At 65.2% G+C, this 55,563-nt stretch carries 52 protein-coding genes and 1 tRNA gene (1 of these 53 only partly in view); 31 read left to right on the forward strand and 22 right to left on the reverse strand.

The window, feature by feature from the left end:
• Window positions 1–298: 298 nt before the first annotated feature.
• Window positions 299–2,239 carry a UvrD-helicase domain-containing protein gene (locus FEZ61_RS07705; protein ID WP_093248810.1) on the forward strand — a complete coding sequence of 647 codons (1,941 nt, stop codon included), beginning with the start codon at window positions 299–301 and terminating at the stop codon, window positions 2,237–2,239.
• A gap of 87 nt (window positions 2,240–2,326) precedes the next feature.
• Here the strand turns inward: FEZ61_RS07705 and FEZ61_RS07710 are convergent, their stop codons facing one another.
• The 4 genes from FEZ61_RS07710 to FEZ61_RS07725 all read right to left on the reverse strand — a co-directional run bounded on the left by FEZ61_RS07710 (window position 2,327) and on the right by FEZ61_RS07725 (window position 6,871).
• Complete coding sequence (locus FEZ61_RS07710; RefSeq protein WP_173148122.1) at window positions 2,327–3,502, reverse strand: L-rhamnonate dehydratase; 1,176 nt, start codon at window positions 3,500–3,502, stop codon at window positions 2,327–2,329.
• Between the two features lie 93 nt (window positions 3,503–3,595).
• A complete protein-coding gene (locus FEZ61_RS07715; protein WP_173148123.1) occupies window positions 3,596–4,609 on the reverse strand; it encodes a 4-hydroxythreonine-4-phosphate dehydrogenase PdxA in 1,014 nt (337 codons plus the stop codon).
• Window positions 4,606–5,556 carry an amidohydrolase family protein gene (locus FEZ61_RS07720; protein WP_064308874.1) on the reverse strand — a complete coding sequence of 317 codons (951 nt, stop codon included), beginning with the start codon at window positions 5,554–5,556 and terminating at the stop codon, window positions 4,606–4,608. The genes FEZ61_RS07715 and FEZ61_RS07720 overlap by 4 nt, the downstream gene beginning before the upstream one ends.
• A complete protein-coding gene (locus FEZ61_RS07725; RefSeq protein WP_064308875.1) occupies window positions 5,549–6,871 on the reverse strand; it encodes an MFS transporter in 1,323 nt (440 codons plus the stop codon). Before FEZ61_RS07725 ends, FEZ61_RS07720 begins: the two co-directional genes overlap by 8 nt.
• A 291-nt stretch (window positions 6,872–7,162) precedes the next feature.
• On the opposite strand from FEZ61_RS07725, the gene FEZ61_RS07730 reads away from it, so the two are divergent.
• The 10 genes from FEZ61_RS07730 (at window position 7,163) to FEZ61_RS07775 (ending at window position 16,325) form a co-directional block, all read left to right on the forward strand.
• On the forward strand, window positions 7,163–8,161 hold the full coding sequence (locus FEZ61_RS07730) for a tripartite tricarboxylate transporter substrate binding protein (protein ID WP_173148126.1): 999 nt from the start codon (window positions 7,163–7,165) through the stop codon (window positions 8,159–8,161).
• 28 nt (window positions 8,162–8,189) lie between these two features.
• Window positions 8,190–8,708 carry a tripartite tricarboxylate transporter TctB family protein gene (locus FEZ61_RS07735; RefSeq protein WP_064308877.1) on the forward strand — a complete coding sequence of 173 codons (519 nt, stop codon included), beginning with the start codon at window positions 8,190–8,192 and terminating at the stop codon, window positions 8,706–8,708.
• Window positions 8,705–10,225: a tripartite tricarboxylate transporter permease gene (locus FEZ61_RS07740; protein ID WP_064308878.1), complete on the forward strand. Its 1,521-nt coding sequence runs from the start codon at window positions 8,705–8,707 to the stop codon at window positions 10,223–10,225. Before FEZ61_RS07735 ends, FEZ61_RS07740 begins: the two co-directional genes overlap by 4 nt.
• 92 nt (window positions 10,226–10,317) lie before the next feature.
• Entirely contained in the window at window positions 10,318–11,271 is a 954-nt protein-coding gene (locus FEZ61_RS07745; protein ID WP_064308879.1) for a LysR family transcriptional regulator, read from the forward strand.
• Between the two features lie 128 nt (window positions 11,272–11,399).
• Window positions 11,400–12,134: an SDR family oxidoreductase gene (locus tag FEZ61_RS07750; RefSeq protein ID WP_173148128.1), complete on the forward strand. Its 735-nt coding sequence runs from the start codon at window positions 11,400–11,402 to the stop codon at window positions 12,132–12,134.
• Between the two features lie 199 nt (window positions 12,135–12,333).
• On the forward strand, window positions 12,334–13,569 hold the full coding sequence (gene zigA / locus FEZ61_RS07755) for a zinc metallochaperone GTPase ZigA (protein ID WP_173148286.1): 1,236 nt from the start codon (window positions 12,334–12,336) through the stop codon (window positions 13,567–13,569).
• Between the two features lie 14 nt (window positions 13,570–13,583).
• Window positions 13,584–14,483, forward strand: a complete 900-nt coding sequence (gene folE2 / locus FEZ61_RS07760) for a GTP cyclohydrolase FolE2 (RefSeq protein WP_017641779.1) — start codon at window positions 13,584–13,586, stop codon at window positions 14,481–14,483.
• Window positions 14,484–14,595: 112 nt separating this feature from the next.
• Window positions 14,596–14,859 (forward strand): hypothetical protein, encoded by a 264-nt coding sequence (locus FEZ61_RS07765; RefSeq protein WP_160923203.1) that lies wholly within the window; start codon window positions 14,596–14,598, stop codon window positions 14,857–14,859.
• A gap of 267 nt (window positions 14,860–15,126) precedes the next feature.
• Entirely contained in the window at window positions 15,127–15,708 is a 582-nt protein-coding gene (locus FEZ61_RS07770; protein ID WP_017641777.1) for a hypothetical protein, read from the forward strand.
• 395 nt (window positions 15,709–16,103) lie between these two features.
• Window positions 16,104–16,325 carry a hypothetical protein gene (locus FEZ61_RS07775; protein ID WP_143075217.1) on the forward strand — a complete coding sequence of 74 codons (222 nt, stop codon included), beginning with the start codon at window positions 16,104–16,106 and terminating at the stop codon, window positions 16,323–16,325.
• A 447-nt stretch (window positions 16,326–16,772) separates the two neighbouring features.
• Here FEZ61_RS07775 and FEZ61_RS07780 read toward each other — a convergent pair.
• A tRNA-Ser gene (locus FEZ61_RS07780) sits at window positions 16,773–16,860 on the reverse strand.
• A gap of 127 nt (window positions 16,861–16,987) precedes the next feature.
• On the opposite strand from FEZ61_RS07780, the gene FEZ61_RS07785 reads away from it, so the two are divergent.
• The 7 genes from FEZ61_RS07785 to FEZ61_RS07815 all read left to right on the forward strand — a co-directional run bounded on the left by FEZ61_RS07785 (window position 16,988) and on the right by FEZ61_RS07815 (window position 21,119).
• On the forward strand, window positions 16,988–17,656 hold the full coding sequence (locus tag FEZ61_RS07785) for a Bax inhibitor-1/YccA family protein (RefSeq protein ID WP_017641775.1): 669 nt from the start codon (window positions 16,988–16,990) through the stop codon (window positions 17,654–17,656).
• A gap of 49 nt (window positions 17,657–17,705) precedes the next feature.
• The gene (tusD, locus tag FEZ61_RS07790) at window positions 17,706–18,101 is read left to right on the forward strand and encodes a sulfurtransferase complex subunit TusD (protein ID WP_017641774.1); all 396 of its coding nucleotides are present in this window, start codon (window positions 17,706–17,708) and stop codon (window positions 18,099–18,101) included.
• A gap of 1 nt (window position 18,102) precedes the next feature.
• Window positions 18,103–18,459: a sulfurtransferase complex subunit TusC gene (tusC, locus tag FEZ61_RS07795; RefSeq protein ID WP_017641773.1), complete on the forward strand. Its 357-nt coding sequence runs from the start codon at window positions 18,103–18,105 to the stop codon at window positions 18,457–18,459.
• Window positions 18,456–18,755 (forward strand): sulfurtransferase complex subunit TusB, encoded by a 300-nt coding sequence (gene tusB / locus FEZ61_RS07800; protein ID WP_017641772.1) that lies wholly within the window; start codon window positions 18,456–18,458, stop codon window positions 18,753–18,755. The genes tusC and tusB overlap by 4 nt, the downstream gene beginning before the upstream one ends.
• A 2-nt stretch (window positions 18,756–18,757) precedes the next feature.
• Window positions 18,758–19,072 carry a TusE/DsrC/DsvC family sulfur relay protein gene (locus FEZ61_RS07805; RefSeq protein ID WP_037064277.1) on the forward strand — a complete coding sequence of 105 codons (315 nt, stop codon included), beginning with the start codon at window positions 18,758–18,760 and terminating at the stop codon, window positions 19,070–19,072.
• Window positions 19,069–20,052 (forward strand): glycosyl transferase family protein, encoded by a 984-nt coding sequence (locus FEZ61_RS07810; protein ID WP_173148130.1) that lies wholly within the window; start codon window positions 19,069–19,071, stop codon window positions 20,050–20,052. The genes FEZ61_RS07805 and FEZ61_RS07810 overlap by 4 nt, the downstream gene beginning before the upstream one ends.
• A 65-nt stretch (window positions 20,053–20,117) precedes the next feature.
• Window positions 20,118–21,119, forward strand: a complete 1,002-nt coding sequence (locus FEZ61_RS07815; protein ID WP_017641769.1) for a glutathione S-transferase family protein — start codon at window positions 20,118–20,120, stop codon at window positions 21,117–21,119.
• 3 nt (window positions 21,120–21,122) lie between these two features.
• Here FEZ61_RS07815 and cysG read toward each other — a convergent pair whose 3' ends face one another.
• The 5 genes from cysG to FEZ61_RS07840 are packed head-to-tail and all read right to left on the reverse strand — an operon-like array spanning window position 21,123 to window position 28,304.
• The gene (gene cysG / locus FEZ61_RS07820) at window positions 21,123–22,517 is read right to left on the reverse strand and encodes a siroheme synthase CysG (RefSeq protein ID WP_064308041.1); all 1,395 of its coding nucleotides are present in this window, start codon (window positions 22,515–22,517) and stop codon (window positions 21,123–21,125) included.
• Window positions 22,517–23,794: a serine--tRNA ligase gene (gene serS / locus FEZ61_RS07825; protein WP_017641767.1), complete on the reverse strand. Its 1,278-nt coding sequence runs from the start codon at window positions 23,792–23,794 to the stop codon at window positions 22,517–22,519. The genes cysG and serS overlap by 1 nt, the downstream gene beginning before the upstream one ends.
• Window positions 23,795–23,841: 47 nt before the next feature.
• On the reverse strand, window positions 23,842–25,170 hold the full coding sequence (locus FEZ61_RS07830; RefSeq protein WP_173148132.1) for a replication-associated recombination protein A: 1,329 nt from the start codon (window positions 25,168–25,170) through the stop codon (window positions 23,842–23,844).
• A gap of 9 nt (window positions 25,171–25,179) precedes the next feature.
• Window positions 25,180–25,803, reverse strand: coding sequence for an outer membrane lipoprotein chaperone LolA (gene lolA, locus FEZ61_RS07835; RefSeq protein WP_007162303.1), 624 nt, complete (start codon window positions 25,801–25,803; stop codon window positions 25,180–25,182).
• A 17-nt stretch (window positions 25,804–25,820) separates the two neighbouring features.
• The gene (locus FEZ61_RS07840; RefSeq protein ID WP_173148133.1) at window positions 25,821–28,304 is read right to left on the reverse strand and encodes a DNA translocase FtsK; all 2,484 of its coding nucleotides are present in this window, start codon (window positions 28,302–28,304) and stop codon (window positions 25,821–25,823) included.
• 255 nt (window positions 28,305–28,559) lie between these two features.
• Between FEZ61_RS07840 and aat the strand changes: the two genes are divergently transcribed.
• The 3 genes from aat (at window position 28,560) to infA (ending at window position 30,305) form a co-directional block, all read left to right on the forward strand.
• Window positions 28,560–29,249: a leucyl/phenylalanyl-tRNA--protein transferase gene (gene aat, locus FEZ61_RS07845; RefSeq protein ID WP_017641764.1), complete on the forward strand. Its 690-nt coding sequence runs from the start codon at window positions 28,560–28,562 to the stop codon at window positions 29,247–29,249.
• Between the two features lie 35 nt (window positions 29,250–29,284).
• Entirely contained in the window at window positions 29,285–29,992 is a 708-nt protein-coding gene (locus FEZ61_RS07850) for an arginyltransferase (RefSeq protein WP_017641763.1), read from the forward strand.
• 94 nt (window positions 29,993–30,086) lie between these two features.
• Complete coding sequence (gene infA, locus FEZ61_RS07855) at window positions 30,087–30,305, forward strand: translation initiation factor IF-1 (protein WP_002553999.1); 219 nt, start codon at window positions 30,087–30,089, stop codon at window positions 30,303–30,305.
• 71 nt (window positions 30,306–30,376) lie between these two features.
• Here the strand turns inward: infA and clpA are convergent, their stop codons facing one another.
• Window positions 30,377–32,647 (reverse strand): ATP-dependent Clp protease ATP-binding subunit ClpA, encoded by a 2,271-nt coding sequence (clpA, locus tag FEZ61_RS07860; RefSeq protein WP_017641762.1) that lies wholly within the window; start codon window positions 32,645–32,647, stop codon window positions 30,377–30,379.
• 48 nt (window positions 32,648–32,695) lie between these two features.
• Entirely contained in the window at window positions 32,696–33,052 is a 357-nt protein-coding gene (gene clpS, locus FEZ61_RS07865) for an ATP-dependent Clp protease adapter ClpS (RefSeq protein WP_017641761.1), read from the reverse strand.
• Window positions 33,053–33,273: 221 nt separating this feature from the next.
• On the opposite strand from clpS, the gene cspD reads away from it, so the two are divergent.
• Window positions 33,274–33,549: a cold shock domain-containing protein CspD gene (gene cspD / locus FEZ61_RS24600; RefSeq protein ID WP_017641760.1), complete on the forward strand. Its 276-nt coding sequence runs from the start codon at window positions 33,274–33,276 to the stop codon at window positions 33,547–33,549.
• 2 nt (window positions 33,550–33,551) lie between these two features.
• Here cspD and FEZ61_RS07875 read toward each other — a convergent pair whose 3' ends face one another.
• A complete protein-coding gene (locus tag FEZ61_RS07875) occupies window positions 33,552–33,872 on the reverse strand; it encodes a SelT/SelW/SelH family protein (protein ID WP_017641759.1) in 321 nt (106 codons plus the stop codon).
• Window positions 33,873–33,943: 71 nt separating this feature from the next.
• Here FEZ61_RS07875 and FEZ61_RS07880 point away from each other — a divergent pair, with 71 nt between their 5' ends.
• Window positions 33,944–36,142 carry a patatin-like phospholipase family protein gene (locus FEZ61_RS07880; protein WP_017641758.1) on the forward strand — a complete coding sequence of 733 codons (2,199 nt, stop codon included), beginning with the start codon at window positions 33,944–33,946 and terminating at the stop codon, window positions 36,140–36,142.
• Here FEZ61_RS07880 and FEZ61_RS07885 read toward each other — a convergent pair whose 3' ends face one another.
• The 3 genes from FEZ61_RS07885 to recQ all read right to left on the reverse strand — a co-directional run bounded on the left by FEZ61_RS07885 (window position 36,143) and on the right by recQ (window position 41,237).
• Window positions 36,143–38,350, reverse strand: coding sequence for a FimV/HubP family polar landmark protein (locus tag FEZ61_RS07885; protein WP_173148135.1), 2,208 nt, complete (start codon window positions 38,348–38,350; stop codon window positions 36,143–36,145).
• A gap of 240 nt (window positions 38,351–38,590) precedes the next feature.
• The gene (locus FEZ61_RS07890; protein WP_017641756.1) at window positions 38,591–39,025 is read right to left on the reverse strand and encodes a MarR family transcriptional regulator; all 435 of its coding nucleotides are present in this window, start codon (window positions 39,023–39,025) and stop codon (window positions 38,591–38,593) included.
• A 73-nt stretch (window positions 39,026–39,098) separates the two neighbouring features.
• On the reverse strand, window positions 39,099–41,237 hold the full coding sequence (recQ, locus tag FEZ61_RS07895; RefSeq protein WP_017641755.1) for a DNA helicase RecQ: 2,139 nt from the start codon (window positions 41,235–41,237) through the stop codon (window positions 39,099–39,101).
• Between the two features lie 162 nt (window positions 41,238–41,399).
• On the opposite strand from recQ, the gene FEZ61_RS07900 reads away from it, so the two are divergent.
• Together FEZ61_RS07900 and FEZ61_RS07905 are read left to right on the forward strand one after the other, a co-directional pair.
• On the forward strand, window positions 41,400–41,984 hold the full coding sequence (locus FEZ61_RS07900; RefSeq protein WP_173148137.1) for a YecA family protein: 585 nt from the start codon (window positions 41,400–41,402) through the stop codon (window positions 41,982–41,984).
• A 3-nt stretch (window positions 41,985–41,987) separates the two neighbouring features.
• Window positions 41,988–42,386: a YbaN family protein gene (locus FEZ61_RS07905; protein WP_068383999.1), complete on the forward strand. Its 399-nt coding sequence runs from the start codon at window positions 41,988–41,990 to the stop codon at window positions 42,384–42,386.
• Window positions 42,387–42,449: 63 nt separating this feature from the next.
• On the opposite strand, the gene FEZ61_RS07910 is transcribed toward FEZ61_RS07905, so the two are convergent.
• The 4 genes from FEZ61_RS07910 to FEZ61_RS07925 form a co-directional block, all read right to left on the reverse strand.
• Window positions 42,450–42,626: a hypothetical protein gene (locus tag FEZ61_RS07910; protein ID WP_173148139.1), complete on the reverse strand. Its 177-nt coding sequence runs from the start codon at window positions 42,624–42,626 to the stop codon at window positions 42,450–42,452.
• A gap of 57 nt (window positions 42,627–42,683) precedes the next feature.
• Window positions 42,684–43,295, reverse strand: a complete 612-nt coding sequence (locus FEZ61_RS07915; RefSeq protein WP_068383997.1) for a DTW domain-containing protein — start codon at window positions 43,293–43,295, stop codon at window positions 42,684–42,686.
• 62 nt (window positions 43,296–43,357) lie between these two features.
• On the reverse strand, window positions 43,358–44,923 hold the full coding sequence (locus FEZ61_RS07920; RefSeq protein WP_173148141.1) for a PAS domain-containing methyl-accepting chemotaxis protein: 1,566 nt from the start codon (window positions 44,921–44,923) through the stop codon (window positions 43,358–43,360).
• A 104-nt stretch (window positions 44,924–45,027) separates the two neighbouring features.
• Window positions 45,028–45,930, reverse strand: a complete 903-nt coding sequence (locus FEZ61_RS07925; protein ID WP_017641749.1) for a LysR family transcriptional regulator — start codon at window positions 45,928–45,930, stop codon at window positions 45,028–45,030.
• Between the two features lie 136 nt (window positions 45,931–46,066).
• Here FEZ61_RS07925 and speB point away from each other — a divergent pair, with 136 nt between their 5' ends.
• From speB to FEZ61_RS07940, 3 genes are all read left to right on the forward strand, one after another.
• Entirely contained in the window at window positions 46,067–47,017 is a 951-nt protein-coding gene (gene speB / locus FEZ61_RS07930; RefSeq protein WP_173148142.1) for an agmatinase, read from the forward strand.
• Window positions 47,018–47,152: 135 nt separating this feature from the next.
• A complete protein-coding gene (locus FEZ61_RS07935; RefSeq protein WP_173148144.1) occupies window positions 47,153–48,658 on the forward strand; it encodes a cytosine permease in 1,506 nt (501 codons plus the stop codon).
• Between the two features lie 104 nt (window positions 48,659–48,762).
• Window positions 48,763–50,100, forward strand: coding sequence for a sodium:solute symporter (locus FEZ61_RS07940; protein ID WP_173148146.1), 1,338 nt, complete (start codon window positions 48,763–48,765; stop codon window positions 50,098–50,100).
• Window positions 50,101–50,153: 53 nt separating this feature from the next.
• Here the strand turns inward: FEZ61_RS07940 and FEZ61_RS07945 are convergent, their stop codons facing one another.
• Entirely contained in the window at window positions 50,154–51,416 is a 1,263-nt protein-coding gene (locus FEZ61_RS07945; protein ID WP_173148148.1) for a cytochrome P450, read from the reverse strand.
• A gap of 199 nt (window positions 51,417–51,615) precedes the next feature.
• On the opposite strand from FEZ61_RS07945, the gene FEZ61_RS07950 reads away from it, so the two are divergent.
• Window positions 51,616–52,269, forward strand: coding sequence for a DUF2238 domain-containing protein (locus tag FEZ61_RS07950; RefSeq protein WP_173148149.1), 654 nt, complete (start codon window positions 51,616–51,618; stop codon window positions 52,267–52,269).
• Here the strand turns inward: FEZ61_RS07950 and FEZ61_RS07955 are convergent.
• A complete protein-coding gene (locus FEZ61_RS07955) occupies window positions 52,266–53,960 on the reverse strand; it encodes a dihydroxyacetone kinase family protein (RefSeq protein ID WP_173148151.1) in 1,695 nt (564 codons plus the stop codon). The genes FEZ61_RS07950 and FEZ61_RS07955 overlap by 4 nt on opposite strands.
• A gap of 212 nt (window positions 53,961–54,172) precedes the next feature.
• Here FEZ61_RS07955 and msrP point away from each other — a divergent pair, with 212 nt between their 5' ends.
• Window positions 54,173–55,183: a protein-methionine-sulfoxide reductase catalytic subunit MsrP gene (gene msrP, locus FEZ61_RS07960; protein ID WP_173148153.1), complete on the forward strand. Its 1,011-nt coding sequence runs from the start codon at window positions 54,173–54,175 to the stop codon at window positions 55,181–55,183.
• Window positions 55,183–55,563, forward strand: partial view of a protein-methionine-sulfoxide reductase heme-binding subunit MsrQ gene (gene msrQ / locus FEZ61_RS07965; RefSeq protein WP_173148155.1) — the 5' portion only. The gene runs 231 nt beyond the window's last position; only the first 381 of its 612 coding nucleotides appear in the window; the start codon lies at window positions 55,183–55,185; its stop codon lies beyond the right edge, outside the window. The genes msrP and msrQ overlap by 1 nt, the downstream gene beginning before the upstream one ends.

The raw sequence follows: 55,563 nt of genomic DNA on the forward strand, positions 1-55,563 counted from the left end.
GAGGCGAATCCTACAGCATCCTGAGAAGCTGTCAACCCCCTCCGCTTCATCTCGTCATCACCCGAAAGGAGACCAAACAGCGAGGAATCCGTGGACCCCTCGCCCGGCTCAGACCTAAGTGCTTGATTTTCAAGCCGCTTCAGCGTCTGCGCCGGAAGTGGGGCGCATTATAGGGGAGTTTCAGGACAGGTCAACAGGTTATTCCAAGAAACTTTCAGCAGAGACCAAAAAGGCCCACAGAAAGCGACCTGTCACCTGTGCGAGGTAAGATGCGGGCAGACGATGTTTCGAGGACTGCATGACTTCCATCCTGGCTCGCTACCGAAAACAGCTGAGGAATACGCTTGGCGATTGGTTTCCCCGGACCACGCTCTTCCTTAAAGGAGAGCCACCTATTAATGGAGACACCAAGCCAGGCAGCCGCAAGAAGGCAGAGCCGGCCCAAGCCCCCAAGCGCCAGGCCGAGCCGAAGGCCGCCAGCAAAGGTGCAAAAAGGGAGCAATCGACCGTCCAGCCCCCCACCACTACCCCCTCCCCCACCGCCCTCTATGGTCCCGTCTTCACCGTGAAGCGCGCTCAGGAGCAGCGGATGAAGATGCGTGTCGAGCAGGCCGTTACCCAGGGCATCATCCAGCCACCGTCGCCGGAACAATGGAAGATGATCCTGGCTCGCGCCCCGGCGACGCGGATCTTCGCGGGTGCCGGTTCGGGCAAGACCACGACACTGGTACTGCGGGTGGTGTTCATGCTGTGCCACCTCGAGATCCCGCGCGAGCAACTCACCGTCATCTCCTTTACCAAGGCTTCCTGCGAAGAGTTGCGCGCGCAGCTCAAGCGCGTCCTGGCCTTCTGGGAGGTTCCGCTGAATGAAGAGGCGGCACGCGAACTGGTGAGAACCTTTCACTCGGCCCTGGCACAACTGGCGCGCTCAGAGCTGAGGGCGACGCAGTGGTTCGAGCAGTTGTCCACCCAATCGAAAGGTGAGGATGAACCGGATAACGGCATGCTGGCTGGCGCCACGCTGAACGAAGGCCAACGCCAGCTCCTGATACAGGCCTACGAGAATTGCTACCGCGAGGACGCCGGTTTTCGTCGTCGGGTTCATCTGTTGCTGGAACTGGCGGCGCCCAATGAGGAAGAGCCACCTGGCGCCCCGCCCTTGCAGCCCTTCGTACTCAATGGTGAGCGTCAACCGCAACCGCTGCCCGACCTCTTCTATGGCCAAGCCTCGTTCGCCGAAACCCTTGGCCTGAGGGTCGGCGCCATAAAGAGCAGCCAGCTGGAATGCTCGACGCGGGATCGGATCTTCCTGGAGGCCATGCAGCAGTTCTGGCGACACTTCGGCAAGGTGCTGAAGGAACAGCGGCTGATCACCTTCAATACAGCCTTCGCCGTGCTGACGGATCGCCTGGAAAAGAAACCCAGTCGTGCGCTGATTGCCCGCCTGCAACCCTTTACCCATCTGCTGATCGATGAATTCCAGGACATCTCGCCGCAGATCGCCCTCTGGCTGCAGCAGGTGCAACTCAGACTCGCCGAAGAGAAAGCCGCACCCTCGCTGATGGCCATCGGTGACGACTGGCAATCCATCTATGGCTGGCGGGGCAGCTCGCCGGAGCTGTTCATTCATTTCGATCGCTGGTTTCCTGGCCGGACGCCCAGTCAGATGTTGATGCTGGGGACCAACTATCGCTCTTCACCCGCCATCGTGGCGGACGGCGAGCGCATCCTGACGCAGGTGCGTCACAAGCAACCCAAGAAAACCCAGGCCTTTCGTGCAGCAAATGAGCTTGGGCACGGGGTGAAGGTCGTGCCGCAATTCGATATAGGTCGCCAGTTGACCTCATTGCTAGGTGAAATCGAAGCTCAGCGAAGCTATGCAGCGGAGCGAGAACGGCCAGAGCGTTGCGCGGTCATGGTGATGAGTCGCCTGAATGCACCTTTGAAAGCCATCAACGAGCAGCTGGGCCGACAGCCAGGAGTGCGCACCTGCACCATTCACCGCGCCAAGGGACTGCAGGCCGAGGTGGCTATCGTGCTGGACGACGGTCAGCCCCAGCAGCCGCACCCGCTGCGCAATGCGCTCTATGCCGCCAGCGGACATTTCCAGCAGAGCTACGACGATGCCATGGCCGATGAAGCGCTGCGCCTGAGTTATGTGGCGGTGACCCGCGGGGTCAGTCGCGTACTATGGTACACCCGACAACCACGGGGGGCAGCGGCGATCCTGGCGGGGTGAGTCGAACAACGCGGCGACTCGCGCCATTCAGCGTCGCGGCGCTGAAATGGCCACCGCCCTCCCCGCGGGCGGCAGCCAATGGGCGCCCTATTCGATCACATCGAAGTCCTTGAGATGCTCTTCGGACAACTCCAGACCCAGGCCGGGCGTGTCGTCGTCCAGCTGCAGGTAGCCACCGACCGGCTGGGGTTCGCCCTTGAAGACGTAGTAGAAGAGTTCGTTGCCCACTTCGACGTCGAACACCGGGAAGAACTCGGCCATGGGCGAGGCGGTGCTGGCCATGGTCAGGTGGTAGTTGTGCATCTGGCCGGCGTGAGGAATGACCGGCACCGACCAGGCTTCGGCCAGGGCGTTGATCTTGCGCGCGGCGGTGATGCCGCCAACGCGGTTGGTGTCGTACTGAATGACGTCCACCGCGCGGCGCTCGAGGAGGTCCTTGAAGCCGTAGGAGGTGAATTCGTGCTCGCCGCCGGAGATGGGCATGATGCCCATCTTCTTGAGTTCGACGTAGCCTTCGATGTCGTCGGCAATGACTGGCTCCTCCAGCCAGCGTGGTTCGAATTCGGCCAGTTTGGGCAGCATGCGCCGGGCGTATTCCAGGGTCCAGCCCATGTAGCACTCCAGCATGATATCGACGTCAGGGCCGGCCAGTTCGCGCAACGCGCGCACCTGCTCGATGTTACGCCGCATGCCGGCGGGGCCGTCCTTGGGGCCGTAGCCGAATCTCATCTTGAGGGCGTCGAAGCCCTGGTTGAGATAACCCTGGGCTTCTTCCAGGAACAGGTCCAGGTTGTCGTTGGCGTAGAGCTTGGACGCGTAGCAGGGAATCTTTTCCTTGGTACGGCCGCCCAGCAGCTTGAATACCGGCTTGTTCACGGCCTTGCCCATCAGGTCCCAGAGCGCCAGGTCGACGGCGGAGATGGCAGCCATGCCGATGCCCTTGCGGCCCCAGGCGTGGGTGCGACGGTACATCTTCTGCCAGAGGTATTCGTTGTCGAAGGGATCCTGGCCCATGACGATGGGGGTCAGGTACAGGTCGATGATTTCCTTGGCCACTCGCGGCGCCAGGGCGCAGTTGCCGAGGCCGACCAGGCCGCTGTCCGTCTCGATCTCCACCACCAGCCAGCCATGGAAGCGGAAGGAGCCCATGGCGTCGCCGCGTTCGTAGAGGATGTCAGTGGCGTTGGTGCAGAAGTGCGCCTGGGGCGGGACGACCTTGCCTTTCCATTCGAAGACGCGGGTACGGACACTGGTGATTTTCATGGTGAGTTTCCTTTTTCGAGCATGAGTCAGGCCTGCCGGCCCCTTGGGCCGGTTCGGCGGATTTGGTAAGCGCCTAGGGCGCCTCGGTAGCTATCAGTGGCGGGACGTGCCCAGGCGACAGGCGATCTCGAAGGCCTGGCGGGTGGCGCCGACGTTGGCGCGGCCCTGGCCGGCGATGTCGAAGGCAGTGCCATGGGCCGGCGTGGCGATGGGAATGGGCAGGCCGCCCTGGACCGTGACGCCACGGGAGAAGCCCATCAGCTTGATCGCGATCTGGCCTTGGTCGTGGTACATGGTGACCACGGCGTCGAAGGCGCGGGCGTCGCCCTGGACCTTGAGAAAGATGGTGTCAGCCGGATAGGGGCCGTCGGCGGCTATGCCCAGCGTCTTGGCCCGCTCCACGGCCGGACCGATGAGATCGAGCTCCTCGCGGCCGAAGCTGCCGTTGTCGCCATTGTGGGGATTGAGGCCGCAGACGCCGATGCGCGGCCGGGCCAGGCCGCTGCGCTTGAGTTCATTGTCGATCAGCTCGATGGCTTCGATCACCCGTTCCTGGCTGAGCAGGCCGGGGACGTCCTTGAGCGCGACATGGGAGGTCACCCGCGAGGTCCAGAGATCGTCCAGCACGTTGAATTCGCAGAACGGTCCCGTGTACCCCAGGTGCTCGGCGAACCAGTGCAACTCGTCGTTGTGCCCCAGGCCGGCGAGGTGCAGCGAGGTCTTGTTCAGCGGGCCGAAGAGGATGGCATCGGTGTGGCCGGCCTGGGTCAGGTCCAGGGCGACGGCCAGGGTGTCCAGGCTGTAGCGACCACCGACGACGCTGGCTTCGCTACGGGGGAATGCACCCTCGGCGGCCCCGCGATAGGGATACAGCAGGGGTATGTCGTCCTGGAAGTCGAGGGCATCCAGGCTGTCGATGCGGCGATAGGGGTATTCGCAACCGGCGATGCGCATGCCGGTGCGGGCTTCGTCCTCGTCGGCGATGAGCACCATCCGGGCACGACCGCGCACCTCGGCATCGGCCAGCAGGCGAGCGATGAGTTCGGGGCCGATACCGGCCGGATCGCCCAGCACCAGGGCCAGGCGGGGAAGCGTGGAATTGCTCATGCGGAAGTCCTCAGGTAGGGGTCCAGGCGGATGACGTCGGCCACCGGGCGATACAGACGCTGGGCGGTGTCATGGAAGAGTTGGCGTTGGGCTGTGATGGGCAGGTCGGCCACCAGGCGCTTGAAGCCGCCAAGGATGGTGGCGTAGCTGCCGCACAGGCGATCGACGGGAAAGTTGCTGGCGAACATGGCCCGCTCGGGGCCGAAGATGGCGATGGCCTCGCGGACGATCCAGGCATTGTCCTCGGCGCGCCAGGGTTGGCCGGCGAGGCCCAGGCCGGAGATCTTCAACGCCACATTGGGCCATTCGGCCAGGCGGGCCAGGGCGGCGCGCCAGGCGGCCAGGCCTTCGGGACGGCGATCGGACGGCAGGCCGGTGTGGTTGAGGATCAACTGGATGGCCGGGAAGTCCCGCGCCAGGCGGCAGGCCTCGTCGAGATTCCACCAGGGCGTCTGCAGGTCGAAGTGCAGGCCGTGGCGCTGCAGTTCGGCGTAGCCCTGGCGCCAGTGGTCATCGCTCATCAGGGTGCGCTGGCTGCCGACCTCCTCCGGACGACCAGGACCGCTCGGTTTGTGTCTTACGCTACGCACCCGCGCGAAGGCGGCCTGGGCGGCGAGCAGCTCTGCAGCGTCTTCGGCATCCAGCCAGGCCTGAGCGACCATCGCGTTGGGTACGCCATGGCGGCGCGCCAGTTCGTGGACGTAGCGGGTCTCGCCCAGGGGATCGCGGGGATCCCACTCGGTCTCGACGTAGACGGTCTGGACCACGTCATGACCGGCCGCATCGGTGAAGTAGTGCTCGGGGAGGTAGTCGCCCTTGATGGCGCTGTAGTCGCCATAACGGAAGGGAATGGTTTCCTCGCCGGACAGCCAGGGGTGGAAGTTGCGCCGGGGCTCCCAGAAGTGGTGGTGAGCGTCGATGATGGGGCCGCTATAGCGCTCAGTCATGCTGCACCTCCCGCTGGTCCAGGACGATCAGCAGGGTGCCGATGATGAATAGGCCGGAGCAGAGGGCGAAGAAGCCCAGTACCGCCGGATAGCCACCCAGGTGCTGCAGCAGCAGGCCGACCAGAATGGGCACGGCGATACCACCCAGGCTACCGGCCAGGTTCATCACCCCGCCGATCAGACCCACCCGTGCCGGCGCCGCCAGCAGCGCCGGGAAGCTCCAATAGAGGCTGCCCCACATGAGGAAGAAGGCGGTGAGGGACAGCAGTGCCACGGCAGCGTAGGGATCGGTGAGGTGCGGCAGTAGCAGAAAGGCCGCCAAGGCCACTAGGCCGGAGCAGGACAGCAGTCCCTTGGCGGCGAGGCCACGGCGCACGCCCTTACGCACCAGCAGGTCGCAGAGGAAGCCACCCACCAGCGAGCCCACGGCTCCGCAGAGGAAGATGACGAAGGTGGCGGCGCCGATGCCCTTGATGTCGAAGCCACGGGCTTGGGCCAGGTAGCTGGGCCCCCAGGTCAGCAGGCCAAAGAACACCATGGCCCAGCTGGCGCGACCGATGAGGATGCCGGCCAGGGAGCGGCGGGCGATACCCAGGCCCCGGGCGCCAGCCTTGGCCGCCTGGGCCACCGAGGTGGTGCGGCCTTCGTTGATGCATGCGAGTTCAGCGGCATTGACCTCGGGGTGGGTCGCCGGGTCGTCCCGGAGATAGCGCCAGGCGAGCCAGGCCATGGCCAGGGTGGCGATACCGGCGATAAAGAAGGCGGTGCGCCAGGAGCCGAAGACGGCGATCAGGTAGGCGATGAGCAGACCGCCCAGGGCTACTCCCAGGGGACCGCCGCAATCCATCAGCACCGCGCCCCGGCCACGTTCACTGGAGGCCAGCCAGAGCGAATTGAGCTTGCCACCGGCGGGGAACAGCGGTGCCTCGGCAGCGCCCAGGGCGACCCGGGCGAAGATCAGCGACAGGCCGCCGGTGGCGAAGGCGGCCAGGGTCTGGAATACGCCCCAGAGGCCGGTGGACCAGCCGATGACCCGGCGCGGACCGTAGCGATCGATCAGCCAGCCACCGGGAATCTGCAGGAGGGCGTACGCCCAGAAGAAGCTGCTGAGAATCAGCCCCTGGATGGCCGGCGTCAGCTGGAATTCGCGGGCGATGGTAGGCATGGCGATGGACAGGGAGACGCGGTCCACCAGGTTGATGACGGTGAGGCCGAAGATGATGGCGAAGATGCGCCAACGCACGCGGGAGGCCTGCAGGGCCGTGGGTATGGCGGCGGCTTCGTCGAGGTGGTTGGCGCGGGACGTCGAGAGCATGGCGTGACCCCTGATTATTGTTATGGGCGTTCAGCAGCCGGCTGGCGAGGTCGACTATCGGCTGCCAGTTCGATAACCGTCTAATCAAATCTGCACATAGGTGTATAGCCTGAGGATATAGGTGCCTTTCAGGGTTTCGCTGGAGAGCCCTTGGCGCCGAGGTCTCAGCACGCTCACCCGCTACGACATAACCTCAGGCTATCGGTGCATGCCTTTTTTTGAGTGGTCAGGATTGCCCGGGGCTGCGCACACTCGGTCCACCCAAAACAACGACAAGAAAGAGGTAGTCCCATGCGCAGCACCTCCCTGCTCGCCGCCCTCCCCCTGTGTCTGGCCGCTGCGGTGGCTCCCCTGGCCCAGGCCGCCTGGCAGCCCGATGGCAAGGTGGAGATCGTGGTCGCCGGTGGCCCCGGTGGCGGCACCGACCAACTCGGCCGGCTGATCCAGTCGATCATCACCCAGCACAAGCTGCTCGATGCCAGCACCGTGGTGATGAACAAGGGAGGCGGTAATGGCGCCGAGGCTTTTCTGGAGATGAAGCTGGCCAAGGGCGAGGCGGACAAGCTGGTCATCGCCACCAACAACGTCTATCTGCTGCCCCTGACCGCCAAGCTCGGCTACCAGTTGAGCGATCTCACCCCGGTGGCGGCCATCGCCGAGGATGACTTCATCCTCTGGAGCTACGCCGACGCGCTCTGGAAGGATGCCCGCGGCTACATCGACGCCATCAAGCAGGACCCGGCTGGCAAACGCATGGGTGGCAGCCAGTCGAAGGACGTCGACCAGACCCTGACCCTGCTGCTCAATCGCACCGAGGGCACCAAGCTCACCTACATCCCCTTCAAGAGCGGCAGCGAGGCGGCGACCCAGCTGGCTGGCAAGCACATCACCTCCAACGTCAACAATCCCAGCGAGAGCCTGAGCCAGTGGCGCGGTGGACAGGTAGTGCCGCTGTGCGTGTTCAGCCGGAGCCGCATGGCCTATACCGCCAAGGTCACCGAGACCCAGGCGTGGTCGGACGTACCCACCTGCAAGGAGCAGGGCCTGGGTATCGATCAATACCGCTTCCCGCGCACCGTGCTCTTGCCGGGCGGCGTCAGCGAGGAGCAGCGCGTCTTCTATGTGGAGCTCATGCGCAAGGTGAGTCAGACGCCCGAATTCAAGGCCTATATCGAGCGTAACGCCCTGGTGCCGACCTTCCTCGAAGGCCAGGCGCTGCAGGACTACATCGCCCAGGACACCGCTCGGGTCACCCCGGTGTTCGAGGCCGCGGGCTGGCTCAAGCGCTGATCGGCGCACCGACACAGGAGAGACGGCCATGGCCGGAGATTCCCTGATCGCCACCCGCTGGGTGGAACTGGGCGTGGCGGCGTTCACCGCCGGCCTCGGTGGCATCGTGATGATGGGCAGTCTGGAGCAGGGTATCGGCTGGGGCGATGCCGGCCCCGAGCCGGGCTACTTCCCCTTCTACATCGGCCTGCTGCTTGCCCTGGCCAGCCTGGCCACGGCGCTGCAGACCCTGTGGCGCTGGCAGGCGCTGCGCACGGGCTTCGTCGAGCGCGCCGCCTTCGGCCAGGTGCTGCGGGTGTTCCTGCCGATGCTGGCCTTCGTCGTCGCCCTGCCCCTGCTGGGCCTCTATGTCACGGCCTTTTTGTTCATCGCCTGGTTCATGGCGCGCGATCGCCAGCGGCAAAGGCGCTACGGCGCCTGGCAGATCCTCGCCACCGCCGGCGGCGTGAGCCTCGCCAGCTATCTGATCTTCGCCCTCTGGTTCAAGGTGCCACTGGATGCCGGCCCCCTGGCCGACCTCGCCCGCCTGCTGAGGAGCCTGTCATGAGCGAATTCGACTCCCTGATGCACGGGATGGGCCTGATCCTGTCCTTCCATCACCTGGCCCTGATGGTGATCGGCGTGCTGCTCGGCATCCTGGTCGGGGTGCTGCCCGGCCTGGGCGCGCCCAATGGCGTCGCCCTGCTGCTGCCGCTGACCTTCACCATGAGCCCGACCTCGGCCATCATCCTGCTCTCCTGCATGTACTGGGGCGCGCTGTTCGGGGGTTCCATCACCTCCATCCTGTTCAATATCCCGGGCGAACCCTCGTCGGTGGCCACCACCTTCGACGGCTACCCCCTGGCGCGCCAGGGCCGCGCTGGCGAGGCCCTGACCGCAGCCTTCACCTCGGCGCTGCTGGGCGCCTTGGTCGGGGTGCTGCTGCTGACCTTCCTCTCCAGCCGCATCGCCGCCTTCGCCATGGAATTCAGCTCGCCGGAGTTCTTTGCCGTCTACCTGCTGGCCTTCTGCACCTTCATCGGCATGAGCAAGAATCCGCCGCTGAAGACGGTGGCGGCCATGATGATCGGCTTCGCCATGGCGGCGGTGGGCATGGATACCGTCTCCGGCAATCTGCGCCTGACCTTCGATCAACCGGCACTGCTCTCGGGCATCAGCTTCGAGGTGGCGGTGATCGGCCTGTTCGGCATCGGCGAGATCCTCTGCACGGTGGAGGAAGGTCTGGTCTTTCGCGGCGAGCAGGCGCGCATCACCCTGCGTACGGTGCTCGCCACCTGGAAGCAATTGCCGCGCTACTGGCTGACCTGGCTGCGCAGCGCCCTGGTCGGCTGCTGGATGGGCGTGACCCCGGGCGGCCCTACCGCCGCCTCCTTCATGAGCTATAGCCTGGCGCGGCGTTTCTCGAAGAATCGCGAGGGCTTCGGCAAGGGCGAGCTGGAGGGGGTGATCGCGCCGGAGACCGCCGACCACAGTGCCGGCACCAGCGCCCTGCTGCCCATGCTGACCCTGGGTATCCCCGGTTCGGCCACCGCCGCGGTGATGCTCGGCGGCCTGATGATCTGGGGCCTGCACCCGGGGCCGACCTTGTTCGCCGAACAGCACGACTTCGTCTGGAGCCTGATCGCCAGCATGTACCTGGGCAACGTGGTCAGCCTGATCGTGGTGCTGGCGACGGTGCCACTGTTCGCCGCCATCCTGCGCATTCCCTTCTGCATCATTGCGCCCATCATCTTTACCGTCTGCGTGATCGGCGCCTATTCGGTGCACAACAGTCTGTTCGACGTCTGGCTGATGCTCGGCTTCGGCGTCCTTGGCTATGCCTTCAAGAAGCTCGGCTATCCCATCGCCCCCTTGGTGCTGGCGGCGGTGCTGGGCGACAAGGCCGAAGACGCCTTTCGCCAGTCGATGCTGTTCTCCGACGGCCAACTGGGCATCTTCTGGTCCAATCCCCTGGTGGGCAGCCTGACCACCGCGGCGCTGCTGATGCTCTGCTGGCCGCTGCTGGCGCGCGGACTGCAGGCGCTGCGCCAATACGCGCCGCGAGCCAAGGTACGGCCCTCGTGAACGCCCCGGCCTGGCGGGGGCGCACCCCGCCGGCGCCAAGCCGCGGCTCCTGCGCTACCCTAGCCGGCTCCCCTGCCCCGAGGTCCGCCAGCATGACGCGCATTCCCGATGCCCACACCATCCACAGCCGTCTGCGCTTGCGCCAGTTGCGGCTGGTGCTGGCACTGGCGGAATTCGGCTCCCTGCGCCGCGCCGCCGACGACATCGGCATGACCCAGCCGGCCGCCACCAAGATGCTCCACGAGATCGAGAGCCTGCTGGGCGTGGGGCTGTTCGAGCGGCTGCCACGGGGCATGCGCGCCACGGCCTTCGGCGAGACGGTGATCTACTACGCGCGGATGGTGTTCGCCGAACTGTCGGGCATGCGCGAGGAGCTGGTCGCGCTGGAATCGGGCAATCTCGGCCGGGTCGCGGTGGGCGCCATTCCGGCGCTGGCTTCGGGGCTGCTGACCCGCACCATCGCCACCCTTAAGCAGAGTCATCCGCGGCTGTCCATGTCGATCCAGGTGGATACCAGCGATGTGCTGGTCCAGGCGCTCTTGCAGGACCAGCTGGACGTGGTGCTGGGGCGCATTCCCACCGGCGCCCGCGCCGAGGAGCTGCTGTTCGACAGCCTGGGCGAAGAGGTGCTCTGCGTGATCGCCGGCGCGCAGAACCCCCTGGCCCAGGCCACGCACCTGACCTGGGGCGAGTTGCAGGAGCACACCTGGGTGCTGCAGCAGCACCCCAGTCCGATGCGCGCCATCATCAACCAGGCCTTTCACGACGCCCGGGTCGATATTCCCGGCAGCATCGTCGAGACCACCTCCATCATGACCCTGCTGGCGCTGCTACAGCAGACCGACATGCTCGGGGTGACCCCACTGTCGGTGGTCAACGACTACCCCGGTCGCCACCTCCTGGCGGTGCTGCCCATCGCCTTCGAACCCCGGCTGCCGCCCTACGGGCTGATCCGGCGGCGCCATCGGGTGCAGTCGTCGGCCATGCAGACCTTCATGGCCACGGTGCGCAGCGAGCATGGCCGGTTGCGCCAGGAAGACGCCTAAGCACCTTGGCCGCGGATTGCTGCTGGCTCCCAGCTTGGGCATAGTGAAGCGGCCTGCCAGACGCCGGAGCCAACCACCATGCTCGCCTTGTCGCTTCTCGCCTACACTGCTTCCCGCCGGGGCCGCCCATGACCCAGCGCACCATGCTGCTCACCGGCGCCAGCCGCGGGATCGGTCATGCCACCGTCAAGCTGTTCCGCAACCTAGGCTGGCGGCTGCTCACCGTTTCCCGCCAGCCGTTTTCCGCAGAGTGCGCCTGGCCGGAAGCTCGCGATGCGCACATCCAGGCCGATCTCGCCGACCTTTCCCAGATCGACCGCCTGGTCGCCACTGTCCGCGAGCGCCTGCCCAGTGGCAAGCTGCACGCCCTGGTGAACAACGCCGGCATCTCACCCAAGGGGCCCGATGGCAGCCGCCTCGGGGTATTGGCTTCCGATGCCGACACCTGGACCCAGGTGCTCAACGTCAACCTGGTGTCCACCGCCCTGCTCGCGCGCGCCCTGTTGCCGGAGCTGGAAGCGGCCCAGGGCAGCATCGTCAACGTCACCTCCATCGCGGGCTCCCGGGTGCATCCCTTCGCAGGCGTGGCCTATGCCGCCTCCAAGGCGGGCCTCGCCGCGTTGACCCGCGAACTGGCCCATGAATTCGGTCCCCGGGGCGTGCGCGCCAACGCCATAGCGCCCGGCGAAATCGCCACCTCCATCCTTTCGCCCGGTACCGACGGCTTGGTGGAAGCCGAAGTCCCACTCAAACGCCTGGGCACTCCCGACGAAGTCGCCGAGACCATCTATTTCCTCTGCAGTGAACGCTCCAGCTACATCAACGGCGCCGAAATCCATATCAATGGCGGTCAACACGTCTAGGCAGCGCCCGCCTCTGAAGCCCGCCCGCACAGAGTGGGAACGGGCAGCCAGGCCACCACCATCAACGTTCCGGGTGGCGCTTCAGCATCAGGCAGAGGCGCCTTCTTAACGCGCCGTTAATGTTATGTTATAACGTTTATATACATCCCGATGCCTATATCACAGGGATGCATCCGTCCTACGACTTCTTCTACCCGTGATGACCATGACGACCCAAGCCAGCCTTTCCAGCCAGAAACTCCCCGTCACCGTACTGTCCGGCTTTCTCGGCGCCGGCAAGACCACGCTGCTCAACCATATTCTCAATAACCGCGAAGGCCGCCGGGTGGCGGTCATCGTCAACGACATGTCCGAGGTCAACATCGACGCTGCCCTGGTCCGCGACGGCGGCGCCGAGCTGTCGCGCACCGAGGAAAAGCTGGTCGAGATGAGCAACGGCTGCATCTGCTGCACCCTGCGTGAAGACCTGCTGCTCGAGGTGGAGCGGCTCGCCCAGGACGGCCGCTTCGATCAGCTGGTCATCGAATCCACCGGTATCTCCGAGCCGCTCCCGGTGGCCGAGACCTTCACCTTCGCCGGTGAAGACGGTCGCTGCCTCGGTGACGTCGCCCAGCTCGACACCCTGGTCACCGTGGTGGACGCCTTCAACTTCCTGCGCGACTACGCCTCCAGCGACTCCCTAGAGTCCCGCGGCGAGTCTCTCGGCGAGGAAGACGAACGTACCGTGGTCGACCTGCTGATCGAGCAGATCGAATTCTGCGACGTCCTGGTGGTGAACAAGCTGGACCTGGTCGAACCGGCCGAACGCGATCGCCTGCTGGCCATCCTGCGCAGCCTCAATCCTCGCGCGCGGCTGGAATTGGCGAGCTTCGGCGCCGTCCCCCTGGAGCGGGTGCTGCAGACCGGTCTCTTCGACTTCGACGAAGCCGCCAAGGCGCCGGGCTGGCTGCAGGAGCTGCGCGGCGAGCACACCCCCGAGACCGAGGCGTACGGCATCGCAAGCTTCGTCTACCAGGCGCGTCGCCCTTTTCATCCCGAGCGCTTCTTCGCCCTGGTCGAGCAGGAATGGCCAGGCGTGGTCCGTTCCAAGGGCTACTTCTGGCTGGCCAGCCATCCCGCCCATGCCGGCACCTGGTCCCAGGCCGGCGCCGTCGCCCGCCATGGTGTCGCCGGGCGCTGGTGGGCCGCGGTACCGCCCGAGCAATGGCCCGACGATGAAGAAACCGTCGCCATCATCAAGGAGAAATGGCACGAGGGTGTCGGCGATGCCCGCCAGGAACTGGTCCTCATCGGCATGGATATGGACGAAGCCGCACTGCGTGCCCGCCTGGATGCCTGCCTGCTGACCGACACCGAACTCGCCGCTGGCCCCTCGGCCTGGATGCGCCTGCACAACCCCTTCAGCGACTGGCCCCCGGCCGCCGATCCCCACTGAGCCAAGCCCTGCCCATGAACGCCATCCTCCCCGACGTCTCCCTTAGCGAGACCGCCACCCTGCCCGCCGCCCTCGATTGGGTCGGCATGCAGGGCATCGACCTGCCCATCCGTCTCGGCGAAGGCGATCTCGACAGCTTCGTGCCTGCCAGGGCCGACGTTCAGGTCGATCTGCCCGCGGCCACCGCCAAGGGCATCCACATGTCCCGGCTCTACCGGTTACTGGACCGCCTGGGCGAGCCGCTCACGCCCGAACGCCTGCGCTCGCTGCTGGCTGACATGGTCACCAGCCACCGCAGCTGCGACTCCCGCGCCGCCCGGCTGCGCCTCGACTTCGCCCTGCTGGTTCGTCGCCCAGCCCTGGTGACCGCCGAGCTGAGCGGTTGGAAGCGCTATCCAGTGCGCCTGGAAGCCAGTTGGGTTGCCGGCGTCTTCCAGCTCAGCGCCCGCGTCCAAATTCCTTACTCATCCACCTGCCCCTGCTCCGCCTCCCTGGCCCGCCAACTGGTCGAACGGGCCTTTCTCGAAGAGCACGGGACCGCCGAGCACGTGGATCCGGTCACCGTCGCCAGCTGGCTACGCCGCCACGCCTCCCTGGCCACCCCGCACAGTCAGCGCAGCCTGGCACAGGTGCAGGTCAGCATTCCGGCAGGCGCCGTCGACCTCAACCTGCTGCCCTTGATCGACCAGTGCGAAAGGGCCCTGGGCACCCCGGTGCAAACCGCCGTCAAGCGCGCCGATGAACAGGCCTTCGCCGCCCTCAACGGCAGCAATCTGATGTTCGTCGAGGACGCCGCCCGCCGCCTGCTGGTGGCCCTGCGTGATAGCCACCAGGAAGTGCGCATCCATGTGCGCCATCTGGAGAGTCTGCACCCGCACGACGCCTCCGCCTGGGCCTCCAGTTCGCCCGCCTGACCAAGACGCTTCGGCAGCTCTCCTTTTCCAATGCCAGCTTTAGCGCTTTACTGCAAACGAAGCGGTCGCTTTGGGCGACCACTCCCGCTGTCTCGACTTAGGAGCGCCTCCGATGAAATCACGCCTTACCGTAGCAACCCTGACCGTTTTGCTAAGCGTCCTCAGCACGGGCGTCGCGCTGGCCGAAAGCCCGCTGGAAAAGAGCGTCCGCCAGGACGGCCGTGACGTGAGCGAAGACGCGCGCCACGATCGGAAGGAAGTCGACAAGGGTGCGGCCCATGCCGCTGACGAAGCCGACCGCACCGATACCCAGCTGGACAAGGAACGCCACCGCGAAGACAAGAAGGCGGACAAGGAATACAAGAAGACGCTGTAACGCTCGCGGGCAGAGCCCAAGGACGGTCTTGTCCTCCGACTCTGCCCCTTCCCTTCACGCCCCACAGGCTGCGTGAATTTCAACCACTGAACGCAGGCAACCCTCTGGCCTGCCTACCCAACTGATGAGTGTGTCAGGGGCATCCGCCCGGCTGCAGAGCCCGGCAACCGACTCGCTCCCCCATAAATTTGGTGACCTGAATCACATTATTTTGGCATGACGAGTCTGATGGCTTAGACTGCGCGCCTCTCGAAAAAGGAGTTTCGCATGAAGCCATCTCATCTCTTGTTCATCGCCTTCGCCACGCTGCAACTCGCCGGTTGCGCCATCGGCCAGAAGATCGACTACCGCCAGACCGCCCCGCAACTCAGCGTCAAAGCCGACAAGCCGGTTGCCGTCGCGGTACTCGATGAGCGTCCCTATGTGGTCGCCCAAGACAAGGACGCCACCTACGTCGGCAACATCCGCGGCCTCTACTACAATCCCTGGAGCGTCCGCACCTACAGCGGCAGCCCCCTTTCCGCCGACCTGCAGGACGCCGTGCAAAAGGCCCTGGCCCGCGCCGCCATAACCGCCATGCCCAGCCAGGCCAGCGACCGCGCGCCCCAGGGTCAGAAGCTGCTGGTGCTGAAACTGCGGGAATGGAAATCCGACGCCTACATGCGCGTCCGCTTCGACTATGACGTCATCACCCAGGTCCTCGACGACCAGGGCAAGGTGCTCGCCAGCGACGAGATCAAAGGCAGCGGCCCGACCAACAATGTCATCCTCTCGGGCACCCAGGTCCTGGCCAACGCCATCGATGCACCAGCCATCGCTGCCGCCCTGGCCAAGGGCAACACGCCCTGATTGGGACGCCGCACCTCGGCATGAAAAAGCCCGCTTCGCGCGGGCTTTTTCATGCCCACAGGTGCTGGGGCAAGATACGCAGCAGAGCGAATCGCACGGCCATCGAGACGAGCGCCAAGGCGCACGAAAGGTTTCAGCCAGGCTGCAGCGATCAGCGGCTACAGCCTGTCGGAGCAGGAAGACCGGGGTACAAAGTAGTCAGACAGGATCAGGCTAAACCAGTATTCAACCGCCCCGAACGCAACGCTCAGGCTGTGGATTGCGACATCGCGCTGGGCGACGCCTTACTGCAGTTACGGGCCTTGGTTGATCGTGAGAAGCCAACGACCTCCGCACTTCTGCCGCATGCAGTTGTCAGACCACCTCATTCGACGTGACCCTGCTAGGCAAGCAACATGAATGCACCTGTGAAAGAACAGAAGGTGATCAATGCGATTGCCATAGGAACCTGCGTAGCAGCAATGGTCTTGCTGTTGAGCTTCGCTGAAGCCACAATCGCGGCCAATAGCTGGGTACCGCAGCCCAATACCGAAACTGAAAAGGATACTTCAGTTGCGCTATCAATTGACAAGGACAGTGACGCTCTTCGAGTCGAGGCCCCACGGCCGGCTAAATAGCGTCCTGCTTAAATCTGCACTCATTCGTCCGAGATCGCTCACCAGCGATCAGGGCCTACTGGCGCTCACCCTGGGCGCCATGTGTATTGGGCTGGCAACCATCTTCGTGGTGGCCATGGTAGCCGGCTGACGATGGTGCTTGACCAGGGTCGGTAGCTTCGGTGGGTAACCGATAGTTTGGCGATGTTTTGCACGCCCTGACTCAAGCCGTCCTGCCTGCTCATCTCACAAGGCAGTTTCCAACGATCGCACTCAGCTCAGCCCTCGCTCTCGTGCGGGGCCTGGGTTGCCGCGATGCCCAACCTCATCGGGGCGAGTGCTATAGAAGGTCAGGCCTCGGCGCTGTTCCCAAAGAACTTTGGAACTCCTCCTTTTCACTCGCCCAACCGGTCTTGAAATTCGACCCTGCAGACAGCAAAAAGTCCCGTAGGAACGGGGCTTCGAAGATGGCGGAAGCGCAGAGATTCGAACTCTGGGACCCTTGCGAGTCGGCGGTTTTCAAGACCGCTGCCTTAAACCACTCGGCCACACTTCCGTAAGAGGGGCGCATAGTACCTGATGGCAACACACTGTCAAACACTCGCAAGCGATCCTTAAGCAACATTTGCTATCTTCGGGGTCGTACGGTACATCACACCGTTAAATTAGCTTTGGAGTACACCATGAACGAGCGTCAATACGCCTACAACCCTGCCATCGCGCAACCGCGGGACGTCAGCCGTGTATTGCGCAACACCTACGCCCTGCTGGCCATGACCCTGGCATTCAGTGGCCTGGTTGCCTTCGTCTCGCAGCAGATGCGGCTACCCTACCCCAACATCTTCGTGGTACTGATCGGCTTCTACGGCCTGTTCTTCCTGACCATGAAGACCCGTAACAGCGGCTGGGGGCTGGTCAGCACCTTCGCCTTGACTGGCTTCATGGGCTACACCCTGGGCCCGATCCTGAACATGTACCTGGGTCTGCCCAACGGCGGCAGCGTGATCGCTTCGGCTGCCGGCATGACCGCCCTGGCCTTCTTCGGTCTGTCGGCCTACGCGCTGATCAGTCGCAAGGACATGAGCTTTCTCGGTGGCTTCCTGATGGCGGGCTTCTGGATCCTGCTGGGCGCCGTGGTGCTGTCCTTCTTCGTCCAGATCAGTGGTCTGCAACTGGCCATCAGCGCGGGCTTCGTGCTGTTCGCCGCCGCGGCCATCCTGTTCCAGACCAGCGCCATCGTGCACGGTGGTGAAGACAACTACATCATGGCTACCATCACCCTGTACGTCTCGATCTACAATATGTTCATCAGCTTGCTGCAGATCTTTGGATTCGCAAGCAATAACGATTGATCATCGGCGGTAGCCCAAGAGGCCCGCTTCGGCGGGCCTTTTTACATCCATGAAATTTGCCATCGTTATCCTTTCCCCACCCCAGGCGCCTTCGGCCCGTCGGGCCCTGCGCTTCTGTGAGGCACTGCTGGCCGGGGGTCATGAGCTGTCGCGACTTTTTCTCTATCGCGATGGCGTTCATAACGCCTCCCACGCCACCGTCAGTGGCCAGGACGAGTCGGATCTACCCGCTCGCTGGCGTGAGCTGATCGAACGTCACCAGATCGACGCCGTGGTCTGTATCGCCGCCGCCCTCAAACGTGGGCTGCTGGATGAAAACGAGGCACGGCGCTATGAACGTGAGGGCGCGGTGAACGTGCGGGCGCCCTGGCAGCTGTCCGGTCTGGGCCAACTGCATGAGGCGGTGCAGGACGCCGATCGCCTGCTCTGCTTTGGAGGCGACTAGCATGGCCAAGAGCACCCTCGTCATCTCCCGCCAGTCGGCACTGAGCGGCCCCGGTCCGCGCGAGGCCCTGGATATCGTGCTGGCCGGCGGTGCCTTCGAACTGCCCCTGGCGCTGCTGTTCGCCGGTCCTGGCGTGACCCAGTTGCTGGCAGCCGACAGCGCTGCCTTGGAGCAGAAGGATCTGAGTGCCAATCTCTCCGCGCTGCCGCTGTTCGGTGTCGAGGCCATCTACGCCGAAGCCACCGCCCTGCAACGTCTGGGCATCACGCCCGAGCAGTTGCCCGCCTGGGTGACGCTACTGCAGCCCGAAGCCCTGGCGGCGCTGATCCATGACCATGATCAGGTGATCTCCATTTGACTACTCTGCACCTGTTTTCCCGTTCGCCGCTGCTAGATGCCGACGCGCTAGATGGGCTCACCTGGGTGCGCGACGAGGACGCCGTCCTGCTGACGGGAGGCGCCGTCGAAGCGTTGCGCCCAGGCAGCGTCGCGGCAGCGCTGTTGATACAGCTTCCCGCCAAGACGACCCTCTATGCCCTGGCGGAGGATGTCCAGGCCCGTCGCTTACACCCCGAACGAGCCGTGACCCTGATCGACTATCCCACTTTCGTCGACCTTAGCGTGAGCTGCGCCAAGGTCATCAGTTGGACCTGAGCATGGCCCCTCTCGACCTCGACGCCGAAGGCTACCTGCGCGATCTCTCCCAGTGGAGTCCCGAGGTGGCCCAGCACCTGGCACTCAAGGAGGGCATCGAGCTGACCGATCGCCACTGGCAGGTGCTGCAGGCGCTACGCGACTTCTACGCCCAATTCCAGCTTTCGCCGGCCAACCGGCCGCTGATCAAGTACATTGCCCAGACACTGGGCCCGGAACTGGGTACCAGCCTCCAGCTCAACCTGCTGTTCAAGGGCGCGCCAGCCAAGCTCGGCGCCAAACTGGCCGGCTTGCCGAAACCGGATAATTGCCTATGACCTTCACCACGCCCGAAGAGCATCCCTTCGCCGTCTATGTCCGAGCCCTGGGCAAGGGCAAGCGCGGCGCCCGCAGCCTGACCGAGGCCGAGGCGGAAACGGCCATGGGCCTGATTCTCGACGGTCGGGTCACCGATGCCCAGCTCGGTGCCTTTCTCATGCTGCTGAGGCACAAGGAAGAAAGCGCCGAAGAGCTGGCCGGCTTCACCCGTGCCGTCAGGGCGCGGCTGCAGCCGCCAGGTTTCGCCGTCGACCTCGACTGGCCCTCCTACGCCGGCAAGAAGCGTCACCTGCCTTGGTACCTGCTGGCGGTGAAGTGCCTGGCCGGCAGTGGCGTGCGGGTGGTCATGCATGGCGGCGGCACCCATACCGCGGGCCGTCTCTATACCGAGCAATGCCTGCCCGACCTGGGCATGCAGAGGGTCGCTAGCTGGCAGGACGCCGGCACCCTGCTCGACCGGGGCCAGCCGGCCTTCCTACCCCTGGCGGCCTGGATGCCCGAACTGCAGCGGATGATCGATCTCAAGGCCGAGCTCGGCCTGCGCTCGCCGATCCACTCCCTGGTCCGGCTGCTCAATCCCAGCCAGGCGCGTTGCATCCTGCAGAGCATCTTCCATCCGGGTTACCAGGAGGTCCATCGCGAGGCCAGTCGCCTGCTGGGTGACGACAGCATCGTCATCAAGGGCGAAGGCGGCGAAGTCGAGCGCAATCCCGATGTCATCGCCCATCTCTATGGCACTCGTTGCGGTGAAGCCTGGGACGAAAGCTGGCCGGCGCTGACCGAGCGCCGCCAGGTCAAGCCGGAGCGCCTCGACCCGGCGTTGCTGGCCACCACTTGGCGCGGCGAGGCAGAAGACCCCTATGGCCGTCTGGCGGTCATCGCCACCCTGGCCGTGGCCCTCCGCGCCCTGGGTCAGGATCAAGTCAGCGCCCAAAGCGAAGCCGAACGCCGCTGGGAAGCGCGCGACCGCTCGCTCTGACGTCGCCTCAGGAACCCGGAGCGGCTCCCCGGGTTCCTAACCGCAACGCAGCGGAGGATGACGATATGGGCTTGTTGGTCGATGGACAGTGGCAGGACCGTTGGTACGACAATGGCAAGGATGGCCATTTCAAGCGAGAAGAGGCCCAGCGTCGTGACTGGATCGCTCGCATCGAGCAGGCCATTCCCGAAGGGGTCTCGCGCTACGCACCGGAGGCCGGTCGCTACCACCTCTATGTGTCCCTGGCCTGCCCCTGGGCTCACCGCACCCTGATCTACCGCAAGCTCAAGGGCCTCGAAGAGCTGATCGGCGTTTCAGTGGTCAGCTGGTTGATGCGCGAGGAAGGCTGGACCTTCGATACAGCCAAGGGCTCCAGTGGCGACGAGCTCTATCACCTCGACCGCCTCTACCAGCTCTATCAACGCGACCAGGTCGATTACACCGGCCGGGTCACCGTACCGGTGCTCTGGGACCGCCAGGAAGAACGCATCGTCAGCAACGAATCCGCCGAGATCATCCGCATGTTCAATGGCGCCTTCGACGAGCTGACCGGCAATCGCCTGGATCTCTACCCAGAGGCCTTGCGCAGTCGCATCGACGCCCTCAACGACCGCATCTATCCAACGGTCAACAACGGCGTCTACCGAGCTGGCTTCGCCACCACCCAGGAGGCCTATGAAGAGGCCTTCGACGAGGTCTTCGCCACCCTGGACGACCTGGAAAAGCTGCTGCAGACCCAGCGCTATCTGACCGGCGAATGGCTGACCGAAGCCGATTGGCGCCTGTTCACCACCCTGATTCGCTTCGATGCCGTCTACCACGGTCACTTCAAGTGCAACCTGCGGCGCATTCGGGATTATCCGGCGCTACAGGGTTGGCTGCGCGAACTGTATCAGTGGCCGGGGATCGCCGAGACCGTCGACCTCCAGCACATCAAGCATCACTACTACGGCAGCCATGCCCAGATCAATCCGACCGGCATCGTGCCCAAGGGACCGGCCCTGGAGCTGGATCTGCCCCATGGCCGCGAGGCCCTGAGCAGTGCCGGCATCCAGGGTGCGGCCTGAGGATCACACCGCCGTCTGAGCACCTTCGAACCAGGCCAGCTTCTCGCGCAGCGCCACGACCTCGCCGACGATCACCAGGGTCGGCGCATGCACCTCATGCTCGGCGACCAGCTGCGGCAGATCCTGCAAGGTACCGGTGAACACCCGCTGATTGAGCGTGGTGCCCTGCTGCACCAGCGCAGCAGGCGTGGCCGGGTCCTTGCCGTGGGCGATGAGTTGCTCGCAGATGGTCGGCAGCCCCACCAGTCCCATGTAGAACACCAGGGTCTGCCCCGGTGCCACCAGATCGGTCCAGGGCAGATCGGCCGAGCCGTCCTTGAGATGACCGGTGACGAAGCGTACCGACTGGGCATGGTCGCGGTGCGTCAGGGGAATGCCGGCATAGGCCGCACAGCCACTGGCCGCGGTGATGCCCGGCACCACTTGGAAAGGAATGCCTTCGGCCGCCAGCTCTTCGATCTCTTCGCCGCCACGGCCGAAGATGAAGGGATCGCCGCCCTTGAGCCGCAGGACCCGCTTGCCTTCCTGGGCCAGCTTGACCAGCAGGCGATTGAGATCGTCCTGGGGTACCGCATGCTCGGCGCGGCGCTTGCCGACATAGATGCGATCGGCATCGCGCCGGCACATGTCGAGGATGGTCGGCGCTACCAGGCGGTCGTAGAGCACCACGTCGGCCTGCTGCATCAGCCGCAGGGCGCGGAAGGTCAGTAGATCCGGATCGCCGGGACCGGCGCCGACCAGATAGACCTCGCCGCGAAAGGTGGCCGTCTCGCTGGTCAGCTTGGCTTCCAGCAGTTGTTCGGCGGCCTGGGGCTGGCCGGAAAAGACCTTTTCCGCAACCTCGCCCTGGAACACCTCTTCCCAGAAGATGCGTCGCGCCTGCAGATCGGCGAAACGCGTCTTGACCCGGGCGCGGAAGCGCTGCGCCAGTTGCGCCAGCTGACCGTAGGTAGCGGGGATCCAGCTCTCCAGCTTGGCCCGTACCAGGCGGGCCAGCACCGGAGCATCTCCGCCACTGGAAATGGCGATCACCAGCGGCGAACGATCGACGATGGCCGGGAAGATCACGGTGCACAGCTTGGGCGCATCCACCACGTTGACCGGCAGGCCCAGGGCCTGGGCATCGTGGGACACCGCCTCGTTGACCGCGTCGTCATCGGTGGCTGCGATCACCAGGCAATGCCCGGCGAGCTGGTCCGCCGCATAGCGCTCGACCCGGCAACTACCGCCCCGCGCCTCGACAAAGGCACGTACCTCCGGCTCGATCTCCGGCGCCACCAGGGTGATGCGGGCACCGGCTTCGGCCAGCAGCACGCTCTTGCGCAGGGCGATGTCGCCCCCGCCGACCACCAGCACCGGACGGCCATCGAGCTTGTGGAAGAGCGGCAGGTAATCCATCAGCCGATGACCTCGAGGCCACCCATGTAGGGCTTGAGTACCTCGGGGACGCGGATGCTGCCGTCAGCCTGCTGATAGTTCTCCAGCACGGCGACCAACGTACGACCCACGGCCAGGCCGGAGCCGTTGAGGGTGTGCACCAGCTCGGGCTTGCCCTCGGCGTTGCGGTAGCGGGCCTGCATGCGGCGCGCCTGGAAGTCACCGCAGTTGGAGCAGGACGAGATCTCGCGATACTTGCCCTGGCTCGGCACCCAGACTTCCAGGTCGTAGGTCTTGGTGGCGCCGAAACCCATGTCGCCGGTGCACAGCGAAAGCACCCGGTAGGGCAGTTCCAGCCGTTGCAGCACGGTCTCGGCGTGGCCGGTCAGCTCCTCCAGGGCCTGGAAGGAGGTGCTCGGCTCGACGATATGGACCATCTCCACCTTGTCGAACTGGTGCTGACGGATCATGCCGCGGGTGTCGCGACCCGAGGCCCCGGCTTCGCTGCGGAAGCAGGGGGTATGGGCGGTGAACTTCAGCGGCAGGCGCTTGGCGTCGAGGATCTGGCCAGCGACCAGGTTGGTCAGAGTGACCTCGGCGGTGGGGATCAGGTAGAGATCGCTCTCGCCTTCCCGGCCGATCTTGAACAGGTCTTCCTCGAACTTGGGCAGCTGACCGGTGCCCTGCAGGGTCTCGGCCTGCACCAGGTAGGGGGTATAGGTCTCTTCGTAGCCGTGCTCACCGGTGTGCAGGTTGAGCATGAATTGCGCCAGGGCACGGTGCAGACGGGCGATGGGACCGCGCATGACGGCGAAGCGAGCGCCGGAGAAGCGTGCGGCGGTCTCGAAGTCCAGCCAGCCGTGGGTCTCGCCCAGGGCGACGTGGTCCTTGATCTCGAAGTCGAAGTCGCGCGGGGTGCCCCAGCGCCGGACTTCGACGTTGTCGTCTTCATCCTTGCCGACCGGCACCGAGGCGTCGGGCAGGTTGGGCAGGCCCAACAGCAGGGCATCCAGCTCGCCCTGGACCAGATCCAGCTCACGCTTGGCTTCTTCCAGCTCACTGCCCATGCGATCGACTTCGGCCAGCAGCGGCGCGATGTCTTCACCGCGCGCCTTGGCCTGGCCGATGCCCTTGGAGCGGGCGTTGCGCTCGGCCTGCAGGGTCTCGGTGCGGGTCTGCACGGCCTTGCGACGAGCTTCCAACGACTCCACCAGGCTGACGTCGAGGACGTAGCCACGGGTCGCCAGGCGTGCGGCCACCTCCTCGGTTTGGGTGCGAACCAGTTTCGAATCAAGCATGTCCGTGTCTCTTGCTTAGGAATGGGGGCAGCCGCGCCGGCCAGGCGTCAGGAACGCGGCCGGCGCTGGCGCGGGCTGGACCGGTCGAGGTCCGCCAGGTGCTGCAGTTTATCGCGGATCTTCAGCTCCAGCCCACGGGGAACCGGCTCATAGTAACGGCGCGGCTCCAGCTCTTCGGGAAAGTAGTCCTCGCCCGCGGCATAGGCTTCCGGTTCATCGTGGGCATAGCGGTATTCGTCGCCGTAGCCGAGGTTCTTCATCAGCTTGGTCGGCGCATTGCGCAGGTGCAACGGCACCTCGCGCGAGCCGTTCTGGCGCACATCGGCCAAGGCGGCCTTGTAGCCCATATAGACGGCATTGCTCTTGGGCGCGCAGGCCAGATAGACGATCGCCTGGGCGATGGCAAGCTCGCCTTCCGGACTGCCCAGGCGCTCCTGGACATCCCAGGCGTCCAGGCAGAGGCTCAGGGCGCGGGGATCGGCATTGCCGATGTCTTCGCTGGCCATGCGCACCACCCGCCGGGCGATGTACAGCGCATCGCAGCCACCGTCGATCATCCGAGCGAACCAATAGAGAGCGCCATCAGGATTCGAGCCCCGCACCGACTTGTGCAGCGCGGATATCTGGTCATAGAAGGCCTCGCCGCCCTTGTCGAAACGCCGGCGCTGATCGCCGAGCAGACTCTGGAACAGCTCGGCATCCAGGACGCCACCGTCCTCGGCCAGGTCCGCGGCGTTCTCCAGCAGATTGAGCAGCCGCCGGCCATCGCCGTCGGCGACCGCCAGCAGCAGCGCCAGGGCATCGTCGGGCAGGCTCAGGCGCCGATCGCCCAGGCCCTTGGCGCTGGTGAGGGCGCGCTGCGCAAGGCCGCCGAGCGCCTCGTCGTCCAGACTCTTGAGCACATAGACCCTGGCCCGCGACAGCAGCGCGCTGTTGAGCTCGAAGGAGGGATTCTCGGTGGTCGCCCCGATAAAGATCAGGGTGCCGTCTTCGACATAGGGCAGGAAGGCATCCTGCTGCGACTTGTTGAAGCGATGCACTTCGTCGACGAAGAGGATGGTGCGCCGGCGATACTGGGCAGCCTGCTGCTTGGCCACCTCCACCGCATGGCGGATCTCCTTAACCCCGGAAAGCACCGCCGAGAGCGTTTCGAAGTGGGCATCGGAAACCTGGGCCAGCAGCCGCGCCAGGGTGGTCTTGCCCACCCCGGGCGGCCCCCAGAAGATCATCGAATGCAGCGCACCCTGTTCCAGCGCCTCGCGCAGGGGCTTGCCCCGCGCCAGCAGGTGTTGCTGACCCGCGTATTCATCGAGGGTCTCGGGACGCATGCGGGCAGCCAAGGGCTGCCCGACGGGTGCGGTGCTGAAGAGATCCATGAGGTGCGATCACTCCTGGATGACGTCGGCTCCCTTGGGCACCTGGAAGGTGAACTGGGACGCGGCCACCGGCTCGTTGAGCTTGACGTTGAAGAAGAGGATGTTGGTTCTCTGACCGGCACCGTCGATCAACTGCATGTCGTTGATCACGCCATTGCGGAAGGACAGCCGCAGGCTGTCGAACAGGGTGTCCTTGGTCTTGGGCTTGAGCACGAAGTCGACGACGTTGCCGGCGTCCTTGCTGGTGACGTCGAAGCTGCTTTCGATCTTGGAGATGTCACCCGACAGCAGCAGCGCCGGCGTCTGGGTCAGGCGCAGGTCCAGCTTGCGGATGGTGACCTGCTCCAGGTCCGGGTCGTACAGCCAGACCTGCTTGCCGTCGGACACCAGCAGTTGCTCCTGGGGCGCATCGGAATGCCAGCGGAACAGCCCGGGACGCTTGAGGCTCATGTTGCCGGCGGTTTCCTGCAGCCGGGTACCCGAACCATCCAGGGTCAGCTGGGAAAAACGCGCGGTCAGGGTCTGGGCCTTGTCCAGCAGTTGCGACAGGCGACCCACCGACGCCTGGTCGGCATGGGCGGAAAAGCTTACAGCGGCCAAGGCGGCCAAGGCGAAGCAACGCAGCTTGTGCATCGAAGTCCTCATGGATGTCAGTCTCTCACCGGAGCAGGCGCTGTGACCTCGCGCGAACCGTTGGTGTTCATGGGCGATACGACACCGGCCATTTCCATGGTTTCGATCATCCGTGCCGCCCGGTTGTAACCGATCTTGAGCTTGCGCTGAACCGCGGAGATGGACGCCCGCCGGCTCTCGGTGACGAAACGCACCGCTTCGTCATAGAGCGGATCGTCCTCGTCGCTCTCCCCGCCTTCGCCGCCACCACCGTCGAAGCCCGCACCACCGCCCTCGTCCGGGCCGCTGAGGATGTCTTCGATGTAGTCGGGTGCGCCCCGCTCCTTCCAGGCCTCGACCACGCGATGGACCTCGTCGTCGGACACGAAGGCGCCATGGACCCGGATCGGCAGACCGGTACCCGGCGGCAGATAGAGCATGTCGCCGTGACCGAGCAGCTGTTCGGCGCCGCCCTGGTCGAGAATGGTCCGGGAGTCGATCTTGCTCGACACCTGGAAGGCCATCCGCGTGGGGATGTTGGCCTTGATCAGACCGGTGATGACGTCCACCGAGGGGCGCTGGGTGGCCAGGATCAGGTGGATACCGGCCGCTCGCGCCTTCTGCGCGATCCGCGCGATCAGCTCTTCGACCTTCTTGCCGACGATCATCATCATGTCGGCGAATTCGTCCACCACCACCACGATGGTCGGCAGTGTCTTCAGCAGCGGCGCCTCGTCGTCCATGCTCTCGCGACGATAGAGCGGATCGGTCAGCGGCGTACCCGCTTCCTCGGCGTCCTTCACCTTGCGGTAGAAGCCGGCCAGGTTACGCACGCCCATGGCCGCCATCAGCTTGTAGCGCCGCTCCATCTCCGCCACGCTCCAGCGCAGGGCGTTGGCGGCTTCCTTCATGTCGGTCACGACCGGGCAGAGCAGGTGTGGAATGCCCTCGTAGATCGAGAGTTCCAGCATCTTGGGGTCGATCATGATCAGGCGCGCGTCTTCCGGACTCGACTTGAACAGGATCGACAGCAGCATGGCGTTCACGCCCACCGACTTACCGGAGCCGGTAGTACCGGCCACCAGCAGGTGCGGCATCTTGGCCAGGTCGGTGATGACCGGCTTGCCACCGATGTCATGACCCAGGGCCAGGGTGACGGGCGACTTGGCCGCCGCGTACTCGGGCGACTCGAGCACCTCGGAGAAACGCACCATCTGGCGATCTTCGTTGGGAATCTCGATACCCACGGTGGTCTTGCCGGGAATGACCTCCACCACCCGCACGCTGAACACGGCCAGCGAACGCGCCAGGTCCTTGGCCAGGTTGGAAATACGACTGACCTTGACGCCAGCCGCCGGCTGAATCTCGAAGCGGGTGATCACCGGACCGGGATGGACGCTCTCCACGATCACTTCGACGCCGAACTCCTTGAGCTTGACCTCGAGCAGGCGCGACATGTTCTCGAGGAATTCCGGCGAATAGCTCTGCTGTTTCTTCTCGGCGCGATCCAGGATCGACAGCGGCGGCAGCGTACCTTCCAGATCCGCGTCGACCCGGACCACGGCGGCCGCCGGCGAATAGGGCGCGGGGGCCGGTGCTGGCGCCGTCTTGCGTGGCGGCGGCGTGGGCGCGGCGACATTGGCAGGCGCTGGGACAGGCGCGGCAGCCACAGGCGCGGACTCGGGTGCTTCGGCGACAAAGCGACTGGGCGCGGGCATCTCGATGCGCGGCGCGGCGCGCTCCACCCGTGGGGGCGGTGCGATGTCGAGCAGGTCATCCAGGTCGTCGTCGGCGACCGGAACCGGCACTTCGCGGGCCTTGCTCTTGCGCGCAACCGGCGGCGACACCGGCTCGTCGAAGGTGTCCAGCTCCGGGGCCTGACGGCGACCGCCGGCCAGGCGGCTGAAGCCACCCTGCACCAGATCCAAGAGATCCAGCACCACCTTGCCGGTGAAATCCATCACCTTGAACCAGGACAGATCGGTAAAGACCGTCAGTCCCAGCAGGAAGAGCGCGAGGAACAGCAGCGTACTGCCCTGGACATTCAGGGCGGCGACCGACAGCTGCCCGAGGCTCTCGCCCAGGGCACCGCCCGCCGATGCCGGCAGGGCGGACACGGCATGGAAATGAATGTAAGCGAGCACCGAACCCGAGATCACCAGCAGCACCAGGCCGGTCAGGCGCCAGGAAAACAGCCAGCCGCTCCACTCCCAGGGCAGATGCCGCTTACGGAAGATCTGCCAGGTCTTGACGGCGAGCAGGACGGGAAACACGAAGGCGAAATAGCCGAGTGCCATGAACAGCACATCGGCCAGCCAGGCGCCGGCGCGGCCAGCGGTGTTATGGACCTGGTCGATGCGACTGGTGTGGGTCCAGCCCGGATCGGAAGGGTCGTAGCTCAGCAGAGCCATGAGTAGATACAGGCACAAGGCGGCCAGTGCGATGAGCACCACCTCCTTGAGACGATAATGCAGATGCTCACGCCATTGGTTGACGTGGCTGACAGAACTGGATTGCTTCAAGCGCGCTTTTCCCGCACACGGAACGTGTGACCGTGAATCAAAAACAGTGCGCCATTCTAGATCGTCCGGGCCCTGGTTCTACAGTCCCGCAACGAAACATGGCACGATAGCGGACGGTCGTACCGGAACCGCCTTCAGGCACAACATTGGAGCATTCTTTCGTTGTCCTGACAAAGAGTTATGACGATTTCTTGAGCTTGTTACGCACAAGCTCATACCCTCAGCTTCCTGTATCAGAAGGCGCCCTCCCCTACCATGGTGAAATGGCTGACCCGCGAAAGCCCTGACTTCCCGCCCCTGCAGCAGGCGTTGCGCGAACCCAACGGCCTGCTGGCGATCGGCGGCGACCTGAGCGCGGCGCGCCTGGTCAATGCCTATCGTCACGGCTGCTTTCCCTGGTATCAAGCTGGCCAACCCTTGCTCTGGTGGTCGCCGGATCCCCGTACGGTGCTCTTCCCGCCGGACCTGCATGTCTCCCGCAGTCTGGCGAAGACCCTGCGCAAGACCCCACTACGCGTCACCTACGACCAGGCCTTCGCTCAGGTGATCCTGGCCTGCGCCGGTCCGCGACGCGATGCCGACGGCACCTGGATCACCGCGGAAATGCGCCAGGCTTACCAGGAATTGCATGCCCAAGGCTGGGCCCATTCCGTGGAGGTCTGGGACGGCGATCAGCTCGTCGGCGGGCTCTATGGCATCGCCATGGGCAAGCTATTCTTTGGCGAGTCCATGTTCAGCCATGTCGACAACGCTTCCAAGATCGGCTTCGTGACCCTGGTACGGGATCTGGCGGCCTGGGGCTTCGTGATGATCGACTGCCAGATGCAAACCGCACATTTGCAGAGCCTGGGCGCGAGCAGCCTGTCACGGGAACGCTTTGCCGATTACCTGGCCAAATACCTGGATCAGGCCAGCATGGCCGCCTGGCCTACCTCCTGCGGGTGACTTACACTCAGGCCAGGCTTATGTAGAGATTCGACATGACCGAGCTGGCGAGACTCAAGTTTTACGCAACCCAGCCTCACGCTTGCAGTTACCTGCCCAACGAGCAGGCGACCACGCTGTTTCTCGACCCCTCGCAGCCCATGAACGGTCAGATCTACGCCGAGCTGTCCGAGCTGGGCTTTCGCCGCAGCGGCGATCATCTCTACCGCCCCCACTGCCAGCTCTGCAAAGCCTGCGTTCCCGCGCGCATTCCCGTCGCTCGTTTCCGCCCTAGCCGGAAGCAGAGTCGAGTGCTCAAGCGCAACCTCGACATCAAGGTCACCCGCTGCGACCCGGGCTTTACCGAGGAGCGTTACCAGCTGTACGCCCGCTACATCAGCGAACGCCACGCCGACGGTGACATGTTCCCGCCGAGTCGAGGCCAGTTCTCCACCTTCCTGGTCAGCCATCTGCCCTACGCCTTCTTCTACGAGATGCGCGTCGAGGACCGCCTGATCGGTCTTGCCGTCACCGACGTGCTGCCCAATGGCATGTCGGCGGTCTATACCTTCTACGACCCCAGCGAAGAAAAGCGCAGCCTGGGCGTGTTCGGCATCCTCTGGCAGATCGCCGAAACCCGCCGCCTGGGGCTGAATGCGGTTTATCTCGGTTATTGGATCAAAGGGTGTCGCAAGATGTCCTATAAGACCGAGTATCGCCCCATAGAGCTCTTCGTCAACCAACGCTGGGTCGCCCTGGCCTGATGAAATAGCGCTTTTTCTGAATTTCTGTCAGAATATGGGCCTTTTTCGCCCGGACTGCTCTGGGCCTATCTTGTCACCGAGGGCTTTTCTATATATGTCGAAAGAAGACAGCTTCGAAATGGAAGGTACTGTCGTCGACACCCTTCCCAACACCATGTTTCGCGTGGAGTTGGAAAATGGGCACGTCGTCACCGCGCACATCTCCGGAAAGATGCGTAAGAACTACATCCGCATCCTGACGGGCGACAAGGTTCGCGTGGAACTGACGCCTTACGATCTGAGCAAGGGCCGGATCACCTACCGCGCGCGCTAAGCGGATCCTTTCATGAAAAAGCCCGGCTATGCCGGGCTTTTTCATGAGCGATTGTAAATCGCGACCTGCCCTCAGGCAGGTTCGGCCGTGGTCTCGAACTCGAATTCCAGCTCGTCATCCACCGCATCGATATGAACGATGCCGCCATGGTCAGCCAGTTCCCCGAACAGGATCTGCTCGGCCAGCGGCCGCTTGATCTTGTCCTGGATGAGCCGCGCCATGGGACGAGCGCCCATCTGCACGTCATAACCCCGTTCCGCCAGCCAGCCACGGGCAGCATCGCTGACTTCGAGCTGTACACGCTTGTCTTCGAGTTGCGCCTGGAGTTCGGTGAGGAACTTGTCGACGATGCTCTTGATGACCTCGGTGCTCAGGCGGCCGAACTGAATGATGGTATCCAGACGGTTGCGGAACTCCGGCGTGAAGCTCTTCTTAATGACTTCCATGGCATCGGTGGTGTGATCCTGCAGCGTGAAGCCAATGGACGCGCGTGAAGCGGTTTCGGCGCCAGCGTTGGTGGTCAGGATCAGGATCACATTACGGAAGTCGGCTTTACGGCCGTTGTTGTCCGTCAGGGTGCCATGGTCCATGACCTGCAGCAGCAGGTTGAACACTTCCGGGTGAGCCTTCTCGATCTCGTCGAGCAGGAGCACGCAGTGGGGGGTCTTGGTGATGGCCTCGGTCAGCAGACCGCCCTGATCGAAACCGACATAACCGGGAGGTGCACCGATGAGACGGGACACGGTATGCCGCTCCATGTACTCGGACATGTCGAAGCGTACCAGCTCCACACCCATGGCCTTGGCCAGCTGCCGCGCCACCTCGGTCTTGCCGACACCCGTAGGCCCGGCGAAGAGGAAGGAGCCGACCGGCTTGTCCGGCGATTTCAGACCGGCACGAGAAAGCTTGATGGCGGTGGACAGGGATTCGATGGCCAGATCCTGACCGAAGACGGTCAGCTTGAGATCGCGCTCCAGGTTGCGCAGCAGCTCCTTGTCGGAGCTGTTGACGGTCTTGGGGGGAATCCGTGCGATCTTGGCGACGATGTCTTCGACCTGCTGGACATCGATGCGCTCGGCACGCCGGTCTTCGGGCTGCAGGCGCTGGTAAGCACCGGCTTCGTCGATGACGTCGATGGCCTTGTCGGGCATGTGCCTGTCGTTGATGTAGCGCGCGGCCAACTCGGCTGCTGCGCGCAGCGCCTCATCGGTGTACTCGATGTGGTGGTGCTGTTCGAAGCGCCCCTTGAGGCCACGGAGGATGCCGTAGGTGTCATCCACCGACGGCTCGACGACATCGACCTTCTGGAAGCGCCGCGCCAGTGCCCGGTCCTTCTCGAAGATGCCGCGGAATTCCTGGAAGGTGGTCGAGCCGATGCAGCGGATCTCACCGGAGGACAGCAGCGGCTTGAGCAGGTTGGAGGCGTCCATCACCCCACCCGAGGCAGCCCCGGCACCGATGATGGTGTGGATCTCGTCGATGAAGAGCACCGCATGGGGGCGCTTCTTCAGTTCCGCCAGCAGTGCCTTGAATCTCTTTTCGAAATCGCCGCGGTACTTGGTACCCGCCAGCAGGGCGCCAAGATCCAGGGAATAGACCACGCTGTCGGCCAGCAGGTCAGGCACCTGGCCATCGACGATGCGCTTGGCCAGGCCTTCGGCGATGGCGGTCTTGCCGACGCCTGCCTCACCCACCAGCAAGGGATTGTTCTTGCGGCGACGGGCCAGGATCTGGGCGACGCGCTCGACTTCCTGCTCGCGACCGACCAGCGGATCGATACGACCCTGACGGGCCTGCTCGTTGAGATTGCTGGCATAGGCTTCGAGCGGATTGTTGGAGGAGCTGGGCTCGGCACCCTCCTCTTCGGCCGCATCCTGGTCCTGCTCGGCTTCGGGCGCAGCGCCGGGGACCTTGGAAATACCGTGGGCGATGAAGTTGACGACGTCGATCCGGGCCACGCTCTGTTGCTTCAGCAGAAACACCGCCTGGCTTTCCTGCTCACTGAAGATCGCCACCAGCACATTGGCGCCGGTCACTTCGCGCTTGCCCGAACTCTGCACATGAAAGACTGCGCGTTGCAGGACGCGTTGGAAGCCCAGCGTCGGCTGGGTCTCGCGCTCGTCATCCTGCTGTGGGATCAGGGGCGTGGTGGAATCTATGAATTCCAACAGATCGCGGCGCAGGCGATCGATGTTGGCGCCGCAGGCTCTCAACACGGTGGCGGCCGCTTCGTTATCCAACAGCGCCAGCAGGAGGTGCTCAACGGTCATGAATTCATGACGCTTCGTCCTCGCCTCCTTGAAGGCGAGATTCAGGGTGACTTCGAGCTCACGATTCAACATAGCTTCACCTCATAGCCCAAGCAGCACAGTAGCCCAAGCAGCACAGATCTAACTTTCGATTTCGATTTCACACAACAGCGGGTGGTTGCACTCCCTCGCATATTGATTGACTTGCATGGCCTTGGTTTCAGCGACATCGCGAGTAAATGTTCCGCAGACCGCCTTTCCCTGGGTATGCACGGTAAGCATCACCTGGGTAGCGGCCTCGCGGTTCATGCTGAAATAGCTCTCCAGCACCTCTACGACGAACTCCATGGGGGTGTAGTCATCGTTATACATCAGAACGCGATATCTGGCTGGCCGTTTTAGCGCAGGTTTTGCCTCCTGCACCGCCAGGCCACCGTTGTCGCCGTCCTGATGTTGGTTGTCGTCCGCCGCCAGTCGGATGGGGTCGATTACACGCATTCTGATCGATTCCGAATTACGGGATGAATAGCAGGAAAAAAAGAGCTTGATCCACGTCTCAGCCGCCTAGTGCCTCGCCTTGACTAAGGCTGAAAGGGTGTTACAAACATCCTGTACCGACGAGGTACCAAGGGTTCCGTTGTAGTGGCGTCTGTGTGGATTCACTGGAACTGTAGTCGAATGATACTCCAGGCTTGGAGTCCTTTGCAGAGGGAGCCGGTATGCTCAGTGGCAAGGTCAAATGGTTCAACAACGCCAAAGGATATGGCTTCATCGTTGCAGATAACAGTGATGAAGACCTATTCGCTCATTACTCGGCCATTCAGATGGACGGTTACCGCACACTGAAGGCGGGCCAGGCGGTCAACTTCAATATCGTTCAGGGCCCCAAGGGCCTGCACGCCGTCGAGATACGCGCGGCCGAAGTGAGCGCACCTGCCGCTACGCCGGCCACCAACGCTCTCGATGTACGGGACACGGTCAGTACGGAAGCCTGATCTCACGCCCCCTCGGGGGCGCCATCTCCCCCGTCGCGCCGCTGCCCTTCGCCGTGACCCAGATCGCGTTCCGGAAACATCAGGTCCCTGACCCGGTTCTTCAGCGTTCTGGCGTCGGGAAAGCCGCCGTCTCTCTTGCGCTCCCAGAGCACCTCCCCGCCACAGGCGATCTCAAAGACGCCACCGGTTCCCGGTAGCAGCGTCACCCCACCCAGATCGGTACCGAAGGTGCTGAGCAGTTCCTGAGCCAGCCAGCCCGAGCGCAACAACCATTGGCACTGGGTACAGTAGTGGATGGTGATGAAGGGTTTGGCGTCCGCCACGGTACACCTCGCAAGGCCTGGGTTCCCTATAATACGCAGCCCCCGATCCTGTCCGCCATGTGGTCCATCCTATGCGCCCGTTGCTGCTGGTTGCCTGCCTTCTGCTGTCCACTCTGGCCTGGAGCGCGCCGCCGACCAAGGTCGGACTGGTGCTGTCCGGCGGTGCCGCGCGGGGACTGGCGCATATCGGCGTGCTCAAAGCCCTGGAAGAACAGGGCATTCAGGTGGATGCCATCGCTGGCACCAGCATGGGTGCGGTGATCGGCGGACTCTATGCGGCAGGCTACAGCGCCGAGGAGCTGGAACGCATCGCCCTGGAAATGGACTGGGGCCAGGTGCTTTCCGACCAGCCACCGCGCAAGGACGTGCCCTTTCGCCGCAAGCAGGACGACCGGGATTTCCTGATCAAGCAGAAGCTCAGCTTTCGTGACGACGGCACCTTGGGCCTGCCCATCGGCGTGATCCAAGGGCAGAACCTGGGGATGATGCTGGAAAAGCTGTTCGTACATACCAGTGACACCCGGGATTTCAATCAGCTGGCTATCCCCTTTCGCGCCGTGGCCACGGATATCACCAGCGGCGAGAAGGTGGTCTTCGACCATGGCCACCTGCCCCGGGCCATTCGCGCCAGCATGTCGATTCCGGCGGTGTTCGCCCCGGTGGAGATCGATGGCCGCCTGCTGGTGGATGGCGGCATGGTCGACAACATTCCCATCGATGTCGCCCGTGAAATGGGTGCGCAACGAGTGGTCGTCGTGGACATCGGCACCCCCCTGCTCAAGCGCAAGGACCTGACCACGGTACTGGACGTGCTCAATCAATCCACCACCCTGATGACCCGCAACAATTCCCAGGCGCAGCTGGCGACGCTGGGCAAGCAGGACCTGCTCATCCAGCCGCCGCTGGCCAGCTATACCAGCGCCGACTTCAGCGAGGTCAAGGCACTGATCGATGCGGGCTATCGGGCTACCATGGCCATGGCCAGCGAACTGGCGGTACTGCGCAGGAATGCGCCGAGCGAGCCGTCCTCGGCGGTGGCTGCCGCCCGGTCGCCCAGCAGCCGGACCCCGGTCATTGATGCCATCCGCATCGAGAACGACTCCAAGGTAGAGGACGAGGTCATCCGTCACTACATCCGTCAGCAGCTGGGAGAGCCGCTCAATGTCGAACGCCTCCAGGACGACATGAGCACGCTCTACGGCCTGGACTACTTCGACCAGGTGGAATACCGCATCCGTCGGGACGGGCCCGGTGACAATGTGCTGATGATCTATGCCCGCGGCAAGCGCAGCGGCACGGACTTCCTGCGGCTGGGCCTGAACCTGTCGGACGATCTGCGGGGCGACAGCGCCTTCAACTTCGGCGCCAGCTATCGCATCAACGGCCTCAATCGCCTGGGCGGCGAATGGCTGACGCGGGCCCAGATCGGCGATCACCAGGAGCTCTACAGCGAGTTCTACCAACCTCTGGATGTCGGTTCACGTTACTTCATCGCGCCCTACGTCGGTGGCGAGGCACGCAATATCGAACAGCTGGAGCGCAATCACCCCATCGCCGAGTACCGTCGTGAACGCTATGGCTTCGGCCTGAACCTGGGCCGGCAGATCGGCAACAAGGCCGAGGTGCGGCTGGGCATCGGCCACGACTGGGGTAGTACCAAGGTGCATGTCGGACCGCGTGACACCCCGGAGGAATCCTTCACCGAAAGCTTCTATGAGCTGCGCTATTCCCTGGACGATCTGGACGACGTGAACTTCCCACGTGAGGGCCAGGACTTGGCGTTGACACTCAAGCAATTCGATCCCAGTCTGGGCTCCGACTCCCGCTACCGGCAGCTGGACCTGCACCTGAACAAGGCGCTCAGCTATGGCTACAACACCTTCGTGATCGGGGGCGGCCTGGGCCGCACCCTGTCGACCGACAGCGATACCAATGTGGTGACCAGCAGTTTCCTGCTGGGCGGCGCCTGGCAGCTCTCGGGCTATCGCCAGGACGCCTTGTCTGGCCAGAACTACGGCCTGGCGCGGCTGATCTATTACCACCAGCTCACCCAGCGTTCACTATTCCCGCTGGACACCCCGGTCTACCTAGGCGGCAGCCTGGAACAGGGGCGCATCTGGAATCGAGACGACGACTATGACAGCGGCAACATCAGCGCCGCCAGCCTGTTCCTGGGCCTGGACACGCCACTGGGACCGCTCAAGTTCACCTATGGCCTGAGCGACCAGGGCGAGCATGCGTTCTACATCAACCTGGGCAACAGCTTCTGATCACGCGATACGGGAGAGCAGCATTTCCGCTCGCTCGCGCTGGCTGTCACTGCCCTCGCTGACGATCTCCTGCAGCAGCGAGGTGGCATGCTGAAGGTCGCCTTGGTCGAGACAGGCCTCGGCCTCGGCGAAGCGTCGGGCGATGTCGTCGGTCATGAAGTGCTCGTCGAGACTCATGTCCAGCTCCAAGACCGCCGGCAACTCGCCCAGCCCCTCAGGAAAGTCGTCTTCCAGGGTGATCTCCAGGGCATCGGCCTGCTTCCAGCCGGAATCGGCGTCCAGCTCCTCGGTTAGGGCGATGGCTTCGTCGAGGCTCAGGTCGGCCAGATCCAGATCGTAGTGCTCCTCGGTCACCGGCGCGGGTACCGCCGGCTCGGCGAACTGCAATTCCGCCGACCATTCGCTGGCCGGCGCATCGAAGGCTGGCAGGTCGAGGTCCAGATCGTCCTCTAGCAGGGGCTCCACCGGATCGGCGGACATCCCGGGAAACTGGGCATGCAGGACCGCCAGACTCGCCGCCACGCCTCCCAGCGCCAGAAAACGCTGTTCGTGCTCCCTGAATGCCGGAGCCTCGCCCAGGGTGGCCAGCACCCGGAGTAGCAGCAGCCGCAGATCCTGGCGCCGATCATCTTCGGCCAGGCCGCTTTCCAGCACTTCCCGCGCCTGGCCGTAGCGGCCATAGGCGATGTAGATCTCCGCACGACCGGCATGATCGTCGACCGGCGCCGGGCTGGCGGCGACGGCTGTGGGCTTGGCCTTCGACTTGGCGATCACCGGCTGAGTAGCGGCCAGCACAGGCTCAGGCAAGGGCTCGACCATTTCGACACTTTCGACGTCACCCGCGTCGTCGAAGACGACGTCTTCCGTCTGCCGCCGGCGCCACCAGAGCACACCGGCCAGGGCCAGCAGGGCCGCGCCACCCGCTAACAACAGCGAGCGCAGTGACAACAGACCTTCGTCGGTGCTGCCCGCGGTAGGACTGGAGGCGACGGGCGCCGCCTGAGCGGCAGGGCTTTCCGGTGCCGGCGTCGCGGGTACGGGCGTCGGCGTGGCCAGGGCCACCGAACGCGCCTGCTTCAATTGCTGCTGCAGACCTTCACGGTCCTGCTGGAGCTGCTCGATCATCACCTCTTTCTGTGCCAGCAATGCGTCGTAACGCTCCTGCAGCTGGGTCAGCTGACCTTCCAGGTCGCCAACCTGACGCCCGAGGTCCTGCGTCACCAGCAGGGGCTTGGTGTCTTCGGCAGAGCTTCCGGCCGGCTGCGGCGCCGCTACTGGAGGCGCCACTGATTCCGGTGCCGGTGCCAGCGCAGCGACGGGTGCTGCGGCCGGTGCTGGCGCAGCAGGTGCAGGTCCCGGTGCCAGGGCGGGCGCCGTGGCGACTGGTGCGGCGGGTACCGGGCTGGGTGCGGGCGGCGTGGTCCTGGCGACTACCCGCTGCCGCGGCGCAGGTTCGCTGACACCCACGGGCAGGCGCAGGCGCTGACCGGCCTTGAGTCGTCCGGGATCATTGTTGGCGAAGGACGCCGGGTTGAGGGCGAACAGATCGGCCATGAGCTGCTCGACCGATCGATTGGCCATTGGCCCCAGGCGCTTGGCGATGCTCCAGAGGGTATCCCTGGGACGCGTCTGGTAAACGCCCTCCCCAGCGGATAGGTCTGGCGAGGGCGCCAGCCCCTGGCGCGGTGCAGATACGGTTTGGCGGACCACCGGATCGGCGGCCGGGGCAGCGGCGCGAGCGGACGCCGCCTGGACGCGCGCCGGGGCGGTACTGGCGACGCTGGTGGGCGTGCCACCACTGCGCGGTGGATCCACCAGCAGGGTGAATTCGCGCAGCTGCTTGCCACCCGGCTGCTCGAGCTGAACGATGAAGCCCAGATAGGGCTCGACCAGTGAGCAGCGGGAGGTCACTTCGACATAGCTGCCCGCCGCCGTGCGCAGGTGCGGAGTGAACTTCAGATCGTCGAGGAACTGGGTACGATCCACACCGGCTTGTGCGAACGCCTCGTTCGCCGCAAGGTGGATGCGGAAGTCCCCGGCATCGGCATCGCCGAGGTTGACCAGCTCGATCCGTGCACGCAGGGGTTCGTTGAGAGCTGACTGCAGGGTGATGCCCCCCAGGCCGAGCGCGAGCGCCGCTTGAGGAAGAGTGGTCAGCGCAGCGGCCGACAGGATGACAAAGGCAAGGGGACGGCGTTTCGCGACCATGGATACCGCTGCGTCAGGTATTCGAAGAAACCGGTGTTTTAGCGCGGTGGCTCACAAAAATCGCCTCCGCCACGCTGGAACGTAGCATCGATACCGACAGACGGCAAACCGATGACCAGCAGCGCGAAAAGGACGGCTGCGGATGGGATGGAGCGCTAGCGGCGATGCCAGACGCTCCGGCCAGATCCAGTACCTGTGCTGGGTGGAGGTACCCGGACGGAGCGAGCCGCCAGACGGCGGTCAGCCGCGCTCGAGATTGGCGAGGACGCGCTGATGCACCTGCTGGCAGATGGCGATCTCTTCATCGTCGAGACCACTGAGCAGCTCCTTGCGCAGGGCCTCGGCGATGGTCTCGATCTTCTCGATCAGCGGACCGGCTTCCTGGGTCAGCATGATGCGCTTGGCACGACGGTCCTCGGTGACCGCCAGGCGCTTGACCAGCCCCTGCTTTTCCAGGCCATCCAGCAAGCGGGCCAGGGTCGGCCCCTCGATACTGATGCTCTGGGCCAGTTCACGCTGGGTGGGCTGGACCCCCTTCATCCGCGCCAGGTTCAGCAACACCTGCCAGCGCGCCTGAGACAACCCCAGGTGACTCAGGCGACGGTCGAGCTCGGCGCGCCAGGCACGGGAGACATGAAAGATCTGGCGGCCGAACAGGTGTGGATCGGTAGTCATTCAGGCTAAACCTTGTACTTGGATTTTCTCATTATTCTGGGTGTAGGCCCTGCGGAGCAACCGCCGTCCTCAGCTAGTCGGCCAACTCGGCCTGCAGGGCAGCCCGCACACAGTACAGCGCGCCACTGGTCACCCGCCCTTCGAAACGCGGGGCGATCTGGGCTACCGGCGGCAATTCGCCTTCGTCTTCGAGGAAGGCATCCTGGATTTCCGCCAGCAGCTCCTCCGGCAGGTCCAGGGCCTGCTCCAGAGCGATCTGCTGTTGGGCAATGGCTTCGGCCAATAGTGCATAGACATTCTTTTCAGAGCAATTCAGTTGGCGCGCGGCCTGCTCCGGGGTCATGCCGGCGCGTACCAGCGTCAGCACCTCGTGACGCACGTCGGCGACCGGAGCCGGCGCCGCGCCACCGTCATTGAGAGCGTCGAGAAAGGCCTGGCCATAGCGCTCCAGCTTGCGGGCACCCACACCGCTGACGCGACTCATCTCGTCCAGCGAGCGCGGCTGGCTGCGCAGCATCTCCAGCAGGGTGGCGTCGGGAAAGATCACATAGGGCGGTACCGAGTGCTCTTCGGCCAGCTTGCGTCTCAGGGTGCGCAACACTTCCCACTGCTCGCGTTCGTCGGCACGTACCAGCTGGCTGGCGGCGCTGGCCGAAGAGCCGCTGCTCGTGCCACGCCCGCGCTGAGGCTTGGGATCACGACGCAATTCGATGCGGACTTCGCCGCGCAGCAGGGGTCGGCAGCTTTCGGTCAGGCGCAGGCCGCCATAGCCGTCGACGTCCACCTCGGCCAGGCCACGGGCGACCAACTGGCGGAACAGGGTGCGCCACTCGTCTTCGCCGCGCGCCTTGCCCAGGCCGAAGACCGCCAGGCGTTGATGGCCAAGACTGACGATCTTCTCGGTCTCGCGACCGAGCAGGATGTCGACCAGGTGCCCTACCCCGTAGCGCTGACCGCTGCGGTAGATGGCCGACAGCGCCTGGCGCGCCGGCTCGGTGGCATCCCAGGTCTCGACGGTGTCGATGCAGTTGTCGCAATGGCCACAGGGCTGCGGCAGGTGCTCGTCGAAATAGGCCAGCAGCACTTGGCGCCGGCAGCGGGTTTCTTCGCACAGGGCCAGCATGGCTTCGAGCTTGTGCCGCTCGATGCGCTTGTGGCGCTCGTCACCTTCGGAGTTCTGCATCATCTGCCGCAACAGCAGTACGTCCTGCAGGCCGTAGGCCATCCAGGCGTCGGCGGGCAGGCCATCCCGCCCGGCGCGACCGGTTTCCTGGTAGTACGCCTCCAGGCTCTTGGGCAGATCGAGGTGGGCGACGAAGCGCACGTTGGGCTTGTCGATACCCATGCCGAAGGCGATGGTGGCCACCATGATCAACCCTTCCTCGTTGAGGAAACGCTTCTGGTTGGCGGCGCGGACGTCGTTGGGCAGGCCAGCGTGATAGGGCAAGGCGGGGAAGCCCTGATTGCTGAGCTGCTCGGCCACCTCCTCCACCTTCTTGCGCGACATGCAGTAGACGATGCCAGCATCACCGCGACGCTCGGCGAGAAAGGCCAGCAATTGCTTGCGCGGCGCTTCCTTGGGCACGATGCGGTAGAAGATGTTGGGGCGATCGAAGCTGGAGAGAAAGCGCTCGGCCTCTTCCAGGTGCAGGCGACTGGCCATCTCCTCACGGGTGCGGGAATCCGCGGTGGCGGTGAGCGCCAGGCGCGGCACGTCGGGGAAGTGTTCGGCCAGTTGGCCGAGCTGCATGTATTCCGGGCGGAAGTCATGCCCCCACTGGGACACGCAGTGGGCTTCGTCGATGGCGAACAGGGCGATGGGCAGGCGCTTGAGGAAATCCAGCATGCGCGGCTGCACAAGGCGCTCGGGCGCTAGATAGAGGAGCTTGATCTCACCGCGCTCCAGCTGCGCGGCGACGGATCTCTGCTGTTCGCCGGTCATGGTGGAGTTGAGCGCGGTCGCTGACACGCCCAGTTCCAGCAGGGTGGCGACCTGGTCGTCCATCAGCGCGATCAGCGGCGAGACCACCACGGCCACGCCGGGCCGCAGGAGGGCCGGCACCTGGTAGCACAGGGACTTGCCGCCGCCCGTGGGCATCAGCACCAGCGCATCGCCACCGCTGGCCACACGCTCGATGATCCGGGCCTGGTTGCCACGGAACGCGTCGTAGCCAAAGACGTCTTTAAGGATGCGCAGCGCAGGTTCTGACATGAAGCCTCCTCGAATGGAAAGGCCATTATACGGATGCCGAGGTCGCTGCGGCGGTGCTTTTCCGTCGGCCGGCCCCGGGTCGTCAGGTTCGACGTGACCCGGGCGCTCGTCTACAATTCCGGCCGTTCTGCCCTTTCGAATCCTTTCCGAGGTAAGTAGCCGATGTCCTTCGCCGAACAATTGACCCGTCTGCGCGATTTTCTCGATGCAGACGATCTGCACGAAGAAGCGCTCGACTACGTAGCCGCCCATGGCTACCTGACCGCCCTGTCCATTTGCCCGGAAGAGGTTCCCGAACGCGAGTGGATCGATGCCCTCTTCGCCGAACCGCCGCAGTATCGCGATGCCGCCCAGCAGGAAGAGATCGAGCGCGCCCTGGTGCAGCTCAAGGCGCACATCCTGCGCGTGCTGGGCAGTGACGAAGAGCTGGACCTGCCCTGCGACCTGGAACTCGGCCCCGAGCCGGACGACTCCGAGCTGCGCGGTTGGTGCATCGGCTTCATGGAAGGCGTGTTCCTGCGCGAAGCCGTGTGGTTCGAAGACGCCGAAGACGAGGTCAGCGAGCTGCTGCTGCCGATCATGGTCGGTTCGGGCCTGTTCGATGAACAGCCGGAATTCGCCGAGATCGCCCAGGACCGCCGCCTGGTGGCCGACATGATGGTGCAGATTCCGGAATTGCTGACCCAGCTGTTCCTGCTCTGCCATTCCCCCGAAGAAAAGCCGGCGCTGCTCAAGCCGCGTCACTGAGCGATGGACGAGGCCACTCCCAGACCCCGCCAGCGCAAGGGCTGGGTCCGCTACCTGCTGCTGGGCCTCGGCTGGCTCAGCGTGGCGCTGGGCATCATCGGCGCCTTTCTGCCGCTGCTGCCCACCACGCCCTTCCTGCTGCTGGCCGCGGCCTGCTTCATGCGCAGTTCGGAGCGCTTCTACCTGTGGCTGATCAACCACAGGTGGCTGGGACCCTGGGTCAAACCCTACCTGGAAGGCGACGGCATCCCCCTCAAGGGCAAGGTCTACGCCATCGTCGCCATGTGGATCAGCGTGGGTTTTTCCTGCTGGCTGGTGCCCTATGTCTGGGCACGGGTGGCGGCCTTCACCAGCTGTGCGGCGGTAACGGTCTACCTGCTCAAGCAGAAGACCCGGCGCTAGCCGATAGGCATGAAAAAGGGCGATCAGTGATGATCGCCCTTTTTCATGGGTGACGCCGTGGCGTCAGGCGGCGCGGGCCATGGGGGTTGGCGGCGCCTGATCGGGGACGGTGGGCTCGCCCGGCTCGCTGGGCTGGATGGGCGCCGGATCGGGCTGATCGGGTTCGCCACCCGCGCGGGGCAGACCAAAGGCGGCAAGGCTGGCGAATTCGTCGTGCGAATGGATCGGGAAGCGGGACATGGCGTGATTCCTCTGCTGGCTCTCTAGGTAGAGTGGTCCGACACCCGGGTAATTCCCCTAGTCACGCTGCTCCGGTCCGCCATGATTGCGTGCAAAGGTTTCCGGCCCCATGGCGGCGATCTGGCCGTCGATCAGCGCCTCGAAAGGCGCGAGCAGCGCATCGAAGCGGCGCGGCGCCTCCAGCGCATTCAGCGCCGCCACCACGGCCTCCACGGTCGATAGCGCATCCGGCGCCGGGGCCTTGCGCACCCGGTAGCGCGAAGGGGCGCCAGGCGGCAGGGTGAGCCTGGGCAACGCGGCCAATAGCGGATTGGCGTGCAGCAGCAGCCGTGCCTTGCGCCAGGTGCCGTCGGGAATCACCAGCAGCCGTTTCGACTCGATCTTAGCCGGGGGTGGCACGAGGTTCACCGTGAGCGCTTCGGGGCCGGGAAACAACAGCCAGGCATCATGATCGGCGAGCCAGAGCGGCAGGTCGGCAAAGGTCTCGCCGATCTCCAGTTGCGCATTGCTGAGCCCGAGGGCGACCAGACGTGCGGTGTTGAGGGGATGGCGCCGCTCGCTGGGATGCTGCAGCAACAGCACCCGCGTGCGACTGGCCAGCGCAGGGATCAGCGCGCACAGGCAGAGCGACAGGGGACGCTGGCAGCGCGCGCAAGCGGGACGGGACATCAGGGCTTCCAGAGCGAATCGAGGCGGCGATCATACCGGATCGCCGCCGCCCTCCCCGCGACTCAGCGATTGAAGCGGGCGGTGAGATCGTGCAGGTAGTCGGCCATGCCTTCCAGCTCGCGACTCAGTTCCGAGCCGCGGCGGGCCTGGGCGGAACTGTGGTCCGAGAGATCGGCGATGCGGCTGATCTGCCGATTGATGTCTTCGGACACGTGGCTCTGCTCCTCCACCGCGGTGGCCATCTGCTGGCTCATGGCGGTGATGAGGCTGACCGATTCGCTGATGCCTTCCAGGGATTCGCGTACCGCTGCCGAATGGCGTTCGCTCTGGCGCGAGGTCTCCTCGCCGCGACTGGCGGTGGCTACGGCGCGGTCGGCATTAGCCTGCAGATTGGCGATGATCTGGTGGATCTGCTCGGTGGACTCGCGGGTACGGGAGGCCAACGAGCGGACCTCGTCGGCCACCACCGCGAATCCGCGACCGGCTTCACCGGCGCGGGCGGCCTCGATGGCGGCGTTGAGCGCCAGCAGGTTGGTCTGTTCGGCGATGGCGGTGATGACATCGGCGACGCTGCCGATGCTCTGGGTGGAGCTGGCCAATTCGCCCACTGCCTGGCCGATGTCGCTGACCGCCGCGCCGAGTTCACGCATGGAGGTCAGGCTCTCTTCAGCCTTGTCGCGTCCGGAATGTACCATGTTCTCCGCGTTGGCGGCGGCCTGGGCGGTTTCCTGGACGTTTTGCGAGACCTCGTGGATGGTGGAGGTCATCTGGGTGATGGCGGCGGCGGATTGATCGGTCTCATGGCGCTGCTGTTCCAACAGCTCCGCCCCGGACTGGGACAGCTGCGAAGACTCGCGGGCCTTCTGGCGCACGCTGTCGCCAACGTCGGCCAGACGCGTCAAGGCGGTCTGCAGACGCGCGGCTTCGCTGTGCAACGCGAGGTCCAGACGCGCTGGGGCGCCGATCTGGTCGCTGTAGGTCGGCGCAACCACATCGCTGGAGAACATCTTGGGATGATCGGCGAGAATGCGCTCGATACTGGCGCGCTGGCGATACAGCTGGTGGGCACTGACGCCCAGCAGGGCGGCGACGATAAGGGCTGCCTGAGCGGTGTCGTCCAGGAGGAAGTGACCGCCCAGGATGCCGCCGGCGGCCGCCACGGTCGACCAGCAGGCGGAGATGGCGCTGGTCAGGCGACGGATCCGGGGCACGGGTGCCTTGCCGGCATTGATCCGGGCATAGAGCTCGCCGGCGCGGCGCACCTCATTGGCACTGGGCAGGGAACGCACGGATTCGTAGCCGATCACCCGCCCCTGTTCCAGGATCGGCGTGACGTAGGCACTGACCCAGTAGAAGTCGCCGTTCTTGCAGCGATTCTTGACGATGCCCATCCACGGCTTGCCCTCCTTGAGGGTCGCCCACATGTGGCCGAATACGGGCGGCGGCATGTCGGGATGACGCACCAGGTTGTGCGGACTGCCGATCAGCTCCTCCCGCGTATAGCCACTGATGGCGATGAACGCTTCGTTGCAGTAGGTGATGTTCCCCTGCAGGTCGGTGGTGGAGATGAGTCGTTCTTCTTCCTTGAAGGTACGGCCCTGTTGGGTGACCGGCAAATTCGTGCGCATGCGGGTGCCTTATCTAGCAGGTTATCTACTCCGTGGGACATCAACCATTTAAATGGTGGCTAATTGCCCGCACAGGTGAAAACGGTAACCCTTTGGTTATCGTCCTAGTCGCTATCGGCATGTTGCATCTGGGCTTTAAGGATGCGTTGAAAACTTTGGATAAGTGGCTCGCGACCCCGCCCTCGGCGGGTGATGAGGGAGAACGGCGCCTGATAGCCGAAGGTCGCCGGTTGCAGCGCCTTGAGGCGCCCCTGGTCGACCCAGGCATGGACATAGTGCTCCGGCAGGTAGCCGATATAGGCGCCGGAGAGGATGAGGATCAGCTGGGCCTCCATGCTTTCCACGGTGGCGGCGCTTTCCTTGAAGCCATGGCGTGCCAGCTCAGCCTGGCTCCAGTAGCCGCGCCGCACCATGCGCTGGCGGGTGATCACCTCGGCGGGAATGCGCCGTTCCGGGAACAGCGGATGACGATCGCTGCAGTAGAGCCAGTGCTGCTCGCGATACAGCGGCTGGTAGACCACCCCGTTCATGCGCGCGGAAAAGGCACCCACCGCCAGGTCCAGCCGTCCTTCGAGCACGCCCAGCTGCAACTCGTAGGGACTGGTCACCGCCAGATGCAGGTGGACGCCGGGATAGTCGTGGGTATAGCTGCCGATCACATCGGCCAGCGGCAGCGCCGGCTCGCTGGACAGTGAATCCAGCACGCCCAGGTTGAGGGTGCCGCTCAACTCGCCCTTGAGGGTGGTGGCATAGCGTTCGAAGCCTTCGATCTCGCCCAGGATGCGTAGCGTCTCCTGGTGAAAGAGTTCGCCCTTGCTGGTCAGGGCGAAGCCGCCACGGCCGCGATGACAGAGGGTGACCCCGAGCTGACCTTCCAGCTGGCTCATGTAGGTGCTGATGGCCGAGGTGGACAGGTTCAGTTCCTGCTGCGCCGCGGCGAAGCCCTGGTGGCGTACCACGCAGGCGAACAGCTTGAGCAGGCGGATGTCGTGGAGGGCATTGGCCATGGCGGACTCCCGGTGGACGCGGCCCGGCAGTCTAGCCATTAGTTCAGAAATCTCTGAAGTGATTTTTTGCCCGCGCCGATTCTTCGCCTGTCAGTGACTTTGCACAATCGGGTCATCAGCACAACGAGGATGACCCGTGGAAAAGATCCTGCACCAGCCGCTGGGCGGCAACGAGATGCCCCGCTTCGGCGGCATCGCCAGCATGCTGCGGCTGCCCCACCTCGCTTCCCCGGCCGGACTCGACGCCGCCTTCATCGGCATCCCCCTGGACATCGGCACCTCGTTGCGCTCCGGCACCCGCTTCGGACCGCGGCAGTTGCGCAGCGAATCGGTGATGATCCGTCCCTACAACATGGCCACCGGCGCGGCGCCCTTCGACTCCCTGAGCGTCGCCGATCTGGGCGACGTCGCCATCAATACCTTCAACCTGCTGGACACGGTGCGGCTGATCGAGGAGCACTACGACCGGGTGCTGGAGCACGATGTCACCCCCCTCACCCTGGGCGGCGACCACACCCTGACGCTGCCCATCCTGCGGGCCATGAAGAAGAAATACGGCAAGATCGGCCTGGTGCACGTGGATGCCCATGCCGACGTCAACGAGCACATGTTCGGCGAGAAGATCGCCCATGGCACCACGTTCCGCCGCGCCGTGGAAGAAGGCCTGCTGGACTGCGACCGGGTGGTGCAGATCGGCCTGCGGGCCCAGGGCTATGCCGCCGACGACTTCGACTGGTGCCGCGAACAGGGCTTCCGGGTGGTGCAGGCCGAGGAGTGCTGGCATCAGTCCCTGACCCCGCTGATGGCCGAGGTGCGCGAGCGGGTGGGCGGCGGGCCGGTGTACCTGTCCTACGACATCGACAGCATCGACCCGGCCTGGGCGCCAGGCACCGGTACCCCGGAGATCGGCGGGCTAACCACCATCCAGGCGCTGGAAATCATCCGCGGCTGCCGCGGCCTCGATCTGGTGGGCTGTGACCTGGTGGAGGTGTCGCCGCCCTACGACACCACCGGCAACACCGCCCTGCTCGGCGCCAACCTGCTCTACGAGATGCTCTGCGTGCTGCCGGGGGTGACATACCGCTAACCCCTTCGGTGCGGTGACCCGCCATGACGGTCGCCCACCCGCTGTCTTTCGCTGCCGAACACCGGCGGGCTTCTGGCCCGCCGACAACAAGAACGCGGGCCCTGCCCTGCGTATAACCGTGTCGAGGCGTCATCCATGGACCATCATGACGGCATCACCCGTATCGAAACCTTCGGGGTCGAGCAGATTCCCGACCACGAACGCCATGCCACCCCCTTCGATCTCTTCCGCCTGATCTTCGGTGGCGCCAACACCTTCGCCACCGCCGTCCTGGGTAGTTTTCCGATCCTATTCGGCTTGTCGTTCCAGGCCGGGGTGCTGGCCATCGCAAGCGGGGTCCTGTGTGGCGCGCTGATCCTGGCGCCCATGGGTCTGTTCGGCGCGCTCAACGGCACCAACAACGCCGTCTCCTCCGGCGCTCACTTCGGCGTGCATGGGCGTATCGTCGGCTCCTTTCTCTCCCTGCTCACCGCCATCGCCTTCTTCTCGCTGTCGGTGTGGAGTTCCGGCGACGCCCTGATAGGCGGGGCGCAGCGCCTGGTCGGGCTGCCGGAAAACGCCCTGACCCTGGGCCTGGCCTACGGACTGTTCGCCATGTTGGTGCTGACGGTCTGCCTCTATGGCTTTCGCTTCATGCTGTGGGTCAACAAGATCGCCGTGATCAGTGCCAGCCTGCTGTTCCTGCTCGGCATCCCGGCCTTCGCCGGCAGCTTCGATGCCAGTTACGCCGGCACCCTGCGACTGGGCGAGCCCGGCTTCTGGGCCGCCTTCATCGGCGCGGCGCTGGTGGCCATGAGCAATCCGGTGTCCTTTGGCGCCTTTCTCGGCGACTGGTCGCGCTACATTCCCCGGCAGACGCCACGCCGACGCATCCTGCTGGCGGTGATCGCGGCTCAGACCGCCACCCTGATTCCCTTCCTGTTCGGCCTGGCCACCGCCTCCCTGGTGGCGGTGCAGGCCCCCGCCTATATCGCGCAGAACAACTATGTGGGTGGCCTGCTGGCCATAAGCCCCACCTGGTACTTCCTGCCGGTGTGCCTGCTGGCGGTCATCGGTGGCCTGTCCACCGGCACCACGGCGCTCTATGGCACCGGCCTGGATCTCTCCAGCGTGCTGCCACGGTTGTTGACCCGGGTACGGGCGACCCTGCTGATCGGCCTGGCGGCCATCGCCTTCATCTTCATCGGGCGCTTCAGCTTCAACCTGGTGCAGAGCGTCTCCACCTTCGCGGTGCTGATCGTGACCTGCACCAGCCCCTGGATGGTGATCATGATCCTGGGCCTGCTGGTACGCCGCGGTTTCTACTGCCCGGACGACCTCCAGGTGTTCACCCGTGGTGAGCGCGGTGGCCGCTACTGGTTCCACCACGGCTGGAACTGGCGCGGCATGGGCGCCTGGATTCCCAGCGCCCTGCTCGGGCTGGCCTTCGTCAACCTGCCCGGCCAGTTCGTGGGCCCCCTGGGCGCGCTGGCCGGCGGCATCGATCTGAGCCTGCCCCTGGCCCTGGGCAGCGCCGCCCTGCTCTACCTGGTCCTGCTCCTGCTGTTCCCGGAACCGGTTGCCGTCTATGGCCCGGCCGGTGCACGGCGCCCCAGACGCCGGCGTGCCCGCGCAACACCTCCAGGCATCCGCGCCGCCTGATCCCGAACCCTGTCACGGGGCCGGCGCGCCCGGCCTTGCTCAGCCCTACAAGAGATCCTGTCAATGATCCTGATATTTCCGTCGTCCTGGCCTATGCCCTGGCCATGTTGTTGCTCGGCTGGTACGGCATGCGCCGTGCCCGCAATCAGGAGGAATTCCTCGTCGCCGGCCGCAACCTCGGTCCGGCCTGCTACCTGGGCACCATGGCCGCCACCGTACTGGGGGGAGCCGCCACCGTGGGCACGGTGCGACTGGGCTACGTCCATGGCCTGTCCGGCTTCTGGCTGTGCGCCATGCTGGGCGGCGGCATCCTGGTGCTCAACCTGTTTCTCGCCAAGCCACTGCTGAAGCTGCGCATCTATACCGTGACCCAGGTGCTGGAACGGCGCTACACGCCTCTGGCGCGCCAGGCCAGCGCCGCCATCATGTTCGTCTATGCGCTGATGCTCAGCGTGGTCTCGGTGCTGGCCATGGGCACGGTGATCCAGGTGCTGTTCGAGTTGCCCTTCTGGAGCGCCATTCTGCTCGGCGGCAGCGTGGTGGTGATCTATTCCACCATCGGCGGCATGTGGTCGCTGACGCTGACCGACATCGTCCAGTTCGTCATCAAGACCGCAGGCCTGATGTTCGTGCTGCTGCCCATCTGCCTGACCCGGGTCGGCGGCTGGGACGCCCTGGTGGCCAAGCTGCCGGCCAGCGCCTTCGCCCTGACCAGCATTGGCTATGACACCATCTTCACCTATTTCCTGATCTACTTCTTCGGCATCCTGATCGGCCAGGACATCTGGCAGCGCGTCTTCACCGCGCGCAGCGAAGGCGTGGCGCGAGTGGCGGGCAGCCTGGCCGGCGTCTATTGCGTACTCTATGGTCTGGTAGGTGCGCTGATCGGCATGTGCGCCCGGGTGCTGCTGCCGGACCTGGGCGATGCCAACAACGCCTTCGCCGCCATCGTCCGCAGTACCCTGCCGGACGGCATCCGCGGCCTGGTGATCGCCGCCGCGCTGGCCGCCATGATGTCCACCGCCAGTGCCGGACTGTTGGCGGCCTCCACTACCCTGACCGAGGACCTCCTGCCCCGGCTGCGTGGCGGCAAGGCCTCGACCCTGGGCATGGCACGTGGTTTCACCCTGCTGACCGGCCTGGCCGTGCTCGCCGTCGCCTTACTGGTGAATGACGTCATCGGCGCCCTGACCCTGGCCTACAACCTGCTGGTGGGCGGCATCCTGGTGCCGTTGCTCGGTGCCATCCTCTGGCCGCGCGCGACCACGGCCGGAGCGCTGGCGAGCATGCTGCTGGGCTCGATCGCGGCCATCGTCTTCATGCTCAAGGACGGCCTGGAGGCGAATACGCCGATCTATTTCAGCCTCGGCCTGAGTCTGGTCAGCTTCGTGCTGGTGAGTCTGCTCACGGCGCGTACCCAGGTGGCGCCGCGGCCTGCGTGATCGACCGCTGCTGCGCGAGCGCCATGACGAGGCGCTCTGACACCTGTGGCAAGCTAGGCCACCGAACTGCGGGTGCGCTGCACTGCCTGGACCTCGCTCAGGATCAGGCCACTGGCGGGGCGCATCGGCATCCGCGCCAGATCGATGCGCAGATCCTGGGTTGGCACCTGGTAGGTCATGTCCTGCAGCAGCAGGCGCAGGGCGGCGGTCATGAGCGCCAGGGCGATGCCTTCGCCCGGACAGCGGTGCTGTCGGGCCACATCACCGCCGCCCTGGGGTACGAAGGCGGCGCCCGGGATCGCCTCGGCGACAAAGCGCATGGGCTCGAACACCTCGGGACGCTCCCAGCTGCGCGGATCGCGATTGGTGCCATAGAGATCCAGCAGGACGCGGGTGCCGCGGCGGAAGTCGACGCCGTGCCATTCGAAGGTTTCCCGTACTCGCGCCACGGTGAAGGGAAAGAAGGCGTAGAAGCGTCGCACCTCCTGGGCGAAAGGCAACCGGGCGGCGGGATCGGCCCGCAACCGTTCGCGCCAGGCCGGTTGCTTGTAAAGCGCCAGGGCGGCAAAGGTGGAAAAGCGTGCTACGGCCACCGTTGGCCGCAGCACATTGAGCAGCTCCACCGCGGCCACCCGTGGCGACAACGGCTGACCATCCGGCTCCCGGTGCTGCGCGATCAGCGCCAGGGCGCTGCCAGTCGGTGCCGGCTGCTTGCGGGCCTGCTCGACCTGCCCGCCAAGCCAGCGCTCCAGCCGCCGACGTGCCCGGCGAGCGCCCAGGTTGGCCAGGCCTGGGCTGCCGGCGCCTTCGAGCAGCGCGACCAGGTCGGCACAGCGCTGCCCCTCCTCTTCCGGGGCCAGGGTGACGCCCGCCCAGTCGCAGACCGCGCGGGTATAGAGGCGATGCAATTCGTCCAGCAGGATAATCTCTCCGCGGCTCTGCCAGCTGGGCAGCCTGGCGCGCCACTCCCGTTCCACCCGGGTGATCAAGGCCTCCACCCGCGCCGGCCGGGTAATCTCAAGGAAGAGCGCCTTGCGCTGGCGGTGAGCCGCACCATCCAGGCCCTGGACGCCGCCTTCGCCGAACAGTGTCTGGCGCAGTGACCGGGGCGCGGCATCCACTCGGGTGAAACGTTCCTCACGATAGAAGAGCTCCACCGCCGCCTGGCCACGCAGACAGAGGATGGGCTGCAGGAACAGCCGGGTGGCGAAGACATCGCTATCCAGGCGATCGCAGCGATTGCTGATGAAGGCATAGCCTTCGCGCAACAGTGCCAGGCTCGAATCGAAAGCCGAGAGCGGTGGCAGGATGGACATCGAGAGCTCCAGGGGAGGGAAAGGTCCTGCCCGTGGGACCGCGGGCAAGCGGCGCCGGTGCCTCCGCTGCGCTTGCTGTTTTTGCAGCGACGCCGCGACGATATCGGGTCGCCGCATTCGAACGCTGGCGGTCGAGCGGAGGTCCACGCAGCAGGGGCCGTCGTCGCGACGCTCCGCATTCCGGACAAGGCTCTCGCGTTTGAACCCCACCCGCTGTTCCCGTCTGCAACTCCTTCTTCTGCTGACCCTGGCCGTCCTTACCCTGGCGCTCGGCTGGGCCCCCTTGGACCGTTTCACCTGGACGATCGAGCAGCTCCTGGTGATCATCGCCGTGCTGGGCGTGGCCCTGGTCCAGCGACGGCTTCGGCTGTCGGCCAGCGCCAGCCTGCAACTCTTCGGCTTTCTGGTGCTGCACCAGATCGGCGCCCACTACACCTATTCCCGGGTGCCCTACGACGACGCCTGGCAGGCCCTGACCGGTTACCGGCTGACCGAGGTCCTGGATCTGCAGCGCAACCACTACGACCGGCTGGTCCACCTCGCCTATGGCCTGCTGTTGGCCCGGCCAATTCGGGAAGTGGTCCAGGGCCTGACCGGGCTGCGCGGCTGGCGGAGCGCCTATGTGGCCCTGGAATTCATCCTGGCCTCCTCAGCCGGTTACGAATTGATGGAATGGCTGGGCGCCGATCTGCTGGCGGGCGACGCCGCGGAAGCCTTCGTCGGCGCCCAGGGCGACCCCTGGGACGCGCAAAAGGACATGGCCCTGGCCTTCGTTGGCGCCCTGCTGTCGCTGGTCTGCCGCCATGGCTGGCCCGGTCGCCGCGGGACCGGCCATGGCGCTGACTCGCGCTAGCGGGCGATCACGGGTTCCAGGGCTTCCAGCCAGCAGACCACCGCCACGGCGCCGCCATCGGGAATGCCGCGGGCCCGTTCGCCCAGGTAACTGGCGCGACCCTGGGCCGGCAGCATCTCGGCGGTAGCCGCGGCGCCCTCGCGAGCGGCAGCGAGGGCCGTGGCAAAGGCCTGCGCCGGGCTGGCACCAGCCCGGGCACCGTCCGACAGGGCATCCGCTGCCGGTCGCAAGGCATCGAGCATGGTGCGCTGGCCCGGTTGGGCGCCGCCGAGTTCGGCAAGGGCCTGGACGCCGCCATCGAGCGCTTCGGCCCATTGAGCCAGCGTGGGTCGCTCCACCCCGTCCAGCACCTGGGCGGCGCGGACCAGGGCGCAGGCGTAGAAGGGTCCGGAGCTGCCGCCGATGGCGCGGCGCAGAGCCTGCCCCATGGCTGCCAGGGCACTGGCCGGGGCATACCAGGCGCTGGCTGGCAAGGCGCGCATCGCTTCGGCGCCACGGGCCAGGCTGGTGCCGAGATCGCCATCCCCGGCGCGGCTGTCCAGATCGGTGAGGCGAGCTTCGTTGGCCAGCAGGCTGGCGATGATCGCATCTGCCGCCTCCTGCAGACGCTCGGCCAGGGGACCAGGGGTGCGTGGGGTTGTTTCGGCTACCGCTACAGGTGCGGGCAACAGGGTGGGTGCAGCCGGTAGCTGGCCGGCGCCCGGCCAGGCGCGGGCCAGGGTCGGCGCATCGAGCAGCGCCAGGCGCGCCTCATCCACCGGTAGCAGCGACAGCGAACAGCCGGGCATGTCCAGGGCGCTGAGAAAGGTGCCGGTCCAGGCCCGCGCCACCACCAGGCCGCGCTGACGCAACTGGAGCAGTGCCGCCCGCGCCATCAGCGCGAGTTCCAGCGGCGGCGTCGCGCCCAGGCCATTGACCAGCAGCGCCAGGCGCGTCCCCCTGGCGTAGCCGCCGTCTTCGATGAGGGTATCCAGCAACCGCGCCACGGTGGCGTCGGCGCCCAGCCAGGGGCCGCGCTCGACGCCCTGCTCGCCATGGATGCCGAGGCCCCACTCCACCTCGTCATCTGCCAGTTCGAAGCCTGGGTGCCCCACCGCCGGTGCCGTGCAGGCGCCCAGGGCGACACCCATGCTGCGCAATTCGGCACTCGCGGCGCGGGCCAGGCTGGCCACCTCCGCCAGCGGCCGACCGGCTGCGGCCGCCGCGCCGGCAAGCTTGTGGATCAGCACGGTGCCGGCGATGCCGCGGCGCCGCTCCGGCGCCACGGTATGGTGCAGGGCGGCGTCGTCCGCCACCAGCACCGTCTCGACCGGAATGCCTTCGCTGCGCGCCAGTTCCGCGGCCAGGCCGAAGTTGAGACGATCGCCGGTATAGTTCTTGACCACCAGCAGCGCCCCGGCGGGCCCGGCGGCCGCCCGGATCGCGGCCAGCACGGCATCCACGCTGGGCGAGGTAAAGACGTCACCGGCCACCGCGGCGGTCAGCATTCCGTCCCCGACGTAGCCGGCATGGGCCGGCTCGTGGCCGCTGCCACCGCCGGAAATCACCGCCACCGGGCGTTCGGCGGCGGCCAGGGGCTGGCGCAGGATGACCTGTTCCTCGGCCAGCAGGGCCAGGCCGGGATCCAGGCTGACGAGACCTTCGAGCAGTTCGCGAACCACCGCGGTGGGGCTATTGATCAGCTTCTTCATCGGGCACTCCTGAGGGGCGAGAGGTCGCCGCAGTATGGCACGGGGTCTCGAAGCCGCCCGGCGGCGGCCTGAAGGTCCTGCCCGTCAGAGCGCAACGGCCTTCCGCCGGACCGGGACGGCAGGCTATCGTTGGCCCGGGAAGCTTTTCACGACCGGGATGTCTCACGCTGTTAGCCAGCCGCGCTCCTGCGCGCTCCCCGTCGAGGTCCGTCATGCCGATCAAGATCGTTCCACGCTCTGCCTGTCGTGGGTCGGAGATCACCCCCGAAGCCGTCTACCTGTCCCGGCGCCAGCTGCTCGGTGCCAGCGGCGCCCTGCTCGCCGGCGCCGCCCTGCCCGGCTGGGCGCTGGCGGCCGCTTCCAGCTATGGCGACGTCGAAGCCGCCAAGGGCCCGGACTGGTTCGAACGCAAGCTGCCTGATACCCGCTGGCAGGCGGCCACGGTCAAGGGCGAGGACATCACGCCCTTCAAGGACGCTACCCACTACAACAACTTCTATGAATTCGGGCCGGACAAGAGCGATCCCGCCGCCCATGCTGCGCAGTTGCCCACCCAGCCCTGGAGCGTGGTAGTCGATGGCGAGGTGGGCAAGCCCGGCACCTACGGGCTGGAAGACCTCTTCGGCCCCGACACCCTGGAAGAGCGCATCTACCGCATGAGGTGCGTCGAGGCCTGGTCCATGGTCATCCCCTGGCTTGGCTTTCCGCTGGCCAGCCTGCTCAAGCGCGTCGAACCCACCGGCAAGGCGCGCTACGTGAAGTTCGAGACGCTCAAGGACCCGCAGCACATGCCCGGCATGAACTCCAGCTTCGCCCTGCTGGACTGGCCCTATGTGGAAGGCCTGCGCCTGGATGAGGCCATGCATCCGCTGACGCTGATGACGGTGGGCATGTACGGCCGCGTGCTGCCCAACCAGAACGGCGCGCCGCTGCGGCTGATCGTGCCCTGGAAGTACGGCTTCAAGGGCATCAAGTCCATCGTCCGCATCAGCCTGGTGGCCGAGCAGCCACGCACCACCTGGCAGGGCATGGCGCCCAACGAGTACGGCTTCTATGCCAACGTCAATCCGGAAGTGGACCACCCGCGCTGGAGTCAGGCCCGCGAACGGCGCCTGCCCAGTGGCCTGTTCAGCCCCAACGTGCGGCCGACCCTGATGTTCAACGGCTATGGCGAGGAAGTGGCTTCGCTCTACAGCGGCATGGATCTGCGGAGAAACTACTGATGGGCTTGCTGCTCTGGCGGGTCGCGGTGTTCATCGCCGCGCTCTGCCCGCCGCTGTGGTGGCTGTACCAGGCCTGGATCTTCGCCCTCGGCCCGGACCCGGGCAAGGCGCTGGTGGACAAGCTGGGCACCGGCGCCCTGGTGCTGCTGTTGCTGACGCTGAGTCTGACCCCGCTGTCGCGCCTCACCCGCTGGAAGCTCTGGCCGGTGATCCGCCGCCAGCTCGGCCTCTGGACCTTCACCTATGCCCTGCTGCACTTCCTCGGCTATCTGGCCTTCGTGCTGGGCTTCGACCTGTCGCAACTGGGCGTGGAGTTGCAGCGCCGGCCCTACATCATCGTCGGGGCCGCGGCCCTGCTGATCCTGCTGGCCCTGGCCGTC

It is taken from the genome of Pseudomonas sp. MS15a(2019) (assembly GCF_013277805.1).
In the GTDB taxonomy this organism is placed as follows: Bacteria; Pseudomonadota; Gammaproteobacteria; order Pseudomonadales; family Pseudomonadaceae; genus Chryseomonas; species Chryseomonas benzopyrenica.

Bases quoted from the DNA above. Each gene is read 5' to 3' on its own strand.
- serS (WP_017641767.1), bottom strand. From the start codon at position 23,794: ATGCTTGATTCGAAACTGGTTCGCACCCAAACCGAGGAGGTGGCCGCA.
- FEZ61_RS07775 (WP_143075217.1), top strand. From the start codon at position 16,104: ATGAATGCACCTGTGAAAGAACAGAAGGTGATCAATGCGATTGCCATA.
- FEZ61_RS07955 (WP_173148151.1), bottom strand. From the start codon at position 53,960: ATGAAGAAGCTGATCAATAGCCCCACCGCGGTGGTTCGCGAACTGCTC.
- zigA (WP_173148286.1), top strand. From the start codon at position 12,334: ATGACCATGACGACCCAAGCCAGCCTTTCCAGCCAGAAACTCCCCGTC.
- FEZ61_RS07805 (WP_037064277.1), top strand. From the start codon at position 18,758: ATGGCCCCTCTCGACCTCGACGCCGAAGGCTACCTGCGCGATCTCTCC.
- FEZ61_RS07810 (WP_173148130.1), top strand. From the start codon at position 19,069: ATGACCTTCACCACGCCCGAAGAGCATCCCTTCGCCGTCTATGTCCGA.
- FEZ61_RS07920 (WP_173148141.1), bottom strand. From the start codon at position 44,923: ATGCGCACGAATTTGCCGGTCACCCAACAGGGCCGTACCTTCAAGGAA.
- FEZ61_RS07740 (WP_064308878.1), top strand. From the start codon at position 8,705: ATGAGCGAATTCGACTCCCTGATGCACGGGATGGGCCTGATCCTGTCC.
- FEZ61_RS07850 (WP_017641763.1), top strand. From the start codon at position 29,285: ATGACCGAGCTGGCGAGACTCAAGTTTTACGCAACCCAGCCTCACGCT.
- FEZ61_RS07925 (WP_017641749.1), bottom strand. From the start codon at position 45,930: ATGGCCAATGCCCTCCACGACATCCGCCTGCTCAAGCTGTTCGCCTGC.
- tusD (WP_017641774.1), top strand. From the start codon at position 17,706: ATGAAATTTGCCATCGTTATCCTTTCCCCACCCCAGGCGCCTTCGGCC.
- recQ (WP_017641755.1), bottom strand. From the start codon at position 41,237: ATGTCAGAACCTGCGCTGCGCATCCTTAAAGACGTCTTTGGCTACGAC.
- FEZ61_RS07745 (WP_064308879.1), top strand. From the start codon at position 10,318: ATGACGCGCATTCCCGATGCCCACACCATCCACAGCCGTCTGCGCTTG.
- FEZ61_RS07770 (WP_017641777.1), top strand. From the start codon at position 15,127: ATGAAGCCATCTCATCTCTTGTTCATCGCCTTCGCCACGCTGCAACTC.
- FEZ61_RS07725 (WP_064308875.1), bottom strand. From the start codon at position 6,871: ATGCTCTCGACGTCCCGCGCCAACCACCTCGACGAAGCCGCCGCCATA.
- FEZ61_RS07905 (WP_068383999.1), top strand. From the start codon at position 41,988: ATGGACGAGGCCACTCCCAGACCCCGCCAGCGCAAGGGCTGGGTCCGC.
- FEZ61_RS07720 (WP_064308874.1), bottom strand. From the start codon at position 5,556: ATGACTGAGCGCTATAGCGGCCCCATCATCGACGCTCACCACCACTTC.
- FEZ61_RS07910 (WP_173148139.1), bottom strand. From the start codon at position 42,626: ATGTCCCGCTTCCCGATCCATTCGCACGACGAATTCGCCAGCCTTGCC.
- FEZ61_RS07785 (WP_017641775.1), top strand. From the start codon at position 16,988: ATGAACGAGCGTCAATACGCCTACAACCCTGCCATCGCGCAACCGCGG.
- FEZ61_RS07945 (WP_173148148.1), bottom strand. From the start codon at position 51,416: ATGTCCATCCTGCCACCGCTCTCGGCTTTCGATTCGAGCCTGGCACTG.
- msrP (WP_173148153.1), top strand. From the start codon at position 54,173: ATGCCGATCAAGATCGTTCCACGCTCTGCCTGTCGTGGGTCGGAGATC.
- FEZ61_RS07815 (WP_017641769.1), top strand. From the start codon at position 20,118: ATGGGCTTGTTGGTCGATGGACAGTGGCAGGACCGTTGGTACGACAAT.
- FEZ61_RS07710 (WP_173148122.1), bottom strand. From the start codon at position 3,502: ATGAAAATCACCAGTGTCCGTACCCGCGTCTTCGAATGGAAAGGCAAG.
- clpA (WP_017641762.1), bottom strand. From the start codon at position 32,647: ATGTTGAATCGTGAGCTCGAAGTCACCCTGAATCTCGCCTTCAAGGAG.
- FEZ61_RS07885 (WP_173148135.1), bottom strand. From the start codon at position 38,350: ATGGTCGCGAAACGCCGTCCCCTTGCCTTTGTCATCCTGTCGGCCGCT.
- FEZ61_RS07735 (WP_064308877.1), top strand. From the start codon at position 8,190: ATGGCCGGAGATTCCCTGATCGCCACCCGCTGGGTGGAACTGGGCGTG.
- FEZ61_RS07830 (WP_173148132.1), bottom strand. From the start codon at position 25,170: ATGGATCTCTTCAGCACCGCACCCGTCGGGCAGCCCTTGGCTGCCCGC.
- cspD (WP_017641760.1), top strand. From the start codon at position 33,274: ATGCTCAGTGGCAAGGTCAAATGGTTCAACAACGCCAAAGGATATGGC.
- FEZ61_RS07915 (WP_068383997.1), bottom strand. From the start codon at position 43,295: ATGTCCCGTCCCGCTTGCGCGCGCTGCCAGCGTCCCCTGTCGCTCTGC.
- folE2 (WP_017641779.1), top strand. From the start codon at position 13,584: ATGAACGCCATCCTCCCCGACGTCTCCCTTAGCGAGACCGCCACCCTG.
- FEZ61_RS07935 (WP_173148144.1), top strand. From the start codon at position 47,153: ATGGACCATCATGACGGCATCACCCGTATCGAAACCTTCGGGGTCGAG.
- FEZ61_RS07890 (WP_017641756.1), bottom strand. From the start codon at position 39,025: ATGACTACCGATCCACACCTGTTCGGCCGCCAGATCTTTCATGTCTCC.
- FEZ61_RS07940 (WP_173148146.1), top strand. From the start codon at position 48,763: ATGTTGTTGCTCGGCTGGTACGGCATGCGCCGTGCCCGCAATCAGGAG.
- cysG (WP_064308041.1), bottom strand. From the start codon at position 22,517: ATGGATTACCTGCCGCTCTTCCACAAGCTCGATGGCCGTCCGGTGCTG.
- clpS (WP_017641761.1), bottom strand. From the start codon at position 33,052: ATGCGTGTAATCGACCCCATCCGACTGGCGGCGGACGACAACCAACAT.
- aat (WP_017641764.1), top strand. From the start codon at position 28,560: ATGGTGAAATGGCTGACCCGCGAAAGCCCTGACTTCCCGCCCCTGCAG.
- FEZ61_RS07715 (WP_173148123.1), bottom strand. From the start codon at position 4,609: ATGAGCAATTCCACGCTTCCCCGCCTGGCCCTGGTGCTGGGCGATCCG.
- FEZ61_RS07765 (WP_160923203.1), top strand. From the start codon at position 14,596: ATGAAATCACGCCTTACCGTAGCAACCCTGACCGTTTTGCTAAGCGTC.
- FEZ61_RS07880 (WP_017641758.1), top strand. From the start codon at position 33,944: ATGCGCCCGTTGCTGCTGGTTGCCTGCCTTCTGCTGTCCACTCTGGCC.
- FEZ61_RS07900 (WP_173148137.1), top strand. From the start codon at position 41,400: ATGTCCTTCGCCGAACAATTGACCCGTCTGCGCGATTTTCTCGATGCA.
- tusC (WP_017641773.1), top strand. From the start codon at position 18,103: ATGGCCAAGAGCACCCTCGTCATCTCCCGCCAGTCGGCACTGAGCGGC.
- FEZ61_RS07750 (WP_173148128.1), top strand. From the start codon at position 11,400: ATGACCCAGCGCACCATGCTGCTCACCGGCGCCAGCCGCGGGATCGGT.
- FEZ61_RS07705 (WP_093248810.1), top strand. From the start codon at position 299: ATGACTTCCATCCTGGCTCGCTACCGAAAACAGCTGAGGAATACGCTT.
- infA (WP_002553999.1), top strand. From the start codon at position 30,087: ATGTCGAAAGAAGACAGCTTCGAAATGGAAGGTACTGTCGTCGACACC.
- FEZ61_RS07730 (WP_173148126.1), top strand. From the start codon at position 7,163: ATGCGCAGCACCTCCCTGCTCGCCGCCCTCCCCCTGTGTCTGGCCGCT.
- lolA (WP_007162303.1), bottom strand. From the start codon at position 25,803: ATGCACAAGCTGCGTTGCTTCGCCTTGGCCGCCTTGGCCGCTGTAAGC.